The sequence below is a fragment of the Pseudomonas sp. FG1 genome, from assembly GCF_034313875.1.
Classification (GTDB): domain Bacteria; phylum Pseudomonadota; class Gammaproteobacteria; order Pseudomonadales; family Pseudomonadaceae; genus Aquipseudomonas; species Aquipseudomonas veronii.
In genome coordinates, this window is sequence record NZ_JAVIWP010000001.1 from 3,879,466 (window position 1) to 3,935,861 (window position 56,396).

The following is a 56,396-nucleotide window of genomic DNA, read 5'->3' on the forward strand; positions in this document are numbered from 1 at the left end:
ATGAGTACCATGAGGTCGTAGTTAAAAGCTATACTTTGCCTGATAGCGAAATCAGGACGGCTTATTGGGTGGATAATACAATAACTATTACTACCAAGGCTGACGGTGCTATATGTTCGCTGGGTTGCAATAAGAACTACAAGGGTACGTACCGGAAAACATTCAGGACTGGCATGTTTTTTTATGAAATAGCTGAGCTATCAAAAAGACAACGCATTTTCAATGGCTCCCTCATCCTAGAGGACGACTTCGGTATTTCATACGTAATACCTTCACCTTTCGATGAAATTGCCGACAGTATTCAAGATATCCCCGCAAATCTAAAATTAGATGAAATCTATATTTCTGATTTTTCCTCATGGGTAAAATAGTGTGTACGATCGGCCAGGTAAATTATTGACTTCTAGGAGGCGGTTTACGACGCCGGATCCGATTGGCTTGGCGGGGGGGCTAAATCTATACCAATTCGCGCCTAACCCGATTGAATGGGTAGACCCTCTCGGGTTAACTTGCATTAAAGCCCTTAATGGAGGGAAAAACATTTCTAAAAAGTGGGCGAGCAAGCTTTTCGGCAAAACGCCTCAGCAAGTTGAAATGTCGTTATTGAAAAAAGGCTATACCAAAAGCATCACAAATTTTAACACCAACAAGACTCAGCAGACGCAGTTTACTAGGATCACAAAATCCGGAAACAAAGATGTCCCGGACTACCATCCGGGTATTGTAAGGTGTACCGAAATGGGGAAGTCCAAGGACGCGTAGCCCCAACAGATTTTGTAAAATACGAAAAAATTGTCGATAGCCCAGTTTTTTTAGGCAGGGCATTAGTGAACGCTCCGAAATAGAGGTGGTTATGAATTTGACTAACGCAATAGTACCAAAAGTTTCGAACGGTGGAATAACCATTGGAGAAAGCATTGCACAAGTACAAGCACGTCTGTCAGATAAGTACAAAACCCATAACAGCCCCAATTCGTTCACCATCGACAACGGGTTTGTTGCTGCGTATCAGGTGTATGATTTTTAGACTCAATATCCATCAGTACACACCTAATCCATTCATGTGGATTGACCCCTGGGGTCTTGAAACCTGCTATCAGAAGAGAACGAAAAGTGAAATCAAGAAGATGCGTGCCAACCTTGGAAAAAAGGCGGAGCTAAGGAAAAGTATCTGAAGAAAGTGGCAAAAGATCCAAAATTGCTTAAAAAACATGGCCGGGCAGGGGTAGATAGAATGACAAAAGGCCAAGTCCCTGATGGCTTTGACGTGCATCATAAAAATCCGAATTGATATTACTGCCAACTCGATATCGCCCAAGCCAATCTACTACTGACAGGCAGAGCAACCCACCATGACCTATCGACTCAACGAACTGCAATTCACGCTGCCCACTGATGATGTCCAAGACTCATCCATCAACATTCTGAAATTCGCCGACCTGAGCACTTCATTGATCATCACCCGTGCCGTGCTCGCTGATGGAGAAACCCTGCGCAGTAACTTTACAGAGCAACTGAAAAAGCTTGAGCAGCAGGTTCAGGAACTACGCTACCAACCACTGCAAAATGTTCGCGTCGGTGCCAGGCAAGATGTTGACGCCCTCGAGGTCCACAACCAGTTCAGCAGAGGTGGCGAACGCATTTATCAGTATCAGTTAGGGCTGATCGTACCTGGCACTCGCCAACTGCTTGCCCTGAGTTACATCAAGGCCCAGCCCATGGGCGATCTCGAAAACGCGCAGTGGACGGGCCTGAAAAACACACTGGTGCTTAACTAACAACCTACAAGCCGTTCTTCCATGTCGACGCACATTTGGCGGCGCGCCTGGGCATCAACTTCGACGGCGCGTCATCAGCGATTTCGAATGCGGCCGCGTCTGCCTATGCACACGCAGCCCGCGCTGATGGCAGACTCAGATCACATAAAACCCATGTGTCCCATCCCGAGCCAATTGCTCCACCAGCCCAAACTCCCAATCCAGATAGGCCTGCATGGCTTCCTTGGGATTGTCGGTGCCTTCATACGGCCGGCGGTAGCGGTCGATGCGCGGCGAGGCCAGGCGGGTTTCACCTGCTTCCAGCGGCAGTTGGGCGGCGATCCAGCCGGCGGTGCCGTCTTGCAGCAGAAACACGTGTTTGCCGGTGAGGGCTTCGACTTCGGCCACGGCCAGGCGTGCCAGTTGGCTGCTGCCGCAGGTCAGGACGTAGCGCTCGGCGTTCGGCACCTTGGCCAGGGCTTGCGGCAGTTGCGCGCGCAGGGCCCACCAGGCGCCGGGGATGTGGCGCTTGACGTAGTTGGCGCTGGCGGTGAAGTCCAGCACCACGGTGTCGCCATGGGCCTGCCACTCGGCCAGGGTTTGCGGGCTGATCAGTTCGGCCTGGGGCGCGGCGGGCACCGGGGCGATCCAGGCGCCGGTTTCACTGAAGTGTGCCGGTTGCAGGTCATCCAGCACATGCACTTCCCAGCCCAGTTGGGCCAGCCAGGACGCAGACATATTCGCCCGCACACCGTCGTCATCGGCCAGCACCAATCGCGCACCGCGCACGCTGGCGACATGGTCGGTTTCCTGGACCAGTTGGCCGCCCGGGGTGGAACGGGCGCCGGGCAGGTGGCCGGTGTTGAATTCTTCCGGGGTGCGTACATCGAACAGGTAGGTGGTGCGCGTCGTGTCCTGTTGCCAGCGTTGCAGGTCGGCCAGGCTTGCGCGGCCGACGCGGGCGCGGTCGGCCACTCGGCGTGCATCCTGGGCGGCGAGTTGGCGGTGGGCTTCGTCGGTCGGCGCAAAGCGGCGCGACTGGCCGTGGGCGAGTGTCTGCCCGGCCAGGGTCCAGCCGATGGTGCCATTGCGCAGGGCCGACACGGGGTTGGCCACGCCGGCATTGATCAGCGACTGGGTGCCGATAATGCTGCGGGTGCGCCCGGCGCAGTTGACGATGATGCGGGTGGCCGGGTCCGGCGCCAGCTGACGGGCGCGCAACACCAGCTCGGCGCCGGGCACGCTGATGCCGGTGGGGATGCTCATGGTCTGGTATTCGTCGAAGCGGCGGGCGTCGAGCACCACCACATCGGCCTGGCTGTCGAGCAGGGCCTGCACCTCTTCGGCGGCCAGGGACGGCGTGTGGCGCTCACTCTCCACCAGCTCGCCGAAGGCCTTGCTCGGCACGTTGACGTCGATAAACAACTCGCCACCGGCGTTGCGCCAACCGTCCAGGCCGCCGTCCAACAGGCTGACCGCGGTGTAGCCCAGCGCAACCAGGCGCTCGGCGGCGCGGCTGGCAAGCCCCTCACCGTTGTCGTAGACCGTCACCTGGGTATCGCGCCGCGGGATGCGCGAGTACACCTCCAGTTCCAGCTTGGACAGCGGGATGTTCGCGGCGAACAGCGGGTGGGATTGGGCAAACGGCGCTTCTTCGCGCACGTCCACCAGGGCGACTTCTTCGCGGTCCAACAGGGCCTGGCGAATCTGGGCAAAGCTGCGGTGCGATACGGTGCTCATAGGGCAGGGCTCTTTTCTTTGGACAAGTCCCAGATGTTCGGGAGAAAGGCGTTGGAATAACCGGAGATAAACAGCTTCTCGCTGCCGTCAGGCTGGTACACCGCGCGGCGCACGGCACCGATATTGGCGCCGTACACATGAATGCTGATCGACACCTGATCGGGGTGAGCATTGCTGACCTGATGGATATCGCCGACCTTGGGCGACACGGCCTCGACCTGGCCCGGCACCAGTTGGATCGGCTGGCCCGCGGCGACCAGGCGCCCGTCGGTGGCGCGCGCGAAGCCTTGGGAGAATTCCGAACCGCGCAGCATGCCGATCAGGCCCCAGACCCGATGGTCATGAATCGGCGTGCTTTGCCCCGGCCCCCATACGAAACTGACGATGCTGAAGCGCTGGCGCGAATCGGCATGCAGCAAAAATTGCTGGTAGCGCTCGGGGTCGCGTTGGGCGTATTCGTCGGGGAGCCAGTCGTCATGGCTGACCAGTTGCGCGAGCAGCTTGCCGCCACGGTGCAACAGGTCGCCTTCGCGTGGATTAGCGTCGATCAATTCCGCCAGGGCGCCTATGAAGGCCCTGAGTCTTTCGGGGTGCTTGGCCTGGGTCATGACACTTCCATCGGCTACTGTTGATCGGTTTATCTAAGCATAATGTTTGTAGTTAATATGCTATTTTTTAATGATTAGCTTATAGCTGAAGGTGATTTAGAACCGCTCTGCATCGTGTTAGACGTTATCGAACACAGCCCGGGCTATCCAGAAAACGTGCCTGCAACTATGCTTCGCACACATCTTAATGACTGTTTTCTATGTGCGGCCCAAATGAAAATTGACGATATCGATGCTTTTGTCGAAGTGATTCGGTGCCAGTCCATCAGCCATGCCGCCGAGTCTTTGCAGCTGACCCAGCCGGCCATCACCCGCCGTGTGCAGAACTTCGAGCAGGCGTTGGGCGTGGAGCTGTTCGACCGCAACACCAAGCCCCTCAAGCCTACGCTGATCGGCACGCGCGTCTATGAGCAGTGCCGGCTGATCCTGCGTGAGATGGATGCCCTGCGCGAACTGGTGGCCACCGATGCGCCGCCCACCGGGCTGTTGCGCCTCGGTGTGCCGCAAACCATCGGCGACGTGGTGCTGCTCGATGCGCTCAAGCACCTGCGCACCGAATACCCTGACCTGCGCGCCCAGGTCGCCACCGGCTGGGGCAGCCAATTGGTCGGCAAGATCGAACGCGGCGAGCTGGATGCGGCGGCGGCGTTGTTCCCGGCCGGCAAGATTTTCCCGGACAACGTGGTGGGGGAATCCATCGGCAAGATGGAGTTGGTGGTGGTCTGCGCCAAGGCACAGTTGCCGAAGAAACCGTGCAAGCTGGCCGATGTGTACCAGAACGGCTGGATCCTCAACCCGGACGGCTGCGGCTTCCGTGCCGGCTTGCAACGCACCTTGTCCGATCAGGGCCTGGCGTTGCGGGTGAACCTGGAAACCTTCGGCACCGAGCTGCAACTGGGCCTGGTGGCGGACGGCCTGGGCCTGGGCCTGGTGCCGCGCCCGTTGCTGGAGCGTAGCGCCCACCGTGAGCAACTGGCAGTGATGCCGCTCAAGGACTTCAAGCCGGTGATGAACCTGTGGCTGATCTACCCGCACTTCCTCGGTAACCTGCAAGGGCCGGTGGATGCGTTCGGCAAGTGGGTGGCGGACGCCTTGCACAAGATCCGCAACGCCGCTTGACTCCTGTGGGCGTGTAGGGGCGCGGGCGGCAAGGGCTTTAACCTGACCGTAGATAACGTTGTGTTTTCCCTGGGCCTGAGGTCTGATGGGCGCGGAAAATTGCTGGGTCAGGTGGGTCACTCATGCGCGAAGAACTCGCACACTATGGCGGTATTACCGTCATGATTCCGGCCGCGCTGGTCATCGCTGTGTGGCTGCGCTATTCGTCGCCGCGGGCGCTCAAGGGATGGCTCATCACCGTCGCTTGCACTTATTCAATCGTGGCGTTCAGCAAGTTGCTGTTCAAGGGCTGGGGCGTTTCGTTTCAACACCTTGATATTGCCGTGCTCAGTGGCCACGCCATGAACACATGCCTGGTGGTCACCGTGGCAATGAGTTTGGTGGCGCGCCAGTTCAACCCGGCCTTGCGCTGGCCCGCGGCGCTCGCCGGATTGATCGCCACCGGTTGGTTCAGTGCTTATTGTGTCGCGCCGTACATCCACCCTCTGAACGAGGCGCTGGCGGGCGGATTATTGGGCGCGGTGGCCGCGCTGACGTTCTTGTGGCGAATAGATGTCGCGCAGGTCAATGTGTCGCCATCGCTGATCGGCGCTGGGGCAGTGGTCGTGTTATTGAGTGCGCTGGTGCCCAAGTACAACGCCGAGAACCTGCTTAACCATGTCGCCGTCAGCGTCTCCGGGGCGTCACGCGCCCATCAGGAGCCCGCGTGGCGCGTCGGCTCCGGGCCGATCAAGGCGCAATGAGTGGAGGCGTGTCTTGAACGGGCATACCGGTTGATGGGCGTCCCTCGGTGTTGAAGATGTTCGCCAGTAGCTCGTCGGTCTTGGTTTGCATGAAATGGCGGTCGCCACGGCTCTCTACGCACAGGCAGACGGACAGGGCATTACTGACTTGCAACTTGAAGCGCCAGTCGGCGAAGACCATGGACAGCCCGGAACCGGATTCGTCGAAGTCTAAAGAGTTGCTGGCATATAACATGTGCATTCGCTCAACCACCGTTGTCGAGTTGTCGACATTGACATGAATGTTTCCCGAAGACGGGAACAGGCCAATACGCTCTACCAGTAACTTTGAACTTTTCATGGCCGTGCCTCGTTGCTGTACTCGGTGGGCACTTTATTATGAAGAGGCGCAAAAGTAAGGGAATGTTATTTTTAGTCGGTCAATAGGCAATTATGTTATTTATTGTCCGGCTGAAGAGATGGTCGAAACTTATTGCCTGTGAACATAATTGCCTGGCTTGTTTCAGGGTGCTATTGGCTGGCGTTGATGTTATTTATTCTTTGCTTTGGCTCATGAGTACTTTGCGGCGCGTGGGAGATGGCGGTGTTTAATAAGATTTTGATTGTGTGTGTCGGCAATATTTGTCGCAGCCCCATGGCGGAAAATCTACTGCGTGCCGCACTTGCTTCCAGCGATATACAGGTGAGTTCGGCGGGGTTGGCGGCGCTGCATCGACACCCGCTGGAAGCCACGGCTTCGCGGGTACTGGAAGAACACGGGCATGCTTTTCAGCCCCACCAGGCACGGCAATTGACGAGCGGGGCGGTGAGTGAAGCGGACCTGATTCTTGTGATGGAACAGTGGCAGATCGAGGAGGTGCTCAAACTCGCGCCGGTGGCTCGGGGCAAAGTATTCCTGCTGGGCAAGTGGCAGTGCAATAGAGAAATCAAAGACCCTTACCGCCAAGGCAAACCGGCATTTCTACAAGCGTATGGCTTGATTGAAGAAGCGACGGATGCGTGGGCGCAGTTGTTGGCGGGTTGAGGTTGTTTGAATGTTATTTAAGGTCGGACATGATCGCTTGAACCCTCTACTGGAATATTGGGAAAGTGACTCGTGAGTTGAGCGTCAAGTGTTGAGAAGATTGTGTTGTCAGGCTCTAGTGAGCGTTTGTGTGTCGAGTATAGCCGTTGTACGTGCATGGAGCCGGGCGTCTTGCACCCTGTGCCATTCCTAGATTATCTGTAAGAAAAAGAACTGACTTATGCAATCAGCAACTGCGGTAACTTCACACCATTCGGATGACACTGATTTAGACTTTATGGCGCTGGTGGGTACTCTACTGGATCATAAATGGCTGATCGGTGGAATCAGTATTGCCTTTATGGCCCTTGGCGCGGCCTATTCGGTATTGACGCCGCCGATCTATCAAGCGACCGCGTTAGTTCAGGTCGAACCGAAGAAGGGCGACATGCTGGGCTTCTCGGATGTCGGCAGCCTGCTCGGTAAAGAATCGCCGACGGTGACCGAAATCGAACTCATCCGCTCGCGGATCACCATCGGGACCGCCGTCGATAACCTGAACCTGGACCTTGACGTCAAACCCAAGCGTTTCCCATTGCTGGGGGGCTTTGTTGCCCGTCGTTTCAAACCCACCGAACAGGAGGCAGTGGCTGCACCGTGGTTGGGGTTGAGCAGCTTTGCCTGGGGTGGTGAGGAACTGAAGTTTTCCGAGCTGCGCCTTCCCGCCAAACTGCTGGGCCAGGAGCTGACGTTGACCGCCGGCAATGGCGGCAGCTTCACGCTGTCGGACCAGGACGAGGCTGTTTTGCTTGAGGGCCAAGTGGGGCGCGCCTACGACAGCAATGGCATCAAGCTGCGTGTCGAACAGCTTCGGGCCAACCCCGGCACCACTTTCAGCGTGGTCCGTTCACCGCGCCTGAGCACCATTTTGCGCTATCAGAAATTGCTGGATGTGGCTGAACGCGGCAAGGAATCGGGGATTATCGGGCTGGCCCTGGAAAGCCCGCGACCTGCCGACGCGATTCAAGTGCTCAATGAGGTCGCACGCATCTATGTGCGGCAAAACATTGACCGCACCTCGGCAGAAGCCGCGCAAAGCCTGGCGTTTCTCAAGGGCCAGTTGCCGCAGGTGCGCAAGGATGTCGAGCAGGCGGAAGCGGCGTTGAATCAATTTCAGATCCGCAACAAGACCATCGATATCAGTCTGGAAGCGAAAGCCATCCTGGATCAGATCGTCGCGTTGGATGCCAGCATCTCCGAACTCAAGATGCAGCAGGCGGAAATAGAGCGCAAGTTCACCCCTCAGCATCCCGTGTACCGGGCGTTACTGACTCAATTGGCAGAGCTGACCGAGCGCCAGAATGAGTTGGCCAAGAAGGTCGAGAGCCTGCCCACCACCCAGCAGGAGCTGCTGAGCCTGACCCGCGATTTGAAGGTCAGCACCGAGATCTACACGCTGCTGCTGAACAAGTATCAAGAGTTGGACGTGATGCGCGCCGGCACCGTGGGCAATGTGCGGCTCATCGATACCGCCGATGTTGATTTGCGAAGCCCGGTCAGGCCGCAGAAAGCGCTGATCATCGTGATTGCCACACTGCTCGGTGCCTTTATCGCGATCGCATTGGTGATGTTCCGCAAAGCGCTCAACCGCGGTGTTACCAACCCGAATGACCTGGAAAAGCTCGGCTTGCCGGTCTATGCCGCGATCCCGTTCAGCACGATACAAAAAGAGCTGGATCAAAAAACCTTTCGTAAAGACCAGGTCGGTGGCGCACGACTGTTGGCCATGACTCACCCCTCGGACCCAGCGATCGAAGGCTTGCGCAGCCTGCGTACCAGCTTGCATTTCGCCATGCTGGAAGCCGCTAACAATCGCCTGATGATCTCCGGGCCGAGCCCGCAGGTCGGCAAGACATTTGTTTCGGCGAACCTGGCGGCGGTGGTTGCCCATTCAGGGCAGCGGGTGTTGTTGGTCGACGTGGACATGCGCAAAGGCTATTTGCACAAGGTCTTCGGCGTATCGGTTGAAAACGGCTTGTCTGACGTGTTGGCCAAAAACTGCGAACTCACCGCAGCCATCCACCACACGGCCGTGGACAACCTCGACTTCCTCGGGCGAGGGCAAGTGCCGCCGAACCCCTCTGAACTATTGATGCACGCCAATTTCAGCGCGTTCCTCGAACAGGTCAGCGCGCTGTATGACCTGGTGATTCTGGATACCCCGCCGTTTCTCGCGGTGACGGACGCAACCATCGTGGGGCGTCAGTCGGGCACCAACCTGATCGTGGCTCGCTTCGAAGTGAACTCCGTGCGTGAAGTGGAGTTGACGATGCGTCGCTATCAGCAAAGTGGCATCGAGCTCAAAGGCGCGATTTTCAATGGCATCGAAAAACGCTCATCCGCCAAATACGGCTATGGCGCCTACAGCTATTACAACTACGACTACAAGTCAGACAGCGTTTGATCTTGCGCTACCGGCAATCGACGTCCAACGAGCAGCCTTTTTACCACTGGCCGCAGGTTCAAAGAGAAACGCTATGAAAGTTACAGTTTTTGGCATCGGTTATGTCGGCCTGGTCCAGGCCGCGGTACTTGCTGACGTCGGTCACGACGTGCTTTGCATCGACATCGACGTTTCGAAGGTCGAACGCCTCAATCAGGGGCATATTCCGATCTATGAACCTGGCCTGGAGGCCCTGGTCAGGGATAACCGTGCTGCTGGTCGCCTGAACTTCACCGCCGATGGCGTGGCCGCGGTCAAGCATGGCGAAGTGCAGTTTATCGCCGTGGGTACGCCTCCCGACGAAGACGGTTCCGCGGACCTCAAGTACGTGCTGGCGGTGGCTGAAACCATCGGTCTGCATATGGACGCGGCGCTGACGATCATCGACAAATCCACCGTCCCGGTGGGCACGGCCGATAAGGTCAGCGCGCGTATCGCGGCCATGCTGGCTCAGCGCGACCGCAGCGATTTGAGCTTCGAGGTGGTGTCCAACCCGGAGTTTCTCAAGGAAGGCTGTGCGGTTGCCGATTGCACACGGCCAGACCGCATTGTCATCGGCACGGCCAGTCCACAGGCCGAAGCGGTCATGCGCGAGCTGTATGCGCCGTTCAATCGCAATCACGACCGAATCATCGTGATGGATGTACGCAGCGCCGAGCTGACGAAGTACGCAGCCAACTGCCTGCTCGCCACCAAGATCAGTTTCATGAACGAGATGGCCAACCTGGCCGAGCGCTTAGGCGCCGATATCGAGATGGTTCGCCAGGGGATCGGCTCCGATCCGCGCATCGGCTATCAGTTTCTTTACGCGGGCGTCGGTTACGGCGGCTCGTGCTTCCCCAAAGATGTTCAGGCGTTGATCCAGACCGCCGACGGCATCGACTTCGATGCCACGCTGCTCAAGGCCGTGGAACGGCGTAATGCCGAACAGAAACAGACGCTGTTCAACAAGCTTTCCAGTCGCTTCAACGGCGAGCTGGCGGGTAAGACCTTTGCGCTCTGGGGGCTGAGTTTCAAACCCAACACCGATGACATGCGCGAAGCACCCAGCCGGGTGCTGATGGAGGCCTTGTGGCGCGCGGGCGCCAAGGTGCAGGCCTATGACCCGGAAGCCATGGAAGAAACCCAGCGCATTTATGGCGACCGCGACGACTTGCGCTTGTGCGGCACCCAGGAGGCAGCCCTCAAAGGTGCGGATGCATTGATGATCGTCACCGAGTGGCAGGCATTCAAGGCGCCGGATTTCAACGTGATCAAACGGCAACTCAAACAGCCGTTGATTTTTGACGGACGCAACCTGTTCGACCCCGGCAGCATGCTGAAGAAAGGCATTGAGTACATTTCCATTGGGCGACCTCTCAATACGGTATAGGTCCTCCCATGAGTGTGCTTAAAAGAGTCGTCAACGGCATTGGCGCCAACTCGTTTGGTCAGGTGGTCAATCTGCTGATCCAACTGGTGAGTGTCCCGGTCCTTATCGCCAGTTGGGGGTTTGGCGCCTACAGCGAATGGGTCGTGTTGTCCGCGATCCCCACCTACCTGGCGTTATCCGACCTGGGGGTAACCACCGCCGCCTCGAGCAAGGTGGTGATATGGCATGAGCGAGGCCGGTTGAAGGTTGCCAGTGCGGTCTACAGCACCAGCTTTGCGTTTTTACTGTTGGTGGGGGTTAGCGTGTTATTGCTGGCTGTTGGCTCTCTGGCGTTTTTCGACCTGTTCAGCCTGCTCAATCTCAAGTCCATCCGGAGCGGCGATGGGGTGTTGATCCTCTCGGCGTTGACTGGGTATTCGTTGCTGTGCCTGCTGACCAACATGGTTTCGATACGTTACCGCGCATCCAAGGCGCTGCCTTTGTCGTCCTTCATCATGAACGTGATCAGGATGCTGGAATGGTCGGCCGCCTTACTGTGCGCGTATCTCACCCATAGCCTGGTTGCCACCAGCCTGGCGCTGTTGATCGTCCGTTCGAGCGGAATTGTGGTCAAGAATCTGCTGGCCGACCGGCTGGGCATCAGCTTGCGCTTCGATCCTTCGGTGGTCGGGAAGCGGGCGTTCATCACCTTGATCAGACCCTCGCTGGCGTCTTTGGCCTTTCCGATCGGGCTGGCGCTGAATGTTCAAGGGCTGACGATTTTGTTGTCGATACTGCTGTCACCGGCCCATGCCGCGATATTCGGTCTTTACCGAACGATCTCAAGGGTGTTGGTGCAGTTTTCCACGGTGGTGAATCAGTCGATCTGGCCGGAAATCTCTTATGCATTCTCCGTCGGTGACAACCAGTTGGTCAGGAAAATGATTCGTTATGCGCTGAGGTTTTCACTGCCCATTGCCTGTGTGATGGGTGCGCTGATCGTGGTATTCGGCGGGTCGATATTCGATGTCTGGTCGGGCAGAAAGGCGGATTACTCGGCAACCGTCATGCTGGTACTGATTGTCGGCGCACTGACGCATGTGGCGTGGCAGGTGTACTGGGTGGCCATGATGGCAACCGCTTCCTACTCGGCGTTTGCAGTGGTGTTCATGTTGGTGTCGATGGTCAGTGTGCTCGCGGTTTTTTGCCTGGCTCAAGACTTCGGACTGCTGGGTGTCTGTTATGTGCTGGTGGCCACGGAAGGGGTGTTGTTCTGCTTTGCCAAACGCGGGTTTTATCGTCTTGAACAGAGGATGGCCCGTGTTAATTAATTACCTGTTCCAGCACCGGCTGAAGGTGAGCCCGTTCAATCTCGTCGGGTTGAAATACCTGGCCAAGCGCGCGCTGCTGCTCAGCCGATTGCTCCAGGCCAACCACCGCCAGTGCCGGCTGCGCCGACAGGGCGCGACCATCAGTGCGCTGGTGATGATCAACGATGCGGAGTTTGAAGGCGCCGTCGGCCGTTTCAGCATCGGCGCGGGCAGTTTTATCGGCAAGCGCACGTTTATCCAATTGCACGCCCCCGTGAAGGTTGGCGGGCATGTTGCGATCAATGACGGTGTGCGAATCCTGACGGGCACGCACGGCGTGGACGATCCCGCTTGGCGGTTGAAGGTCGCGCCGGTGGTGATTGGCGATTACGCGTGGATTGCCACGGGCGCGATCATCTTGCCGGGGGTGACCATCGGTGAAGGCGCCGTGGTCGGTGCGGGCAGTGTCGTTGCCCGCGATGTAGCGCCTTTCACGATCGTCGCGGGTAACCCGGCGGTCGCGATCAAACGTCGCGCCGAGTGCGCGTTCACCTACAGCCCGGTCAGGTCGAGTGCCGTGGTTGAAGCCTGGATGGGTAAATAAGATGATCCTGGTCGCTCATCCGGTGGGTAATCAAAACGTTCGCGCACTATTGGGTGCGTTGAATCAACGGCGCTTGCTGCATTCGTTCCATAGCTCGCTGGCGTTGCATAAAGACTCTTGGCTTTGCCGTCTTCCGGTCGTTGGCAAAGAGTGCCTGCGGCGCACGTTCGACATGGTCGACGGCGCGTTGCTGCACAGCTACCCGCGCTACGATGTGCCTCGCGTGCTCTGTGACAAGTTGAAGTGGTACAGCCTTACGCAGCGCAATATCGGGATGTTCTGCCCGGAAAATGTGTACGAACACATTGATCGGGCCAGCGCGCAGTTCTTGTACAACACCGCGCGCAAACCCAGCCAGGTGTACGGTTATGACGGCAAGTGCAAGGCCCTGTTCACCGCCGCCAAGGCGGTTGGCGGGATCACGCTCAATTATGAGGCGGCCTTCGGCTCCATTTCCTACGCGTGCGGGATGCTGGACCATGAGCGTGAAGCGAACCCCGCGTGGCGGGCGAGCATTCCCAACCTCAGCGAAACCACCATCCGCAAGCAGACCGCCGAACTGGCGTTGGCGGATCGGATCATCGTGGCCAGCACGTTTGCCAAACGCACCCTGGGTGAATCCGGCATCGCCCACCAAAAAGTTGCGGTGACGCCCTATGGCGCACCCGCACCGATGGTCCACAAAGAGGTGAATGTCCGGGCCGGGGGGCCGCTCAAAGTGATTTTTGTCGGTGCGCTGACCCAGCAGAAGGGCATCTCGTATTTTTTCGAGGCGCTGAAGATCGCCTCGGGCAGCGTTGCCCTGGATGTCACCGTCATCGGTGCCGACTATGCCAATGGGCGTAACCAGGCGCTCAATAGCGAGCTGAAGAAGTATCGCTGGCTCAGCTCGGCGCCCCACGATCAGGTCATCCGCCAATTGCTGGCGGCCGACGTGCTGGTCTTGCCTTCACTCGCCGAAGCGTTCGGCCTGGTGGTGGGCGAGGCACTGTCCACGGGGACGGCGGTCATCGTTTCGCAGAATTGTGGCGCGGCGGATTTGATCATCGACGGTTTCAACGGGTATGTGGTGCCGATCCGTTCCGCCGAGGCCATTGCTGCCCGTCTGGTCGAGCTGGCCGATGACAGTGAAAAACTCAGTGCGCTGAAGCACAACGCGGTGTTCTCGGCAGGTAGGACGACCTGGGACACCTACGCCAAGGAGGTGCTGGATGCAATCCTTGGCCAACCCTGAGCTGTCCAGCCTGAAGGAGCGTTACAGAAAGCGCGTGGTCAGTGCGTTTGTCCTGATCTATCTGTTCATTTTGTTTGAAGGGGTTTTGCGCAAGTGGCTGCTGCCGGGCCTGAGCTCGGCCATCTATTTCATCAAGGATCCGATCGTTCTCTATATCTATTGGTACGCGTTCAGGTTTGGCTTTTTTTCCAAGAACCTGCTGTCGGCGTACTTCGTCATGTTGTTGGTGGTGTTCTTTGTTCTGGTCTCCGCATTTTTGTTGAGCAGCCCTGAAGGGCTGGTCATCTACGGCTATGGCGTCAGGAACTACTTGCTGTATTTCCCCCTGATATTCGTTGCCGGAAAAACCCTGCAGTTGGCCGATGTCTACCGTTTTGCCCGGATCACGCTGTTTGCGGCGATTCCCATCAGCGTGCTGGTGGTCATGCAGTATTCGTCCGGGCCGCAAGCCTTCGTCAATAAAGGCATTGGGGACGATGACTTCATTTTCATGATCGCTGACGGGGTTGTCCGGCCGTATGGGACGTTCACGTTCACCGCCGGGCACGTTGTTTACGTGTCTGCCTGCTTTGCTTTCCTGGTGGCGGCGATTTTCGACCGGGCCTTGTTCCGCGCAGTGTTCGCCGGGCGATACCTGTTGTTCCCGGTGTCGGCCATCTCGGTGGCGGTGATGTGTTTCTTGACCGGGTCGCGGGCCATCTATGCGTATGCCGCCATCGTGCTGTTGGCGGCCTTGATGGTCGCCTTGATCAAGAAATCGCAAAGAAACCTGTTGTCGCTGTTTTTCCTGGTGGCGGCACTGTTTGTCAGCCTGCTGATTTTCATGTCGTCCGACAGTTACCAGATTCTCGTCGAACGCAACCGGAGTGCCGTCGCCAGTGAAGGTTCGCCGGTGACCCGGGCGTTCTCCAGTCTGTATGCGTTCACTCGCGTGATCGACGATGCACCGCTCTGGGGGCACGGCATCGGCTCGGGTACGAATGCCGCCTCGGCGATATTGCGCGCGGGGCGCGAGCAAGGCGCGGGGTTTTTGCTGGCCGAAGATGAATGGTCGCGGATCATCCTGGAACTGGGCCTTCCCATCGGGGCGCTCTTTATCCTGTTCAGGATCTTCTTGCTGATCTGGTTACTGCTCAAAGCCTATAAAGCGCTGATCAGGCAGGGCACCGGCGTTCCATTGCTGCTGTGCGGTTTCCTGGCGCCGATTTTATTCAATGGGGTCATGACCATGCAGGGCACGTTCCTGGCCTTTGGCGTGTTCTACGCCTGCCTGATTCTTGCCGCTTGCAAGAAGACTTGAATCAATTCAACGGATGAGCGGACAGCACTTGAAGTTATTAAGAATCATCTCTTCGGTTAAACCGGAAAAGGGCGGCCCCATCAACGCTGCCCGCGAAATCGACAAGATTCTCCAGCAGAACGGGCATCTCGTGGATGTCTTGACGCTGGATGCGGACTTCGCCGTCGACTACCCAGGAACCGTTCACTTCATGGGGCCGAGCCTGTTTGGGTATGGCGTAAACGCCAGGATCCGCCAATGGCTGGAACAACACGCCAGTGACTACGATTTTTTTATCGTCAACGGTTTGTGGCAGTACCACGGGTTTATTGCGCGCCAGGTCCTGCACAAGTTGGGGCGGCCTTACATCGTTTATACCCATGGCATGCTCGACCCCTGGTTCAAGCACGCATATCCGCTCAAGCATTTGAAGAAATGGCTGTACTGGCCATGGGGTGAATACCGCGTATTGAGGGATGCCCAGCGCGTGGTGTTTACCAGTGAAGAAGAGAAAATCCGTGCGCGCGAGTCATTTTGGCTGTACCGCGCCAAAGAGACGGTCACCGCCTATGGCACCGCCAGCCCGCCGGCGGGCGGTGCAGCGCTGGCGCAGCGCTTTGTTGATGAGCATCCGGTGTTGAAGGGCAAACGGGTGCTGTTGTTCCTGAGCCGCATCCACGAAAAAAAGGGCTGCGACCACCTGCTGCAAGCCTTTGCCCAAGTGGCTGGCGAAGACGAACGCTTGCACCTGGTCATGGCCGGGCCCGATCAAGGCGGCTGGGTGCAGGCGCTGCAGGCGCAGGCCGTGGAACTGGGGATCGCCGACCGCGTGACGTGGCCGGGCATGTTGCAGGGCGCCGCGAAATGGGGCGCCTTTTACGCCGCGGAGGTGTTTTGCCTGCCGTCCCATCAGGAGAATTTCGGCGTGGTCGTGGCGGAGGCGCTGGCCTGCGGCAAACCGGTGCTGATCAGCAACAAGGTCAACATCTGGCGCGAAATCGAAGCCGACGCGGTTGGCTTTGTGAGCGACGACACGGTGCTGGGCGCCGTGCATAACCTGCGCCGTTGGTTGCGGCTCGACCCGCAGCAGTATGCGGACATGTCCGGGCGCGCCCGCCGCTGTTTTACCGAGCGCTTTCATATCCAACGCGGCGCGCAGCGTTTGCTGGAGATCGTGCGGGAGTGCCTTGCATGATTCTCCAAGGCAATGATCCGTATCGCGCCGCTTCATTTTCATTGTCCCATCGGTTGCGGCGGCAGCTGTGGAACACGGTCTATGTGCTGCTATTCCGTACCAGCCCGCGTCCCTTTCATGGGTGGAGGGCGTTTCTGTTGAGGCTGTTCGGCGCGCGCCTGGGCAAGGGTGTGCATGTTTATCCGCGGGCCAAAGTGTGGGCGCCGTGGAATCTCGAGCTGGGTGACCATGTCGGTATTGCCGATGACACCAATATTTACAACATGGCGCTGATTTCTATCGGGCGTTACAGCGTGATTTCCCAGGGCGCGCATTTGTGCGGCGGGTCGCATGACTACAACAGTCGCAACTTTCAACTCTACGCCAAACCGATCGTGCTCGGAGAGCACGTATGGGTGTGTGCCGATGCCTTTATCACGCTGGGCGTGTGTATTGCCGATGGCGTCGTAGTGGGCGCCCGCGCGCTCGTCATCAAAAACATCGCGCAAGCGTGGACCGTGCATGCCGGGCATCCGACCCGGCTTATCGGCCAGCGTACCCAGCATCTGCAAGAGCCTGCACCACGACAAGGGAGTCAAGCCTGATGACCGCACCGCATAACCTGCCTCACCTGCACGGTGGCTGACATGAAACGCGAAACCGTCAGTGTGATCATCCTCACCTACAACGAAAGCCTGCATATCGCCCGCGCGATCGAGTCGGTGCGCGCCTTCAGCGACGAAGTGCTGGTGGTCGACTCGTTCTCCAGCGACGACACCTGCGAGATCGCCCGGCGCCACGGCGCCCTGGTGGTGCAGCACGCGTTCGTCAACCAGGCCAAGCAGTTCCAGTGGGCGCTGGATAATTTGCCGATCACCGGTAACTGGACGATGCGCCTGGATGCCGATGAAATCATTGAGGCCGACCTGGCGGCGCAGATCAACACGCGGCTGCCGACGCTGGACCAGGGCATCACCGGCATCAACTTCAAGCGCAAGCATATTTTCATGGGCCGCTGGGTGCGCCATGGCGGCCGTTACCCGTTGAAGATGCTGCGGCTGTGGCGCACGGGGCAGGGGCGCATCGAAGATCGCTGGATGGACGAGCACATCTCGGTGGCCGAGGGTCGCACCATCACCCTGGAGGGCGGGTTTGCCGATCACAACCTGCACGACTTGACGTTCTTCACCCACAAGCACAACCAGTACGCGACCCGTGAAGCGATTGAGATCATCAACTCACGCCTGGGGTTGTTTGCGGTGCGCCATGAATTGAATGAGGGCCACAGTTCGTTCCAGGCCAAGCTCAAGCGCCTGGTTAAAAACCGGGTGTATAACCGCGTGCCGTTTACCTTGAGTTCGACGGCGTACTTCCTCTGGCGCTACATCGTTCAACTGGGTTTTCTCGATGGCCGCAGCGGCCTGGTTTATCACTTGCTGCAAGGTTACTGGTACCGCTTTCTGGTGGGCGCCAAGGTGCTTGAACTGGAAACCGCGATCGCTCACTTAGACGATAAGGACTCAATCGTCCGCGAACTTTCAAAGTTGACCGGACATAACTTGACGCTGCCCATACCGAAATAACTGACCGTTTTTAACAAACACCCAAGTTCGGGTGTCGGCCTTCGCTCGCCTATTATTTGGGAGATAGACATGAAAAAAGTCGCGCTTATTACCGGGATTACCGGGCAGGATGGTTCTTACCTGGCGGAACTGTTGCTGGAAAAAGGCTACGTCGTGCATGGTTTGAAACGCCGCTCTTCGTCGTTCAATACCCAGCGCATCGATCACATTTACCAAGACCCCCAAGCCCTGCATAAAAACCTGATCCTGCACTATGGCGACCTGGCGGACTCGTCCAACCTGACGCGCATCATCCAGCAGATCCAGCCGGACGAGATCTATAACCTCGGCGCCCAATCCCACGTGGCCGTCAGCTTCGATTCGCCGGAATACACCGCCGACGTAGACGCCCTCGGCACCTTGCGCATCCTCGAGGCCATCCGTCTGCTCGGCCTGGAAAAGAAGACCCGCTTCTACCAGGCCTCCACGTCTGAGTTGTACGGGCTGGTGCAGGAAACCCCGCAAAAGGAAACCACGCCGTTCTATCCGCGCTCGCCCTATGCCGTGGCCAAGCTGTATGCCTACTGGATCACCGTGAATTTCCGCGAAGCCTACGGGCTGTATGCCTGCAACGGCATCCTGTTCAACCACGAGTCGCCCCGTCGTGGCGAAACCTTCGTCACCCGCAAGATCACCCGCGCCTTGACCAACATCGCCCTGGGCCTGGAGCAATGCCTGTACATGGGCAATATGGACGCCTTGCGCGACTGGGGCCATGCCAAGGACTACGTTCGCATGCAGTGGATGATGCTGCAGCAGGACAGCCCCGAAGACTTCGTGATCGCCACCGGGGTGCAGTATTCGGTGCGCGATTTCATTCGCTGGTCGGCGGCGGAACTGGGGCTGCGCTTGCGCTTTGTCGGCGAGGGCGTGGAGGAAGTCGGGGTGGTCGAGCACATCGACGGCGACCTGGCGCCCGGCATGCTGGTGGGTGACGTGATTGTGCGGGTGGACCCGCGCTACTTCCGCCCGGCGGAAGTCGAGACGCTGCTGGGCGACCCGTCCAAGGCCAAGCAGAAACTGGGCTGGGTGCCGGAAATCAGCGCCCAGCAGATGTGTGCGGAGATGGTCCGCGAAGACCTGCAAATCGCGCGGCGCCATGCGTTGCTGCGCCTGCACGGCCACGATGCGCCGATTGCCGTGGAGAACTGAGCATGGCACGTGATCTGAACGCACGGATCTTTGTCGCCGGCCATCGCGGTATGGTCGGTTCGGCCATCGTGCGCCGCCTCTGGGCCTTGGGTTATACCCAGATCCTCACCGCCGGCCGCGATCGACTGGACCTGTTGGACCCCGCGGCCGTGCACGCGTATTTCGCCGAACAACGGGTCGACCAGGTGTACCTGGCGGCCGCCAAGGTCGGTGGGATTCACGCCAACGCCACGTACCCCGCCGATTTCATCTACCAGAACCTGATGATCCAGGCCAATGTGATCCACGCCGCCCACACTCATGGGGTGTTCAAGTTGTTGTTCCTCGGATCGTCGTGCATCTACCCGGTGCTCGCCGCCCAGCCGATGACCGAGCAAGCGCTGCTTGCCGGCTCGCTGGAACCGACCAACGAACCCTACGCCGTGGCCAAGATCGCCGGCATCAAGTTGTGCGAAAGCTACAACCGCCAGCACGGGCGCGATTACCGCAGTGTGATGCCGACCAACCTGTACGGCCCGGGCGACAACTACCACCCGCACAACAGCCATGTGATCGCCGGCTTGCTGCGCCGTTTCCACGAGGCGGTACAGCGCGGTGACGAAGAAGTGCTGATCTGGGGCAGCGGCGCGCCACGGCGCGAGTTCCTGCATGTGGATGACATGGCGGCCGCCAGCGTGCATGTGATGGAACTCAGCCAGGAGGGCTATGGCGAACACACCGAGCCCATGCGTTCCCACGTCAACGTCGGCACTGGTGTGGATTGCACCATCCGCGAACTGGCCGAGGCGCTGGCCCGGGTCACGGGCTTCAAGGGCCGTTTGCGGTTCGATACCAGCAAACCCGACGGTGCGCCGCGCAAGTTGCTCGATGTCAGCCGTATCAACGCCCTCGGCTGGGAAGCCTACGTGCCGTTGGAGGAGGGGCTGCGCGATGCCTACAACGCGTATCTCGCGGCCCTCGAACAGCCTCGGGGCCATTAATGAAGATCCTTTTGTATGGCATCAACTACAGCCCCGAGCTGACCGGCATCGGCAAGTACAGCGGTGAACAGGCGCGCTGGCTCGCCAGCAAGGGCCACGCGGTGCGGGTAGTCACGGCGCCGCCGTATTACCCGCAATGGCAGGTCGGCGAGGGCTACTCGGCGTGGCGTTTTCGCACCGAACAGGTCGACGGCGTAACGGTGGTGCGCTGCCCGTTGTACGTGCCGCGCAAGCCCACGGCGCTGAAGCGCTTGCTGCACCTGATCAGCTTTTCCGCCAGCTCGTGCCTGGCGGTATTGGCGCAACTGCGCTGGAAGCCGGACCTAGTCATCTTGGTGGTGCCGACCTTGTTCTGCGCGCCCCAGGCCTTGTTGTTGGCCAGGCTGTGTGGCGCCAAGTCCGTGCTGCATATCCAGGATTATGAAGTCGATGCGATGTTCGGCCTGGGCCTGGGCGGTAGCCCGTTACTGCGGCGACTCGCGTGGGGCGTGGAGCGCGGCTTGCTGCGGCGCTTTGACCGGGTCTCGACGATATCCAGCGGCATGCTGGAGAAGGCGGCCGGCAAAGGCGTCGAGGCGCAGCGCCTGCTGTTCTTTCCCAACTGGTCGGAGACCGAGCGTTTCCTCGATGTACCGCGCAACAGCGGGCTGCTGGAACGGCTCGGCGTGCCGGCGGGAAAGCGGGTGCTGTTGTACTCGGGCAACATCGGTGAGAAGCAGGGGCTCGAACTGATCCTCGATGCCGCCCAGGCTCACGTCCATCGCCCGGAGCTGGTGTTTCTGATCGTCGGCCAGGGCGCCGGCCAGGCCCGCCTGCTGCAGCGCGCGCACAGCGAGGGCCTGCACAACGTGGTCTTCGCCCCGTTGCAGGCGTATGAAGACTTGCCTGCGCTGCTGGCCTCGGCGGACGTCCACCTGGTGATCCAGAAACGCGGCGCGGCGGACTCGGTATTGCCCTCCAAGTTGACCAACATTCTGGCCGTCGGCGGCAATGCAATCATCACCGCTGACCCCGACACCACCCTTGGCCGGCTGTGCGACGAGCATCCGGGCATTGCCGTGCGGGTCGAACCCGAATCGGTCAGCGCCCTGAATGCAGGGATCGAGCGGGTGCTGGCATTGCCTGTGCGCAACGTGGTGGCGTTGAACTACGCCGCGGATTTTCTTGATAAAGAGCGTGTCCTCCAACGCTTTATGGCACAGGTCTGACGCTTATGTGGCTTGATTTACCGACCTTCAATACGGTCGTGATGTCGACGCCGTTGGTGGCCATCGACTTGATCGTGAGGAAACCCAACGGCGATACGTTGCTGGGCTTGCGGATCAACCGGCCGGCCTATGGCTTCTGGTTCGTCCCCGGCGGGCGCATCCAGAAAAACGAAACCCTGGACGACGCCTTCCGCCGCCTGACCCACGAAGAACTCGGCCACACCTTCGAACGCGCCGATGCGCAGTTGCTGGGCGTGTTCGAGCACTTCTACGACGACAGCGTCTTCGCCAACGCCGGGAACGGCCCGGACACCCACTACGTGGTGCTGGGTTATTGCCTGACCCTTGCCGAGAATCAGGTCCTGGAACCGCCCACCGAGCAGCATCGGCATTACCGCTGGTGGCCGCTGGATGAGCTGCGCTACAGCCCACGTGTACACGAGAACACCCGTGCCTATTTCTGACCCTCTATCGAAGGACGCGTTCATGTTATTACCGGTGATCTTGGCGGGCGGTTCGGGTTCGCGCCTGTGGCCGCTCTCGCGGCAACTGAACCCCAAACAGTTCTTGCGCCTGACCCATAAAAGCCTGTCGATGTTGCAGCAGACCATCGGCCGTCTGGAGGGCGCGGATGTCGCCTTGCCGCAAGTGATCTGCAATGAGCAGCACCGTTTTCTGGTGGCCGAACAATTGCGTCAATTGGGCATGGAGCAGGCGAGTATCCTGCTCGAACCCATGGGGCGCAATACCGCGCCAGCGATTGCGCTGGCGGCCTGCAAGGCGCTCGACGAGTCCCGCGACCCGATTTTGCTGGTGCTGGCGGCGGATCATCTGATTGAAGATGTTCCCGCGTTTCATGCCAGCCTCGCGGTGGCGCTGCCGCTGGCCGAGGCCGGCAAGCTGGTGACGTTCGGCATCACGCCGACCAGCGCGCACACCGGGTACGGCTATATCGAGCAGGGCGAGGCGGTGGGCGAGGGCGGGTATGCGGTGAAGCGTTTCGTCGAGAAGCCGGATGCCGCCACCGCTGCCGACTACGTGGCGCGGGGCGATCATTACTGGAACAGCGGCATGTTCATGTTCCGTGCCAGCCGTTACCTGGACGCCTTGGCACGCTTGCAGCCGGCGATTCTCACGGCCTGCCGCGCGGCGTTGGCCGCGGGTAGCCAGGATCAGTTGTTCACCCGGGTCGATGAGGCGCTATTCGCCGCCTGCCCGGACGACTCCATCGACTATGCGGTGATGGAAAAAACCAGCGACGCAATCATGGTGCCGTTGCAGGCCGGTTGGAGTGATATCGGTTCCTGGTCGGCGTTATGGGAAGCCAGCGAGAAAACCGACGGCGGCAACGTGCTGCAGGGCGATGTGCTGCAACTGGATACCCGCGATACCTACGTGAACGCCGACAGCCGCCTGGTCGCCACGGTGGGCGTGCAGGACCTGATCATCGTCGAAACCAAGGACGCGGTGTTGGTGGCGCACAAGGACCAGGTGCAGCAGGTCAAGGACATTGTCGACCAACTCAAGCGCGACGGGCGTCATGAGCACCTCAACCATCGTGAGGTCTACCGGCCCTGGGGCATGTATGACGCCATCGACAGCGGCCACCGCTACCAGGTCAAACGCATCACCGTGAAGCCCGGCGCCAAGCTGTCGGTGCAGATGCATCATCACCGTGCGGAGCACTGGATCGTGGTCAGCGGTACGGCCAAGGTCACCAATGGCGAACAGACGTACCTGGTCTCGGAAAATCAATCGACCTACATCCCGATTGGCCAGGTGCATGCCTTGGAGAACCCTGGCGTGATTGCGTTGGAATTGATCGAAGTGCAGTCGGGTTCTTATCTGGGCGAGGACGATATTGTGCGTTTCGAAGACAAGTACGGCCGGGCCTGAGGTTTTCCGACAATTAATAACATTTGCTCCGATGTTAAACCGCCAACCTTGTTAGTTTCGCGGCCTCAACGTGTTGATACACGGGGGCTGGCTTCGAGAAATGTTATTTTCGAACGAATACGTTCAACTTTCCGGGTAATGTCCGGGCTGGTGCGTTGTTTACTTGAGTGGCACTATCAAGGTGTATTTCAGCGGCACCCGCTCGTTTGCTAAATGCTCACTATCGATAAGGAGTCTGATATGAGAAAACAACTGGCTATTATTGTGCTCAGTCTCTTGAGTACTTCTGCCATGGCTGCCGAGTTGCCGCTTGGCCTGAGTACCGCGGTGGTCGGCTCTGTGACGGTGGGGGAAACCCTGCTGGTCGGCGCGGCCCTGGTCGCGGGCGTCGCCGCCGCGTCCAGCAGCGGTGGCAGCGCCAATGGAGGCACCACCACAGGCACCACTGGCACCACGGGTACCACCGGTACCGGCAACTAACAGAACGCCTTCCGCTTTATAAGACTGCTTGGAAACCCCTCCCAAGTAGTCTTTTTTTCTTGTCGTTTATCGCGAGTGTCTTAGCACTATGATGCGTATTTTTTCTGTGGCGGTCGTGGCCTCCGCATTGTTACAAGGCTGCATGTTTGCGCCCGGTCAATATATGGACACCGAGGCAATGACCAAGGAGGGCGGTGCTGAAAGCAGTCGCGTGGAGTTGATCCCGATTACTCCAAAGTTGCTGGCCATGGACGCGGCGACTCAAGTCTCTTATGCGCTTCCCAAAGAACTGCTCGATTATAAACCCGGGCCCTATTTGATCGGCCCAAATGATGCGTTGTACATCACGGTCTGGGACCATCCGGAATTGACTGCGCCTTCCGGTCCGCAGCAGCAAATCGATGCCAACGGGCGCCTGGTCAACCCCGACGGCAACCTGTTCTACCCCTACGTGGGCGAAGTGGTTGCCAAGGGCCGCACCCTCGCGGCGCTGCGCAGTGAAATCACCGATAAGCTCCGTCAGTACATCGACAGCCCCCAGGTGGATATCAGTGTGCTGCGTTTTGCCAGCCAGCGAGTGGTGATCACCGGGGCAGTGCTCAAGGCTGGGCCTGTACCGATCACCACCACCCCGATGAGTGTCATGGAGGCCATCGGTGCTTCCGGTGTCGATCCGATCAATGCCGACCTCTCGAACCTCACGCTGACCCGCGGCGGCAAGCGCTACACACTCGACCTGGACACGTTCAATCTCAACCCGTCGCGCTTGAACGATATCTACCTCAAGGACGGTGACCAGTTGTACCTGCCCTACAACGACCGCAAGCGCATCTATGTGATGGGCGAGGTCATGCAGCCCCGCGCGTTGAGTTTCAAGACACGCAGCATGAATCTCACGGATGTGTTGGGCTCGGTGGGCGGCATCAACCAGAACACCTCGAACGCCGATGCGATCTACGTGATCCGCGGCGCACAGAACCTGGACACGCAACCGGCCAAGGTCTTCCATCTGCAAGCCGGCTCCCCGGCAGCCATGGCCCTGGCCACGCGCTTCAATGTGCAGCCCCAGGACGTGGTGTTCGTCGGCCCCGCCAATATCACCCGCTGGAACCGGGTCATCAGTCAGTTGATACCTTCCGCCTCGATCATCGGTACCGGTGCTTCCACCCAAAACAACCTGAGCGAAGCCAACAGCCGATAAGGGTGGAACCTGCGTGAACAGTGTGAAAACCGGTATTTACGTGTGCCTTGCGTGGCTGTTGTGCGGCTGCAATCCACTGATGCAGGCCTCGCTCGATACCTTCAAGGCGGCCGTCGTCGGGCCTGCGCCATTGGCGCTGAGCCAGGCCCAGGTGGACGCCGTGCCGTTTCCCCAGATCAAAGTGACCACGGTGTCCAGCGAAGGCGTGATGGCGTTGATTCGCCAGCGCGACGACCTGCAGTTCTGGGTCGCCTCCGGCAAACAGGTGCTATTGATGCGCGATGGCCTGGTGGTGCGTACCGTTGGCCTCGGCACTGATCTGGATGGCACGCGCTGGCAAGGGCAGTCGCCGTTCCAGCAGGGGCTGCACCGCGTGCCGGACGGCTACCGCAGCAGCCGGCAGATCGACCTGGTGGATGGCTATCGCGTCGGCATCACCGTCACCAGCCGCCTGACCCGCGAGGGCATGGAGACGCTCGAGATCCTCGACAAGCCTTACACCTTGTTGCGCGTCGATGAGGACATCGAAGCCCAGGCCCTGGGGTTTCGTGCGCGCAACCGTTATTGGGTCGACCCCACTGACGGCTTCATTGTGCAAAGCGAACAGCACCTCAGCCCGCGCCTCACGTTGAAAATCACCCAACTGCAACCCGCCCGCAAGGAGGCCCGATGACCGCCCGCAAACGATGGGCGCTGGCGCTGTTGTGGAGTTGTGCCAGTGCATGCCACGCCGCCCTGACGGTGAGCGGCCAAGTCCTGCACCCCGGGCCGATCGCCCTGCCGCCCGAGGCGCGCTTGCTCGACGCGATCATCGCGTCACAACCGGATGCCCAGGGCTATTGGCTGGCGGCGGCCTGGCTGCACCAGCCATTGATCGAGCCCCAGGCCCGGCTCAAAGCCGGTGTGCTGTTTGACCTGGATACGTTGCGCCAGGCTGCCTTGGCCGCCGGGTACGACAGCCGGGCCGACTTGGCGGCGCGCGTTTATCGACAGGTGCAGGCCTTGCCGGTGACCGGCCGGCAACGCGCGATGCTGGACCCGGTGGCGGTGGAGGTCGGCTTTGCGCCCAACCTGCGGGTCAGCGACGGCGATCGACTGATCTACCCGCCCAGGCCGGCAGGTGTGCGCGTCCTGGGCGCGGTCGCGCAGCCTTGCACCCTGGCGTTCCAGCCGATGCGGGCGGCACGCGATTACCTCGACGAATGCCCGGCGGTGGCGGGGGCCGACGTCGACTACCTGTGGCTGATCCAGCCCGACGGCCTGGTCACGCGCCTGGGCATTGCCCCCTGGAACCGCGAGACGGCGGCCGCGCCTGCACCGGGCAGCACGCTGCTGGTGCCGCTGCGCAGCGATGACCTGGAACCGCCCACCCCTGAGCTGAACCAACAACTGGCCGAGTTTCTTGCCACCCAACCCCTGGCTGAGGTCACGCCTTGAAATTATGTATTGCAGCCGTGCTGCTGGTGCCCTGTGGCGTCGCGCACGGCGATCCGCGTTACACCCAGAGTGATTTTGGCGGGGTCGGGCTGTTGCAAACCCCGACCGCACGCATGGCCCCGGCCGGCGAACTCAGCGTCAATGCCAACCGCACTGAACCTTACAGTCGCTACAGTTTTTCCGCGCAACCGCTGGACTGGCTCGAAGGCACCTTTCGCTACACCGCCATCACCAACCGCCCCTATGGCCCCGAATCGTTCAGTGGCAGCCAGAGCTACAAGGACAAGGCCGTCGACGCCAAAGTGCGTCTCTACGAGGAAAGCCACTGGTTGCCCCAGGTCGCGCTGGGGATGCTCGACCTGGGCGGCACCGGGCTGTTTTCCAGCGAGTACCTGGTGGCCAACAAGCGTTATGGCGAATTCGATTTCAGTGCGGGCATCGCCTGGGGTTACCTGGGCAGCCGGGGCGATTTCGGCAACCCGCTGGGCGCGCTGAGTGATCGCTTCAACGAGCGGCCCACCGCCGAAGGTTCCGGCAATTTCTCCAACGGTTACTTCCGCGGCCGGCCCGCGCTGTTTGGCGGCGTCGCCTACCAGACACCCTGGGCGCCGTTGAGCCTCAAGCTGGAATACGAGGGCAACGACTACCAAAACGAGCCTCGAAACAACCATCTGCGCCAGGACTCGCCGGTCAACCTCGGGCTGGTCTACAAGGTGGCCGACTCCGTCGACCTGAGTGCCGCCTGGGAGCGCGGCAACACGGCGATGTTCGGTATCACCCTGCACACCAATTTCGTCAGCCGCAAGGCGCCGGTCAAAACCTACGACCCGCCAGCCCCCAAGCTGCCCGCCCAGGCGCCGAGCGTCGCGATGGATCAGGTGGATTGGGCCGCGGTGTCCAAGCGTTTGCAGGACAATGCCGGCTATAACGTGCAGCGTATTGCCCAGCGCGGCCCTGAGTTATTGGTGTATGGCGAGCAGCAGCGCTATTTCTACAGCGCCAAGGCCGTGGGGCGCGCCAGCCGTATCCTGGACGACAGCGTCAATGACCAGATCAGCTGGTTCACCCTGGTGAGCGAGCGGTACGCCATGCCGATCGAAGAAACCAGCGTGCCCCGCGAGACGTTCCGCGAGGTGGTCAACCAACGCGAGCCCCTGCAGACCCTGCATCGCCAGACCGAAGTCAACCCGCCCAGCGCCCAGGCGCAAACGCTGCTTTACACCCAAGCGCCCAAGCCCCTGAGCTACGGCGTCGGGCTGGGTTACAAGCAGAACGTCGGCGGGCCGGATGGCCTGCTGTATCAGATTTCCGCCGACCTCGACGCCGAATACCGCTTCACCCGCAACACCTGGTGGAGCGGCCTGCTCAGCGTCAACCTGCTGAACAACTACGATGGCTTCACCTACGACGCGCCCAGCGGCTTGCCGCGCGTGCGTACCGATCTGCGCAAGTACATGACCAGCTCTGACGTGACCGTGCCGACGTTCCAGCTCAACCACGCGGTGCGACTGGATCAGGACCTGTATGGCATGGTCTACGGCGGGTTGCTGGAATCGATGTACGCCGGTGTCGGCAGTGAGGTGCTGTACCGGCCGATGGGCCAGCGCTGGGCCTTGGGCGCCGACCTGAACTACGTGCGCCAGCGCGGGTTCGAACAGGACTTCAGCCTGCGCGACTACCGCACGGTCACGGGGCATATCACCGGCTACACCGACTTGCCGTTCAACACACAGGGTGCGCTGAGTGTCGGTCGCTACCTGGCCCGGGACTGGGGCGCCACCCTGGACTTGTCGCGCGAGTTCAACAATGGCGTGCGGATTGGCGCCTGGGTCACCCGCACCACCGCGTCAAAAGAAGCCTTTGGCGAAGGCAGCTTCGACAAAGGCCTTTACCTGTCAATTCCCTTTGATGAGCTGATGAGCCTGTCGACGATGCGCCGCGCCAATCTGGTGTGGGCGCCGCTGACCCGCGATGGCGGCGCGCGCCTCAATCGCGCGTATTCGCTGCATACGATGACTGATGGCCGCGACAGTGACCTGTTCTATCGGAACTTCGAGAAGATCACTGAATAGACAAGGAAAGGGGGACCTGAAGTCCCCCTTTGTTTGCCTCAGTAAATGTCTTTGGACAGCAGTGTGAACGGCGTTTTCAGCAGGATCTTGATGTCCAGCCACAGTGACCAGGTGTTGATGTAGCGCAGGTCGATGTCGACGCGCTTTTGCATCTTCTCCAGGGTCTCGGTCTCGCCCCGGCACCCATTGATCTGTGCCAGCCCCGTGATACCGGGCTTGATACGGTGGCGCGCCATGTACGCGTGAATCTTCCCCGAGTAGTAGTCGTTGTGCGCAACCGCATGGGGCCTTGGACCGACCAGGGCCATGTGCCCTTGCAGCACGTTGAACAACTGCGGCAGTTCATCGATGGACGTGCGGCGCATGAAACGCCCCACGGGGGTGATGCGTGAATCGTGGCGGCTGGCCTGGCGTACTTCGTGGTCGTCATGCACGCGCATCGAGCGGAACTTCCAGACCTTGATCACCTGACCGTTCCAGCCGTGACGGTCCTGCTTGAAGATCACCGGACCGGGGGAGGTCAGTTTGATCAGCACGGCGAACAGCAACAGCAGCGGGCTCAGCAGGATGAGCGCGAGCAAGGCCACGCTTTTGTCCAGCAGCGACTTGCTCAGTGCGGCGGTCGGACGGCTGGTCAGCGGGCTTTCATTGAGGAAAATCGCCGGCAGGCCATCGACCTCGGCCACGCAGTGATTGAGCAGCAGCATGTTGTTGAGGTCGGGGACCCAGATGACATCGACGCTGATCTCCAGCAGGTTGATGTACAGCGCCTCGATATGGGTGGCTTCCTGCAGCGAATGGGTGATGTACAGCCTGCGGATACCGTGCTGCCGGATCAACTGCGGGAGGTCCGGCAGCTCGCCGAGTATCTGTGATTGCACGCCCGGGGCTGCGGTCGCCGTGGCGCCGACGAGGCCGACCAGCGGTGAGCGTTTTTGCCGGGAAAGTGTTTTCGCCAGGTCGGCGGCAAGTTTACCGGTACCCACGATCAGCGATTTATGTCGCTCGTGAAGTTGCCCGTGGTAATAGCGGGAAAGACTGTGGATCGGGATGTAACAGAGCGCCAGCACGGCATAACTAATCGCCGCCCACAGCAGCAGGATTTCGATGGGGAACAACGCGTTAGCATTGCAGGCAATACCCACCGCAACCAGTATCAGCAGGGTAAGTAACCAACCCATGAAGAGTCGGCCCAGTCCCACCGCGTAATCATCTTTCTTGCTGTAGACGTCACATAACATATAGGCCGGGATCGAGGCCAATATGCTAAAGGCAGCCAATACCCGGTAGGGATATTCCAGCTGGCCAGTCTTTAAAATAACCAATGCAAATAACAGTGTGACGACCAAACTTGACGCCAGCGTCCACTGTCCCCAAAAGGTCAGACCTTTGGGTGTTAGGTTACGATGCATTCTCCGGTTATTCAGCATACTACTGCTCCCAGTGGTGACCACTCATGGTGGCAGGCTTAAGCGAGGCGTGGCATTGAAACAGCCAAATAGACAGGCACGCGTAGGCGCGCACAGATTGATATTAATCAACGGCAGGGGGCAGTAGCTGACGAGTTATAACAGGCACATAGCGATAGTTAAGTGGCTGCTGGGTGAGACGGATTGTTATAAAAAGGCAGATAGTGGAGCGTGACCAACGCCAAGATTAACGACTCTGGAGTTATTATATTTTTTCAGCGAAACTGCTGGGCGAGTTCCAGGGGGTTTTTTATCCTCTGGGTCAAGCAATAGCCCCGATTTCTCACCGAACGGAACAAACGCTCGCCATCGTTGACGCGCTTGAATTTTTCCTGAAGTCGGCTGAGGCACATTTCCAGGCCGCGATACAACTCGGGTTCGCGACCAATATTGCGAATAAGTTCTTCTTTACTCACCACACGTTCTTCATGGTGTAACATTTTTTTGATAAGTGCTGACTCGATCGTGGTCAAGGAAATGCGTAGGCCACCCTTGACCAGCATTCGATCATGTTGTGTAAAGGTCCAGTAGTCGGGGGCCTGTAGCGGAGGTTTTTCGGTGTGGGTCGCCAGTGCTTTTTGAGGCCTGTCGGTGCTGTGGAGTTGAACATTTAGTTCCAGTTTATTATAGGGCTGTAATGTTTTGTAAATGACCGGCGTTGATGCGTTATTGGCGCTGTCGGGTTTTTCGATAGTTGAATTGTTGGTGTAGTGCGAATTGAAATACTGGTTGCCAAACAAAGGCGTGCTGGTTGCCTGGGTTTCTGCTGTCTTGGTTCGCGGCGGGCAAGCGATATCGCCATAGAGTAACTCCACATTCGACGCAAAGTCGGGCAGCGGAATAAAGATGGGCGTAGCGGTGGACAGATGTTTTTTGAGTGAGCTCATAGTGGTTACCATGGTCCTGTGGGTTGAGTGTTATACATTTTCGGCCGGCGAGTAGTAACCGCCCTGAAAGTAATTGAAAGGCAAGCGTTTGGCGAGTGTTGCACTGTCAGAGAATTCAACTTTGTCTGCAATGAATGAGACTCGGCTGGCGCTTATCAGCTCTAACATGCGGTCGTAGAGCCGGTCGAAAAAATCCGAGCGTATATTCAGACTCAGTCTCAGGGGCGCATCCGGAAATGGCATTTTTATATAGTCATAGAGTTTCAGTTCGATCAACAGGTCGGCCTGCTTTGTATCCAGTGTGTAGTTATTGTAGGCAAGCTTGATACTGCTGCGGTCTTTGAGGTTATACAGTTGGCGCACCATCGCGCGGCGCTCCGTGGGGCCGGGAAGTGCATCCAAGGGGTTTTCTATAGTGATAACGAGTTGCTGCTTATAGCTTTCCAATACATGCGCGACCTGGATAAGTTCCTTGAGCGTGTCGTCGGACATAAGCGCTGATTGCTCGATGCGCAGAAATTTATGAGTCGCCGGCTGTGCAGAAGCAAGTGGTAAGTGACTGAAATCAGCAGTCATGCGTGGGTCGATGCGCGACAGGGCGTCACGGTAGGCGCATTTAAGTTGAGCGCTATACAAAGGCTGCGAATGCTCTGGGAGATTGAGCAGATTATGTGCGCTGGTTACGCGAATCTCATTGCCCCAAAGTGCGCAGCTGCGTTCAACTATCGCTTGCCTGAAGAGCTTGGGTTGGGCTATTGCGACAGGCGATATTTTCTCGTTATTCACGATGCTGTCTCTCTTGGGCTGGGTGCAAATACTGGGCGGAAATAATCCCACGGCTCAACTTGTAACCGTAGCCACGGATGTTCTGAATGATATTTTCGCCATAGCGCGCCTTGATTTTGCTGCGCAGGCGGCTAATGGATTTCTCCAGGGCTCGAGAGTCGTAGAATTTGGTGTTGAGCCCCATAACATTGGCGATTTCATCGTGACTGAGCAGTCGGTTATAGATCAGCGCCTCGAGAACTTTCATTTCGATGAAGGAAATTTCAAGTTTCTGGTCGTTGCCGTAAATGCACATCCGGTCTTGATCGAGAATAAGTTTGCAGCAGTCCAAGCGATACGTTTCATTGAGAAACGCCTCGACTAAACTCAACTTTTCTTCAGGGGAAGTTTCGGTGGCTTTTAGGCAGTAGTCCGCGCCGGCCAAATAATATTTGGTTTTACTTTGAGTAGAGGCAAACGTGATGAAGACAACTATCAGGCAGGTCGGGTTTTTGTGCCTGGTTTTTTTTATGATGTCCAGGGTTTGATTGCTGGCAGAAGGTGTGTCGATTTCTATGACGATGGCGCGATAGTCGACGTGATCTTCATGATGACCGACTAGTTGACCGTAGCTGCGTGTATCGACTTTTAAATCATTCGGTACAGTACGAACTATAAGTGCTCTGAAATCCTCAGTTTTAGACGCAGTCCGTGCAATAGCGAGGACGTTGGAAAAATGCATCACCTACTCCCTTTTCTGGCATGCAAGGCCGACAGTTCAATCGCTGCTAGCGTTAGATACTAATCGAATTGATTCCGCCAAAACGTGACAAATTTTAACATTCGTAGCTTTATTCTAAAGGCGGCGGCGGGGTGAGAGGGAGGTGTTGCGGGTGCGGCGTTTGCATGGGTGTACACATATGCTAGTGCAGATTGTTAGTGTGCAATAAGTATCTTAGGTCAATTGGTTTTTAGGCCTGTGGCGATTTAATTTTTTCTATACATGAGGCCAGGTGACGGGGCGACTAATTGCCTTAAACCGCGAGGAATTTGCCATCGACGCCAGCCCGGTGCTGTCGATTCTGCGCTTTACTTGCGCGGTCCTCCCGGATCCGACGACGGCTTAAGCTAATTCTAAAAAGGTATTTATTGCCGATTTTTAAGATCGTTTAGCTTGATCGCTCCCCCAAGACGTTCATGGAGTGAGCCGCCGATGCTGCAATCAATCACCGCCTTGCCGCTGCTGGACCTGTCGTTGCTCGATGGCAGCCCGGCGCAGCGCAGCGCGTTTCTCGATGAGCTGCGTTTTGCCGCGCGGCATGTCGGCTTCTTCTACCTCACCGGTCACGGTATCGCCCCGGCGTTGCTGGCCGAGGTGCAGCAGCAGGCGCGGGCTTTTTTCGCCTTGCCCGAGGCAGACAAGCTGGCCGTCGGGATGATCAACTCTCCGCACTTTCGCGGCTATAACCGCGTGGCCTCGGAAATCACCCGGGGCCAGCCGGACCTGCGTGAGCAGTTCGACGTCGGTGCCGAGCGCGAACCCTTGGCCGTCGCGCAACACCCCGCGGCCTGGGCGCGCCTGCAAGGCCCCAATCAATGGCCGGCGGCGCTGCCCGAGCTCAAACCTCGGGTGTTGGCCTGGCAGCACGCAATGACCCGGATGTCGTTGCGCCTGCTGCGCGCGTTCGCCCAGGCCTTGTCCCTGCCCGAAAATGCGTTCGACGCGCTGTACGGCGACAAGCCCAACGAACATATCAAGCTGATCCGCTACCCGGGTCGCCACGCCGGGCAGAGTCGCCAGGGCGTTGGCGCGCACAAGGACTCCGGCTTCCTGAGTTTCCTGCTGCAAGACCAGCAGGCCGGTTTGCAGGTGGAAGTGGAGGAGGGGCGCTGGATCGACGCCGCGCCGCGGCCCGACACGCTGGTGGTGAATATCGGCGAATTGCTCGAGCTGGCCAGTAACGGCTATCTGCGCGCCACGGTCCACCGCGTGGTGTCGCCGCCGGTGGGCAGCGAGCGCGTGTCCCTGGCGTTTTTCCTCGGCGCGCAGCTGGATGCGGTGGTGCCGGTGTACCCGCTGGCGCCCGAACTGCTGCGCGATGCCCACGGCCCCACCAGCGACCCGCGCAACCCGTTGCTGCGCGACGTCGGCTGGAACTATCTCAAGGGCCGCCTGCGTTCCCACCCGGATGTGGCCCAGCGTTTCTACGCCGACGCCACACTGCCCCATGCACTGTCCGCCTGATCAGGAGATCACTCTGTTGAAGACATTCACACTTACCCTGGCGGCCTTGCTGAGCGCTTTCAATGTGGCGGCCGCCGATGCCTTGCGCGTCGCCGCCGACCCGATTCCTCATGCGCAAATCCTCGAATACGTGCAGAAGCTCGACCCGGACCTGAAGCTGAACATCATCGAGATCCCCAGCGGCGTGAACTCCAATGAGTTGCTGGCCCATGGCGATGTCGACGCCAATTACTTCCAGCACCTGCCGTATCTCAAGGCCCAGGAACAGGCGCTCGGCCAGACGTTCGCGGTGGCGGCCGCCGTGCATATCGAACCGTTGGGGATCTATTCGCACCGCCACACCCGCTTCGACCAGGTGCCGGACAACGGCACCGTCGCCGTGCCGAATAACGTCACCAACCTCAGCCGCGCCCTGTACCTGTTGCAAGCCAATGGCCTGATCACCCTCAAGCCGGGCTTCAACGATGCGTCCAAGGACCAGGCCACGCCCAGGGACATTGCCGAGAACCCCAAGCACCTGAAGATCCTGGAAATCGAATCGCCGCAGATCCCCCGGGCGCTGGAGGATGTCGACCTGGCCGTGATCAATGGCAACTTCGCCCTGGAAGCCGGGCTGCAACCGGCCAAGGATGCGCTGGGGCTGGAGAAGGCTCAGGGCAACCCTTACGCAAATATCCTGGTGACCACGCCCAAACTGGCGCAGGACCCGCGCATCCAGCAACTGGCCAAAGACCTGCGCTCGCCGGCGGTGGCCAAGTTCATCAGCGAGAAATATGCCGGTTCGGTGATCCCGGTGGCGCTCGAATGATCGTCGTCGAGGGGGTCAGCAAAACCTACGCCGACGGCCAGCCGGCGGCGCTGGACAACGTGTCGTTGCAGATCGCCGATGGTTCGATCTTCGGCATCGTCGGCCGCAGCGGCGCCGGTAAAAGCACGTTGCTGCGCTGCCTTAATCTGTTGGAGCGGCCGACGTCCGGGCGCATCCTCATGGATGGCCAGGACCTGACCCGGTTAACCGGCAAGGCGCTGCGCCAGCAACGCCAGCGCATCGGCATGATCTTCCAGGGGTTCAACCTGCTGCATTCACGCAACGTGGCGGATAACGTCGCGGTGCCGTTGGAGATTGCCGGGGTGCCCAAGGCCGAGCGCGTCGCGCGGGTGGCGCAGTTGCTGGCGTTGGTTGGCTTGAGCGACAAGGCGGCGGCGTTTCCTTCGCAACTCTCCGGTGGGCAGAAGCAGCGTGTCGGCATCGCTCGCGCACTGGCCGCGCGCCCGGCGTATTTATTGTCGGATGAAGCCACCAGCGCCCTGGACCCGGAAACCACCGCTTCGATCCTGGCGCTGTTGCGCGATATCAACCGGCAACTGGGGGTGACCATCGTGTTGATCACCCATGAGCTGGACGTGGTCAAGGCGATCTGCGACAGCGCGGTTTCCCTGGCGGCGGGGCGCGTGGTGGAAAGCGGCACGCTGCTGCAACTGCAGGCCGACCCGTCCTCGCGCCTGGGCCGTGCGCTGGCGCCCAACCTGCAGGTGGTGAGGGCGGGATGAAAACCGACTGGAATGAAGTTCTCCAACTGCTGCTCAACGCCACCGGCGAAACCCTGTACATGGTGCTGCTGGCGGGGCTGTTCACCTTGTTGATCGGCCTGCCATTGGGCGTGCTGCTGTTTATCAGCCGCGCGGGTGGGCAGTTCCCGCTGCCAAGGCTCAACCGTGCGTTGGGTGCGGTGATCAATCTGGGGCGTTCGCTGCCGTTTGTGGTGATGCTGATCGCGCTGATTCCGCTGACCCGCCTGATCGTCGGCACCACCCTGGGCAGCACGGCGGCGGTGGTGCCGATCACCATCGGTGCTTTTCCGTTTTTCGCACGCATCGTCGAGACCGCCCTGGATGACGTGGACAAGGGGCGCATCGAGGCAATCGTGGCCATGGGCGGCGATATCCGCCATGTGATTTTCAAGGTGCTGCTGCCCGAAGCCTTGCCGGCGCTGGTGGCCGGGGTCACGTTGACCCTGGTGATGCTGATCGGGTTTTCTTCCATGGCCGGGGTGATCGGCGGCGGTGGGTTGGGCGACTTGGCGATTCGCTACGGCTACCAGCGTTTCAACAACCAGATCATGGTGGTGACGGTGGTGGTGTTGGTGGTGCTCGTGCAGGGCGTGCAAAGCCTGGGCGATCGCTGCGTCAGGTCGTTGGCGCATCGCCGATGAGCCTTCATGTCGATAGTGATCGCGGCTCGCGCACAGCCTTGAGCAACAGCGTTTCGAAGGCTTGTTGCACCCCGGGCCCGTCACTGTGGGCCACATTGAAGCGCATCGAATCAGGCCGCGCCGGGTCGTAACCGAACAATGCCCCCGGTGCCAGCACCATGTTCTGCTTCAACGCCTCCTGGGCCAACTGTTCGCCGTTCACCCCCGGCGGCAGGCGGGCCCAGATGAACATGCCGCCGTCATACGCCATCGGCAATTGACAGCCGCAGCGCTTGAGCCATTGTTCGACACGCGCACCGGCTTCCAGCAAGCGCTGCACCATGCGCTTGCGGTGCCGGGCGTAACTGCCTTCGCTGAGCATGCGGTAGACGATCTGCTCGAACAGCTCCGAGGTCACGCCGCCGCTCATCAACTTCATATGGGTCAGGTTGGCCGCCAGTTGCGGTGCGGCCACCACGTAGCTGACGCGGGTGTTGGCGCTGAGGATTTTCGAGAAGCCCGACAGGTAGGTGACCTGGTCCAGGCCGGCGATGGTGGCCAGGCGCGGCGGCGGGTTGGGATGCAGGTCGCCGTAGAGGTCATCCTCGACGATATGGCAGTGGTACTGGCGGGTCAGTTGCAGCAGACGAAACGCCTGGCTGGGGCTGAAAGAGTGCCCGGTGGGGTTATGCAACACACTGGTGGTGAGGTACAGGCTGGGGCGATGTTCGGCCAGCAACTGTTCGAGGGCGTCGAAATCGAAGCCATCGGGGCGCCGCTCGATCGTCACCACCTTGACCCCGTGCAGGGCCAGGTTGGCGTGGAAGTTGAAGTAGCAGGGCGCGTCGAGCAGCACCGTGTCGCCGGGGCGGGCGAGCAGGCGCATGAGCATGTCCAGGCCTTGCAGGGTGTTGGGCGTGGTGATGATTTGCTCCACCGGCACCGACAACCCTTCGGCATGCAGTTTGTGTTGCAGTGCCTGGCGCAACGGCAGGAACCCGGCCGGCGTGCCCATCCCGGCAAGGCGCAGCGACGGCGCGCGCACCACGCTACGCATGGCTTGGCGAAGCGCCTCGCTGTTCAGCCACTCCTCCGGCAAATGCCCGCCACCGGGGCGCAGATCTCCATTGACGGTGACCAGCGGCCGGCGTAACACGCTGAGCAAGTCCTGGGGCAACAGGTCGACCCAGCTCGTCGAGGCGGCGCGGATGATGTCTGTTGTCACAAAGTGGCCAAGGCCCTGGCTCGAGGTCAACAGGTTGCGCCCGCGCAGGCGGTCCAGCGCTTCGTTGAGGGTGAACTTGCTCACGCCCAGGGTCTGGGTCAGCTCACGCACCGACGGCAACTTGCTGCCGGGCGCCCATTCGCCGTTCTCGATGGCCTGGCTGAACGCCTCGACGATCTGTTGCACCTTGGGTGCGCCAGCCCGAAAGGCGATGGCGGATACAAACATGCGGCTTCCTTGTCTTTGCTGGTGATTTTACCGGTGAAGTAGGGCCGGATTAGGCCTTACTTTACCTGCCCTGCGCAATGCCGCGGCCCTAGACTGCCGGCTATCCGGCCACTTTCCGGCTGTCTTCCCAAGGTCCAAGGCTATGACAAGCGCGTTGACGCTCTCTTCGTTTCTCTACTTTCTGCTGTTTTGCGCCACCGTGACGTTCAGCCCCGGCCCCATGACCTTGTTGCTGCTGAGCCTGGGCTTGAAGGACGGCCTGCGCGGCTCGATCCCGGCGCAGCTCGGCGCCAGTGTGTCGTACCTGGTCTCTATCCTGATCTTTGCCGTGGGTTTCTCGGAATTGATCAAAGGCAACCTCGCCATCACCCAGGGTATCCAGATGGTCGGCGTCGCCTACATTCTCTACCTGGCCTACAAACAGTGGACCGGCAGCGGCGTGTCCATCGACGGGGTCGTTGCCGTGGAAGGCGCACGCAGTCTGTTCGGCAAGGGCTTGCTGACCGGGTTTTCCAACCCCAAGGCGATCATTATGTTCAGCGCCGTGTTCCCACAATTCGCCGGGACCGGGGAGCACAACTCGATGTCGGACATCGCTATCCTCGGGCTGACCTTTCTATTGCTGCAGTTCGCCAGTGGCTGCCTGTATGGCTATTTCGGCCAGCGCATCAAGCCGGTGCTGGAAAACCCCCGGCGGCGGGTCTGGTTGCAACGGATCACGGCATTGTTGTTGCTGGGCGTCGCCGGGATGCTGGCGCGGGGCTTTTCCCACTGACGGCGCTGAGCTTACAAGGGGTAGTGGCGATATGCTGTTGCCCTGATAGACTCCAGGCACCTACCCAGGATCGCACCTCACCATGCCAGCCGCCGGAGGAAATGGAGTTCCGCTCGCTACCCGCTTGTACAAAACCCGCACGTTGGGGCTGACACTTGGCTTTGCCTGCGTGGCCTTCGGCATGTCTGCGTTGAACCCACCGCTTTGGGTGTGGGCGTTGATGCTGATCAACGGCTTTGTCTGGCCGCACCTGGCTTATCAATGGGCACGCCGCACCGCCAACACATTGCGTTGCGAGCGCCACAACCTGCTGTTCGATTCGTTTTGCGGTGGCTTCTGGGTCGGTGCCATGCACTTCAACCCACTGCCCAGCGTCACCACCTTGTCGATGATGACCATGAACAATGTGGCCATCGGTGGTCCCCGTTTCATGCTGGCGGGCTGGGTGGCGCAGGCGTTGGGCGTCGGCGTGTCGCTGCTGATCTTCACCCCGGCGTTCATCGGCATAACCAGCCAGGCGCAGTTGTATGCCTGTTTACCGATCCTGGTGCTGTATCCGCTGGCCCTGGGCTGGATTTGCTATCGCCAGGCCGTGTCCCTGGCCGGGCACAAGCGTGAGCTGCTGGCCCTGAGTCGTACCGACAGCTTGTCCGGCCTGCTCAACCATGGCGCGTGGAAGGACCATCTGGACATCGAGTTCCAGCGCTGCCACGGCGGGCAGCAGGGCGCGGTGATTGCCCTGATCGACATCGATCATTTCAAAGTGATCAACGACACCTACGGCCATGTCACCGGCGATCTCGTCCTGCGCCAGCTCAGTAAAGTGCTGCGTCAGAACCTGCGCGCCACCGACCTGGCCGGACGCTACGGCGGTGACGAGTTCTGCGTGATCCTGCCGGACGTGCCGCTCAATCGCGCCACGCAAGTGATGGATACCCTGCGCGATCGCTTCAATGCGCTGGCCTATACCCAGGACCCGACCCTGCGTGTCAGCTTGAGCATCGGCCTGGCGCCTTATCGGGTCGGGCATAGCGATTCGACCAGTTGGCTCAACGATGCCGACCAGGCGTTATATGACGCCAAGAGCAGCGGGCGCAATCGGGTCAGCGCGGTGCAGGGGCCTTGGTTGAGGTCGGTCTAGCGGGACGGCGTCCCCAGCCAGCAAAAACAAACTGAGGACGTGTTGATTGTCCTATGCATAGAACGAACAACGCCGCGTTTGCCGGCTAGTCCCCAAGGCCCGTGGGACTTATGGTGTAGGCACTTTGGAGGTACACCATGAAAAAACTCATCGGCATCTACACCAGCCCCCGCGCCCACTGGGTCGGCGACGGTTTTCCGGTACGCACGCTGTTTTCCTACGACACCCTTGGCAAGCACATCAGCCCCTTCCTGTTGTTGGACCACGCGGGCCCGGCCGATTTCACCCCGACCACACAGCGTCGCGGTGTCGGCCAGCACCCGCATCGCGGCTTTGAAACCGTGACCATCGTCTACGACGGCGAAGTCGAGCACCGCGACTCCACCGGGGCTGGCGGCACGATCGGCCCCGGCGACGTGCAATGGATGACCGCCGCCAAGGGCATCCTCCACGAAGAGTTCCACTCCGAAGCCTTCGCCCGTAGCGGCGGGGTGCTGGAGATGGTGCAACTGTGGGTCAACCTGCCGGCCAAGGACAAAATGGCCGACGCCGGTTACCAGACGATTGTCGACGGCGATATTCCGCTGCTGCCGCTGGCCAATGAGGCTGGCCAACTGCGCCTGATTGCCGGTGAGTTCGCAGGCACCAAAGGCCCGGCGCGCACCTTCACGCCGATCGACGTGTGGGACCTGCGCCTCAACGCCGGCAAGGCGCTGACCCTGAACCTGCACGCCGGACGCAACACCGCGCTGGTGATCTTGCGCGGCACGGTGCTGGTCAATGGCGAAGAAATCGCGCGCCAGGGGCAATTGGCACTGTTTGAGCGCGACGGCACGCAACTGTCGCTGGAATCCAGCGACGACGCGAGGGTGCTGCTGCTCAGCGGCGAGCCGATCGACGAGCCTATCGTCGGCCATGGTCCGTTCGTGATGAATACTGAGCAGGAGATCCATCAGGCGTTTGCTGATTTCCACTCTGGTCATTTCGGGCAGATGCAGCACTGAAAGGCTGACGCCAAGCCTAATGTGGGAGCGGGCAAGCCCCCACATGCGTAATTGCATGGACTTGATCAGTGAGGCCGAGAGTGGTCGTTATGCTGTAAACGTTCGGCGGCGATCACAAGTTCGAACCGGCAGGCTCTTCTTTGCGGACATGATCCGTATGCTTCCTTGGAATATGCTTACAAGCCTGCCGACGCAACTTTCTATTTTCCGGCTTCTTGGTCAGCTTCGAGAATCAAGCTCGGGGATGGGCCGCGAGCCTTTGCGAACCACCACAGGGCAAATGTCCCAAGAATAGTCGTTAACACGGCCAAAATCAGGATTACGGTCTGGGTGCCCAAGGGCGCAGCTAACAAAGCCACCAGTAAACCTGCCAGAGGCTGGGACATGTTGTTCAGCAGCGTGATCACACCTACTGTCTTACCGAAGTCCTGAGGCGGTATCACCCGCTGCCGGATAGTGCGTATGTAGACGTTGAACATTTTGTCGAAGCCTGCGATCAACAGGAAACCCAGCACATAGCCGAGCAGACTCGGACTCAGGGCGCTGATGAATGCCCCCGTTGCGATCATCGAATATCCGACACCCCCGAGGACCCGCAGAGGCAACACCACCCGAGCGAGAAGAAACAGGATCACGATTGTTGTCACCGCACCCGCCGCCTGAAGCCCTGCATAGCTATCCTTGCCGGCGCTGTACTGGCCGATCACCATGGCCGCCGAAGTTGCCAAGGTGCCACCAACGATCAGGTTGACGCCTACCGCCAGAATGATGATTTTTTTCAATTCTGCGAAGCTACGGATATGCCCAAAAGCGATCCTCAAGGGCTGCAGCCAGATGTCTTGATGCTGCTCGAACACCTCTAGCGTCATACGGCCAAGACGTTGCCACGCCAGCATGCTCAGGTCTGCCAGCAGGAACAATCCGGCGATCCAAAGCACCACCCAGTGCCAAGCCCAAACCTCAAGCATCAGTGCCGCCACCAGAGGCCCGAGGACCAGTCCCGCCTGGTCGGCGATCTGGGAGTAGGACAACGTCTTGGTGTAGCTGTAGTGCTGGAAGATATGCGGCATCAGCACTTCGCGAGCCATGATGCCTTGCGTGGTCAGCACTCCGCACAGTGCCGACAGCACCACTATCCAACCGATGCCACCAAAGATTCCGTAGAGCACCACCCCCAGCACACAGAGCCATGCCCGGTAGACCTGACTGATATGCAGGATCTTAATAGGCGGGTACTTGTCGCACAGCGCGCCGCACAGCGGGAACGCGAGAAATCGCGGCAGCGATTCGACGAAAAACGCTAGCCCTGCCCATGAAGCGCTGTTGGTGGTCTGGAACACCACCAGCGGCACAATAAACAACAGGATCTGATCCGCCAGCCTCGATAGAAAGAGCGCGATAAAAAAGGCGAGGTAATCCTTACGCATAGGGAACTCCTTTGTGTAAGCGACGTGGCATAGCGGTCTGAAGAAACATCAGTATGAGTTTACAAGGTGTCTAGATAATCCGGCGCGATGCAAACGCCTGGTCAGTGCTGATGCAATCAGGTGGTCAGATACGGTGCAATTTCCCACCCGCATTTCGCTCCGCGCTATACCCCCACATCCCCATTTCATGCGATCTTCTCGGCATTCACCCTGGAGTCGCCTGGATGCCCTCATTTATCGCTGATCACCCCATGTTGTGCGCCCTGGCGCTGATCTTTATCGACATCGGTGTGTGGCGCTTGATTTCCGCTGAGCTGGCCAATTGGAAGCTGGCGGCGCGGTTGGTGATTTTTGCGGTGTTCAGCGCCGTGTTGTTCAACGACGGCATGAACCCGATGCTCGTCGCGCCGTATGCCGACAACACCGCGCTGCACCTGGCCGCCACTGCGTTGCAGATCGGTTGGTGGCTGTTCGCGGCGCGGACCCTGACGGTGTTGCTCGGCGCGGTGATGATGCAGCGCGTGGGCCACACCGGTCGGCTGTTGCAGGACCTGCTGGGCGCGGTGATTTTCCTGATTGCGATCATCGCCGCCATGGCCTACGTGCTTGACCTGCCGGTCAAGGGCGTGCTCGCCACCTCCGGTGCGGTGGCGATCATCGTCGGCCTGGCGCTGCAAAGCACCCTCAGCGATGTGTTTTCCGGGATCGTGCTCAACACCACCAAGCCGTACCAGCTCGATGACTGGATTTCCATCGACGGCACCGAGGGGCGCGTCACCGATATCGATTGGCGCGCTACGCGGTTGCAGACCTCCCAGGGCAGCATGGCGGTGATCCCCAATTCGTTGGCGGCCAAGGCCAAGATCGTCAACTTTTCGCGCCCGGCGGATATGTTCGGCCTGTCGGTCAGCCTGCAAGTCAGCCCCCACGCCCGCCCGCAGTGCCGGCTGCTGCTGGCCAAACCGGCGCCGAGCGTGGCGTTCAAAACCTCGGCCAGCGACGGCGTGGAGTATGAAATCAGCGGCTTTGTGCCGTCGATGCCGCTCAAGCGCGAAGTGCGCAACCAGCTGTACGACCTGGCTTTCCGGCACTTGCAGGCGGCGGGCGTCGGTTTGCTGTCTGCCACCGAAAGCAGCGCGCCGCCGGCGCTGTCGGGGGCGCGGGCGTTGCTGGAGCGCTCGTCGATTTTCTCCACCCTGCGCCAGGAAGAGAAAGACACCTTCAGCCAGAACATGACCCTGCACAGCTACCGTGCCGGCGCGGTGATCCTGCCGGCGGGGGAGGTCAGCGATCATTTGTTTATCGTCGAATCCGGCGTGGTCTCGGTGATGCTGGACAAGGCTGGGCACGTGTTCGAAGCCGGGCGCATGGGGCCGGGGGAGGTGATCGGCGAGGCTGGGATCTTGTCCGACGAGGCCACGCTGGCGGACTTTCGCGCCAAGACCTTCTGCACCCTCTATCGCATCGAGAAGGAATACCTCAAGCCGTGCCTGGATGCGCGGCATGACATCGGCGAAGCGATGAAAGCGCTGCTGGATTTCCGCATACATGCGGCGCAGACCCTGACCCAGGAAGCACCGGTGGTGCCGGTGAAGAAGGGGTTCCTGCAGTGGTTGCGCAAGCGCCGGCTGTAGTGCGATCAGGGCGCCGGGGCGAGGCGGCAACGCTCGTCGAAATCTTCGGCCAACTGCGCCAGCGTCACATCCCCCAGCCGCGCCAGTAACAGTGCCTGGGCCTGGTCGAACGCGTCGCTCAGTGCCGCGTTCACTGCCTGTTCCACCAGGCATTGCGGGTGGTCGGTGGACAAGCCGATGGCGAATATCGACGGCGTGCCCAAGGCATTGTGGATATCCAGCAAGGTGATTTCACTCAGGGGTTTGCCCAGGGTCCAGCCGCCCTGATGACCTTTTTCCGAGCGGACATAGCCTTTTTCCTTGAGCAGCCCCAGTGTGCGCCGCACCACCACCGGGTTGGTGCCGAGCATCTGCGCGATGGTCTCCGAGGTGGCGCGCGCTTCATGGCGGTCCATATGGATCAGCACGTGCAGCATGCGCGAGAGGCGGGTGTCGTTTCTCATCAAAAAACCTCAAGTCGATTCGGTCGAAAGTATCCTTCGTAACCCAAAAAGTTGCGAGACACTTGACGTGCTATTTTTACGTAACTTATGGTGTGTCGTGAAAGCGCGCGGATAACCGCGCGCACCTGACAAGGGGCACTTTCATGATGCATGACGTCATTATCGTGGGCGGCAGCTATGCCGGCTTGTCCGCCGGCCTGCAACTGGCGCGGGCGCGACGCAAGGTTCTGGTGATCGACGCGGGGCAGCGGCGCAATCGGTTTGCCGCCACCGCCCATGGCTTTCTCGGCCAGGACGGCCAGGCGCCGGACGTCATTGCCGCCGAAGGTCGCAGCCAACTGATGGAGTATCCGAGCGTCACCTGGGTGCAGGACAGCGTATTACAGGCGGCTACGGCGCCGGGCGGTTTCAGGCTGCACACGCAATACAACGGCGGATTCGAGGGGCGACGCCTGATCCTCGCCACCGGGGTGGTGGACGAATTGCCCGCCCTCGAAGGCTTGGCGGAACGCTGGGGCAAGCACGTGTTTCATTGCCCTTACTGCCACGGCTATGAGCTCGATCAAGGCCGCATCGGTGTGTTGGCCACCTCGCCGCTGGCGATGCACCATGCGCTGATGTTGCCGGACTGGGGCAGCACCACCTTGTTCACCAATGGCGTGTTCACCCCGGATGCCGAGCAACAGGCGCAGTTGGATCGGCGCGGGGTCCGCGTGGAGCGCACGGCGGTGACACGGATCAGCGGTGAGCGCGTGGCTCTGGAACTGGCTGATGGCCGCGTGATTCAGCTGGACGGCGTATTCACGATGTCCCGCACTCGCCTCAGCCCCTTGGCCGAGCAGTTGGGCTGTGTGCTGGCTGACGGCCCCACCGGCCCGTACCTGCACACCAACGAAACCCGCCAGACCTCCGTGGCCGGCGTGTTTGCCTGTGGCGATGCGTCCCTTGCCGCCGGTTCCGTGGCGCTGGCGGTGGCCGAGGGCGTGCGCGCCGGGGTGGGCGCGCACGTTTCGTTGATTCACGGTTGAGGCTGGCCGGGATCGGCGCTCAGCGCACCAGGCACGGGCGCTTGTTATCGAAACGCCAACCGGGGATCAGGAACTGCATGGCCACGCTGTCATTGCGCGCACCCAGGCCCATGTCTTTGTAGCGTTCGTGGGCCTGGGCCACCGCGTCCATGTCGATCTCGACGCCCAGCCCCGGCTTGGTCGGCACCTGGATGTGACCGTCGACAATCTGCAATGGCGCCTTGGTCAGGCGCTGGCCGTCCTGCCAGATCCAGTGGGTGTCGATCGCAGTGATGTCGCCCGGTGCGGCGGCGGCCACCTGGGTGAACATCGCCAGGGAAATATCGAAGTGATTGTTGGAATGCGAGCCCCAGGTCAGGCCCCATTCATGGCACATCTGCGCCACGCGCACCGAGCCTTGCATCGTCCAGAAGTGCGGGTCGGCGAGGGGAATGTCCACCGATTGCAGCTGGATCGCGTGGCCCATTTCGCGCCAGTCGGTGGCGATCATGTTGGTGGCGGTGGGCAGGCCGGTGGCGCGGCGGAATTCAGCCATGACTTCGCGGCCCGAATAGCCGTTTTCCGCGCCGCACGGGTCTTCGGCGTAGGCCAATACGTGATGCTGGTCGCGGCACAGGGCGATGGCTTCCTTGAGTGACCAGGCGCCGTTCGGGTCCAGGGTGATGCGTGCGTCGGGGAAGCGCTCGGCCAGGGCCGTGACCGCTTCGATTTCTTCGGCGCCGCGCAACACGCCGCCCTTGAGCTTGAAGTCGTTGAAGCCGTACTTGGCCTGGGCGGCTTCGGCCAGGCGCACGATGGCGTCCGGGGTCAGGGCCGGTTCATGGCGCAGGCGGCACCAATCGTCACCATCGGCTTCGCTGCGGTAGGCCAGGTCGGTCTGCTGGCGGTCGCCGATGTAGAACAGGTAGCCGAGCATCTTCACCGCGTCGCGCTGCTGGCCTTCGCCGAGCAGGGCGGCCACCGGCACCTCAAGGAACTGGCCGAGCAGATCGAGCAGCGCCGCTTCCATCGCGGTGACGGCGTGGATGGTGATGCGCAGGTCGAACGTCTGCAGGCCGCGGCCACCGCTGTCGCGGGCGGCAAAGGTGCGGCGCATGGCATTGAGAATGCTCTGGTACGCGCCGATCGGCTTGCCGATCACCAGGCTGCGCGCGTCTTCCAGGGTTTCGCGGATGCGTTCGCCGCCCGGTACTTCGCCCACGCCGATGTGACCGGCGCTGTCCTTGAGAATCACGATATTGCGCGTGAAAAACGGCCCGTGGGCGCCGCTGAGGTTGAGCAGCATGCTGTCGTGGCCGGCCACCGGGATCACTTGCAGGTGGGTGACGATGGGGGCATGGCTGGCGTGGTGCTGGTGTTCTGTATTCATCAAAACGCTTCCTTATTTGCTCAAGACGGGGGCGGGGTGCAGCACGCTCGGGCTCTGGGCGCCGGGCCGGGTCTTGGCGAAGAACACCAGGATGGCCGCGAGGATCGAGGTGCCGGCCAGCCCATACAAACCACCCTGGATCGACCCGGTGGTCTGCTCCAGAAAGCCGAAGGTGGTGGGCGCGACAAACCCGCCGAGGTTGCCGATGGAGTTGATCAGCGCGATCACCGCCGCGGCGATGCGCGCATCCAGGTAGCCCTGGGGGATCGGCCAGAACAGCGACGATGCCGACTTGAACCCGATCGCCGCAAAACAGATGGCGACAAAGGCAAAGATCGGCCCGCCGGTGGTGGAGAAAAACATTCCCGCCGCAGCAATCAACAGCGCCGTGGCCACCCACGCCTGTTGATGCTTGTACTTGCCGGCCAGGGCCGCGAACGAATACATGGCGATGATCGAAATCAGCCAGGGAATGGAATTGTAGAAGCCCACCTGGATGTCACTCAGGTCGCCCATCTTCTTGATGATGCTCGGCAGCCAGAATGTGGCGGCGTAGATGGTCAGCTGGATGCAGAAATACAGGGCGCAGAACAGCATGATCTGGCGGTCCTTGAGCAGCGTGCCCAGGCTCGGCTTGACCGTCGTGGCGGCGTCACGCTCGCGTTGTTCGCGCTCGATCTCGCCCACCAGCGCGTCCTGTTCGGCGCGGCTGAGCCACCTGGCGTCATGGGGGTTGGAGTCGAGCCAGAACCACACGAAAAAGCACAACAGCACCGAGGCCATGCCTTCGATGATGTACATCCATTGCCAGCCGTGCAGGCCCAGCCCGCTGATTTGCAGCAGCACGCCGGACAGCGGGCCGGAGATCAGCGAGGCCAGGGCCGAGCCGCTGAGGAAGATCGCAATCGCCTTGCCGCGCTCCACCCCGGGCAGCCAGCGGGTGAAGTAGTAGATCACCCCCGGAAAGAACCCGGCCTCGGCCACGCCCAGCAGAAAACGCAGGATATAGAAGTGGGTTTCGTTCTGGATAAAGGCCATCAGCGTCGCGGTGATGCCCCAGGTGAACATGATGCGGGTCAGCCAGATACGCGCGCCGACTTTTTGCAGCAGCAGGTTGGAGGGCACTTCGAACAACGCATAGCCGATGAAGAACAAGCCGGCGCCGAAACCGTAAGCGGCCGCGCCGATGCCCAGGTCGTGTTCCATGTGGGTGCGGACAAAGCCGATGTTGACGCGGTCGATGTAGTTGACGATGAACATGATCACGAACAGTGGCAGCACATGCTGCTTCACTTTCTTGATCGCGCGGGCCAGGACGGGGTCGAGGGCAGGCGCAGCTGTCGCAGGGTTGGAAGGGGTCACGGGGTAGAACTCCCACGGATTATTGTTGTGCGGGGATGGGTTCAGGGCTGCCGGGGGTGCCTGGCAACTTGATAGACATCATACAACTGCTTTTTTCCGCGTCGCAACGTAAATTTTGGCTGTACGAGCATGCGACAGGGCTGGCGTACCTGTTTACAGGCGCCATAGCGCATAAAATCAATCGCGCCGATACAATCGCAGGCAAATCGGCTCCCGTGAAAACGCGGCGCAGTTGTGGCGGAATTTGTTTGTTGTCATACAAGTTGGTGGCGGAGGGGGATGTTAGTATTGACCGGGTCCAACCGATGGAATGACCGATGCACAACGACACCCCCCGCAAGCGCTCCCAGGGCCTGGCCCATGACATCGTGACCACGCTGACCCAGCGCATTCTCCTCGGCCAACTGGCGCCGGGCGAGAAGCTGCCCTCCGAGTCGGCCATCGTCGGCGAGTACGGTGTCAGTCGCACGGTGGTGCGTGAGGCGCTGTCGAAGTTGCAGGCGGCAGGGCTGGTGGAAACCCGGCACGGGGTGGGCACCTTTGTGCTGGCGCGGGACCAGCGCCAGGGCCTGCACCTGAACCATGACACCGCCGTCAGCGTGCGCGGCATCCTCGAGTTGCGCCTGGGCCTGGAAACCCAGGCCGCCGCCCTGGCCGCGCTGCGCCGCAGCGAGGTGCAGTTGCAGCACATGCGCGAGGCCCTCGACGACTACCAAGCCTCGCTGGCCAACAACGACAGCAGCGTCGAACCCGACGTGCGCTTCCATCAGTTGATTGCCCAGGCCACCGGCAACACCTACTTCACCGATGTGATCCAGCACCTGGGCAACTCGGTGATCCCGCGCACGCGCATCAACGCCGAAGAGCGCGGCGATACCGACCTGATGAAGCTGGGCCAGTTGGCCAACCTGGAACACGAGGCGATCCTCAACGCCATCCGCCGCCAGGACCCCGACGCCGCCCGCGCCGCCATGTTGTTGCACCTGAGCAACAGCCTGGAACGCATGACCGGCGAGTAGCAGGGGCATTTTCTTCAATACCCGGCTCGCCGGGGTGTTTACCGTGGCCCCTGTTCATCACCACAACAGGGAACCGCAATGAGCTTGATCCTTTCCATGGCCGCCTTCGCGTTGGCCACCTCCATCACACCGGGCCCGGTGAATGTGGTCGCCCTCAGTTCGGGCGCGCGCTTCGGTTTTGTCGCCAGCCAGAAACACGTGTTCGGTGCCGCCACCGGCTTCACGCTATTGCTGGTGTTGATCGGCCTGGGGCTGCATGAAGTGCTGCTGCGCTGGCCCATTCTGACCCAGTTGATCCAGTGGGGCGGGGTCGCCTTCCTGCTGTACATGGCCTGGAAACTTGCGGTGGACGATGGCCGGCTGGACGCCGAAGGCACCGCAACGGCGCCGTCGATGCTCTACGGCGCGATCATGCAATGGCTGAACCCCAAAGCCTGGCTGGCCTGCGTGGCGGGCATGGGGTTGTTTGTCGCGGATGGCGACGCCCGGCAGGTGTGGCTGTTTGCGGCGCTTTACCTGGTGATCTGCTACCTGTCGGTAGCCTGCTGGGCCTACGCCGGCACGTTTTTGCGCCGTTACCTCGGCAACGCGCAGGGCGTGCGGGTGTTCAACCGTTCGATGGCCGCGTTGCTGGTGGCCAGTGTGGGTTATTTGCTGATGGCTTGAGCAAGTCGCGGTACTGCCCCGGCGTGGCGGCGAAGTGCAGCTTGAAGGTGCGCTGGAAGTGCGCCTGGTCGGCAAAGCCGGCGGCCAGGGCGACGTCGGCGATCAGTTCGCCGTTGCGCAATTGGGTGCGGGCGAACTGAATGCGCCGGTTCACCAGAAACGCATGGGGCGTCAAGCCGTAATACTGCTTGAAGGCGCGGATCAGATAAGACGGCGACAGCTCGGCCGCCAGGCAGATGTCTTCGAGTTTCAAGGCCTGGGTGCAGTGTTCGCGGATGTATTCGGCGGCGCGTTCCAGCTTGTGATTGACCTCCCGCACCGGCGTGTTCGAAGGGTTCAGGCGCTGCTGCACCTCACTGAAATAACTCACCAGCATGCTCTGTTTTTGCAGGAGTTCGGCGTGCTCATCCAACAGCGTCCGGTACAGCTCGATCAGGCCGTTGTACAGCACCGGGTCGCGGGTATAGGGCGTATTGAACGGTCGATAACCCTGGTCGGTGCTGAAGCCCAACTGGTATTGCAGGTCCGTCAGCCAGGGCGTGTCGAGGTAGAGCATGTGATACGACCAGGGTTGGTTGTGGATCGGGTTGCACGCATGCACATCGCCGGGGTTCATCAGCACCACCGTGCCGGCGCTGATCTGGAAGGTGTCCGCGCCGTAGTGGTAATAGCTGCGCCCGGTGGTGATCGCGCCGATGGAGAAATGCTCGTGGGCGTGGCGGGTGTAGGTGACCTTGCGCCCATCGGCGATGGTCCGCGCTTCGATGAACGGCAAGCGCTCGTCGCGCCAGAAGCGCGGCGCTTGCGCGGGGTGAGTGGCGGTGTTCAGCGACATGGCGGCGGCTCCATCCCTCGGGAGATCGAGGGAGGATCATTGCACAGACTGCCGGGGCCGTCAGCCTAGAAGTCCCATTTAGTCGCCAGTTGCAGGCTGCGCGGTTCGCCGTAGAACCCGGTGCCGAAGTTGCCCAGGCCCGTGTAGTACTTTTTATCGAACAGGTTCTTCACGTTAAGCGTGGTGCTCAGGTGCTCGTTGAAGCGGTAGCGGGCCATCAGGTCGACCAGGTAGTAACTGTCCTGGGTGATGCGTGCGTTCTGGCCGAAGTTGACCGTGTCGTTCGGGTCGGGTTGGAACACGTTGCCGAAGAACTCGCTCTGCCAATTCACGCCACCGCCCACGGTGACATGCTCCAGCGCGCCGGGCAGGCGATAGCTACTGAACAGGCGCACCACCTGCTGCGGCGTGGTGGTTTGCAGCACCGAGCTGTACACATAACCGTTGTTGGCATCGCGGGTGTGCTGGTAGGTGTAGCCGGCCGAGATGTTCCAGCCGTCCAGCACTTCACCCGACAGTTGCGCCTCGAAGCCCTTGGTGGTGGCGCCGGCAATCGGGCGGTACACCGAATCGGTCTCGAAGCCCGACACGTACTCGGCGACATTGTCCTGCTCGATGCGGAACGCGGCAAAACTGGCATTCAGGCGGCCGTCGTAGAACGCTGCCTTGAGCCCGGCTTCATAGGTGGCGCCCTCGATCGGGTCGAGCAGTTTGCGGTCGGCGTCCTTGCTGCTTTGCGGGCGGTAGATCTGGGTGTAGCTGGTGTACACCGACCAGGTGTCGTTGAGGTCGTAGACGATCCCGGCATATGGCGTGACCACGCCGCTCTGGCGGTAGGTGGTGCGGTTGTCGGCCTTGGTCGGGTCATAGAAATCGGTGGTGTCGGTGCCGCTGAACGTGCTGACGCGCGTGCCGAGGATCACTGACAAATCGTCCGTGGGTTTCAAGCGCGTGGCCAGGTAGGCGCCGGTCTGGCGTTGCACGATATCGTTCTGGCCGCTGCGCGGGATATCCGGTTTGGCGTACTCGCCGTGCCAGTCGAAAATGCTGCCGCCCACGGCGGGGTAAATCGAACCGTAGACCGGCACGTCCTGCTTCGAGCGGGTGGCCATAAAGCCCATGATCAGCTCGTGCTCGCGGCCAAACAGGTTGAACGGCCCGCTGAGATTGACGTCCAGGGTGTTCTGTAACTGGTCGCCCTTGTACTTGCCCATGAACATGTACATGCCGTCGCCGCTGACCGGGTCCGGGTTGCCGCCGCTGGCGGAGGCGAGCAGGGTGTCGTGCTGACTGCGCTTGCGGTCGAGGCTGACCTTGAGCGACCAGTCGTTCGCCAACTGCTGTTGCACCGAGGCGAACAGCGTCTGGTTCTGGAAGTCGCGGCGGCTCCAGTCGGCCGCCGGGTTGAACGAGCGCGAGAAGTGCGTGCGCGAGCCGTCGCTGAAGAACATCGGGAAACCGGTCCAGCTGGCGCCACGGGAGCGGGTGTCTTGCTGGTCGATACCGAAGGTCAGCAGGGTGTCGGGCGTAAGGTCCGCTTCAAGGATGCCGTAGCCGATGTCCTTGGTGTGCTGGTAGTGATCGAGATACGACTGGCGGTCCTGATACACGCCGACAAAGCGTCCGCGCAGATTGTCCGACTCGGTCAAGGGGCCGGAAATATCGCCTTCGGTGCGGTAGTTGTCCCAGGAGCCGAAGGTCTGGGTGACCGAGGCCTTGAATTCCCGCGTGGGCTTTTTGCGGATCAGGTTGACCGTGGCCGACGGATCGCCGGAACCGCTCAGCAGGCCGGCCGAGCCCTTGATGATTTCCAGGTGGTCGTACACTGCCATGTCGGTGCTGGTGGTGCCGTAGTCGTACACGCCGTCATAGGTGGCGTTGACGCCGTCGTACTGGAAATTGGTGATCGGCAGGCCACGGCTGGAGAACTCCCAGCGTTCGCTGTCGTAGTTCTGCACGCTCACGCCGGGGGCGCGGCGCAGGGTGTCGGCGATGCTGTTGGAGCCCTGGTCGTCCATCTGCTGGCGGGTGATCACCGTGACCGACTGCGGGGTGTCGCGCATCGACAGCGGCAAGCCGGTGGCCGAGGCCATGACACCGGTAGTGTAGGCATGGGTGTCTTCGGTGATAGCGCCCAGGCCCTGGCCGGAAATCGTCGTGGCGCCCAGCTCCAGCGCGCCGCTGTGGGCGGGGATCAGCTCCAGCACGTAACCGTTGTTGCCTTGGGGCAGCGCCTGCAAACCGCTGCCCTGCAACAGGCGCTGCAAACCGCTGGTCGGGGTATAGCTGCCGTTCAGGCCGGGGCTGGTTTTACCAGCGGCGAGGCTGTTATGGCCGGCGATGAACATTCCGGACTGTTCGGCGAAGCTGTTCAGCACGGCGACCAGGGCGCCGCCCGCGATGCGATAACTGCGCGCGGCTTCCTGGGTCGAGGTCGGCTCGGCGGCGTACAGCGTCGGCGCGCCGAGGCAAAGCAGGGAGGTGGCCAGCGCCAGTGGGCGCAGCGCGAAGCGAGCAGGTTGCGGCATGGAGGTGTCCCTTTGGATCAAGTCGATCGGCGAGTTGAAAGCGTCTGCAGGGTTAACCGAACGAGTGTCGAAAAAGGGAACTGGCGGGTGAAGTTTTTTACTGCGGCCCGACGCTGACCCACCACGGCATCGGCCGCTCGACCCGAATCGGCAGCGCGGCTTGCAGCAGGTGCAGGGCCTGGTCGCTGTCCTTGAGCGGGAACGAACCCATCACCGGCAACTGCGCCACGGCCGGGTCGCAGCCCAGGTGGCCGGGGCTATAGCGGTTGAGTTCGGCGATCAACTCGCCGAGCGGCAGGTTGTCCGCCAGCAGCACGCCACGGCTCCAGGCTTCACGGGCCGGGGAGGCGACGCTGGCGGTGTTGAAGTGGTTGCGGGTAAACGTCAGCTGTTGGCCGGTGTCGACAATCCGTGGGTGCGGGTTGAGCGTACTCACCCGCACCCGGCCCTCGAACACCGTGAGCTGGGTATGTTCATCGCCTTGCACCACGCTGAAGCGCGTGCCCAGCGCCTGCAGCCGGCCTTGTTCGGTGTCCACCAGGAACGGACGGCTGGGGTCCTTGGCGGTGTCGATCAACACTTCGCCAAAGCGCAGGCGCAGCAAGCGTTGCGCGGCATCGAAGCGCACATCCAGCGCGCTCAGTGCGTTCAACCACACATGGCTGCCATCGGTCAGCAGCGCGTCGCGGGTCTCGCCGTTGGCGGTTGCATAGTCGGCACTCCAGCCGCTTGCCAGGCGGGGCAGGGGGCTGTGGCGCCAAGTGCCCCAGGCCAGTGTCGAGCCGACACCCAGCACCAGCAGGGTCTTGAGCGTCTGGCGCCGCGAGCTGCGCAAGGCCCGGCTGGCGCCATGGGGTTGCTCCAGCAACGGCGCAAAACGCTGGCTGACGCGCTGCACGTACTGCCAGGCCGCCAGGTGCTCGGGGCTTTGCGCGACCCAGGTTTGCCAGCGCAACTGTTCGAGCGCACCGCCTGGGTCCTGCAGGCGCACGTACCAGTGCGCAGCCTGCTCCAGGCTGGCGTGGCTGAGCTGGCCGGGGCGGCTCATTGCACCAGCATCCCGTCGAGTTCGGCTTCCAGAATCGCGCAGTGCAGCAGGGCCTGGGCCATGTACTTCTTGACCATGCGCTCGCACACGCCAAGCTGTACGGCGATCTGCTTGTAGGGCAGGCCGTGCAAGTGCGCGAGTAAAAAGGCCTCGCTGACCTTCTTCGGCAGGCGCGCGAGCATCGTGTCCACTTCGTAGAGGGTTTCGACGATGATCGCCCGCTGCTCCGGCGACGGCTGCCGCGCTTCCGGGCGCTCGGCCAGGGTTTGCAGCCAGGCGCGTTCCAGTTGGCGGCGGCGCCAGTGGTCGATGCACAGGCCACGGGCGATGGTGGCCAGGTAGGAGCGTTGGCCGACGTGATCGGTTTCGGCCAACGGGCGGCCGAGGATGCGGATAAACGTGTCGTGGGCCAGGTCGGCGGCATCCCAGCGGTCGTTCAGGCGCCGCCGCAGCAGGCCGAGCAGCCAGCTGTGGTGGGTGCCGTAGAGGTGGGTGAAGGAGGTCGACACACTGTCCATCCAGCGCAAAGGCTTTGGCGTAAATAAGAATTGCTCGCGATTAAACCAAAGCGTCGGGTTGTGCGCAAATGATATTGGTTTGCTTTTGGGAGGCTGTATCGATGGATTGAAGAAATCAGCTCGGGCATCAAGAACCTGGATACCCAGGCCATCATCTATTCACCCGTCGGTACCGGCATGTTGATCTCCAACGAGTGAACGCCTGAATCTCACAGCTGTTTCGACAGAAACACCCGGCTGTTGCCCTCGGGTTCACAGGCGATTTCGCCAAACCGCACCCAGCCGTTTTTCTCATAGAACCCCGGTGCCTGGAAGCTGATGGTGTAGAGCACGGCATTGCGACAGCCGCGGCGTCGGGCTTCGTCTTCGAAGGCGCGCAGCAATCGGCTGCCGATGCCGGAACCGCGCAGGGTCTCGGGCAAGTGGAAGAGGTCGAGGAAGGCCATGCCGAATGCGCTCCGGCCGGTGATGCCGCCGAGCACCTGCTGGGTGTGCGGGTCTTTGACCAGCACGCTCAGCGGGCGCCGGTCATGGTAGCCGGTGGCTTGTTCGTTGAACGCCGCCAGGCCGTTGCCGAGGATGCGTTCGGCGTCGGGGTTGGGCTGGTCGCTGATTTCAATGAGAGGAGGCTGCATCGCGCTGGATTCCTTGTGGCCCGTTGTCCGACAAGCGTCTAGACAGTTCTTTATACGATTGAGTGTGGGCGTGATCAGGGTTTTTCGAGCAATAAAGCGCGTACCTCCTCTTCCTGCAACTGCTTTTCCCTGGCTTCCTGGCGCGCCTGCTCCTCGGCGCGTTACTTGGCCTCCCGGCGGAACTGGTCGACGGATAAGTTTCGGAGGTGCTCGATGTCCTGCGCAGTGGCACCGAATGCAACCGGCACCATGGCCATCAACGGGGCTGCGATCAAAGAGGAGGTCAACAAGCGGCTGATACGTGCCCTGGACATCAAAGCACTCCGAGTCAATTCGTGGTGCCTTGTTGGGCGCTGCAACAAGGATAAGTTCCCAGGGTGGCTATTAAAAAGCCATCACCATCTCATGCCACGCCATCCCGCCATGATCCGACGTCGACGGCTGCACGTAGCGGTAGCCCAGGCGGGTGTACAGCGCCACATGGCGGTCCTTGCACATCAAGTGAATCGTCTGCTTGCCCAACGCGCGCATGCGCTGCACAAACTCGCGCATCAACGCGGTGGAATAGCCCTTGCCTTGGTGCGCCGGGGCGACCACCACCGACATGATCACCACATTCGGCGCCTCGGCCGCATGGCCGACCAACTCCTTGAACGCTTCATCCGACATCACCACCTTGTGGGCGCAGCCGCTGTTGATGAAGCCCACCACCTCGCCATCTGCCTCCAGGATCAAAAAGCCTTGCGGGTATTGCGCAATGCGCGTGGCGATCTTTTCCAGGGTCGCGGCTTCGTCGCCTTCGTAGGCAGTGGTTTCGATGTCGAAGCAATGGGCGGCGTCGCTGGGGAGGGCGTTGCGAAAGGAGAGGGCGGGCATGCGGTTTCCTCGGGGGGTAAGCGAAAGGCCACATGATAGCCGGGTGTCTATAGCGCCGCCATTGTGGCCTCTGGGTCGACCAGGATGTTCGGCCAGCGTGGTTTAACGGGGCCAAGTGACGGGGCTTGGTGATCGACCCACTGCTGGAGGCCGGACTCGGTCAACGGTGGGAGCTGTCGAGCCCCAGCGAGGCTGCGATGGCGGCGGCACAAACGCCATCAAATCCACTTCGTCCGCCAACTTCCAGTTCACCAGAAAACCCGCCAAAGCGGGTTTCCTCAGCACTTACATCACATCAACTCACCGCAGGCGAATCAAACCCACGCCGCTCCATCACCGTAAACACATCCGCCACATCCTGGACCATGATCCGGGCGGTGTTGGCGACGGTATTGATGTCGTGCTCGGCATAGTCGGACACTTTGGAACAGGCCATCAGGTGCAGGTAGGCGAGCGCGGCATTGAGGCGCTCGCTGGCGCAGGCGTGCAACTCGCTGAGCGGGGCGTCGCTGTCGATCAGCAGGACCGGGTAGTCGGTTGCGGTTTGGGACATGGGGGTGAAGCGGCGGGGCGGATTTTGATTGGTCATGAGGTTCGATTCTAT

The 56,396-nt window shown here is 60.5% G+C and carries 55 protein-coding genes and 1 pseudogene (1 of these 56 running past the window's edge); 36 read left to right on the forward strand and 20 right to left on the reverse strand.

From position 1 onward, the window contains the following. The 3 genes and pseudogenes from RGV59_RS18000 to RGV59_RS18010 all read left to right on the forward strand — a co-directional run. Positions 1-371, forward strand: partial view of a hypothetical protein gene (locus tag RGV59_RS18000; protein WP_126585991.1) — the 3' portion only. Its footprint begins 91 nt before the window's first position; the window shows 371 of its 462 coding nt (coding positions 92-462); its start codon lies off the left edge, out of view; it ends in the stop codon at positions 369-371. Positions 372-411: 40 nt separating this feature from the next. Further along, a pseudogene (locus RGV59_RS31785) lies at positions 412-511 on the forward strand (RHS repeat-associated core domain-containing protein); the annotation flags it as partial. An 841-nt stretch (positions 512-1,352) separates the two neighbouring features. After that, the gene (locus RGV59_RS18010; protein ID WP_046488501.1) at positions 1,353-1,778 is read left to right on the forward strand and encodes a DcrB-related protein; all 426 of its coding nucleotides are present in this window, start codon (positions 1,353-1,355) and stop codon (positions 1,776-1,778) included. A 135-nt stretch (positions 1,779-1,913) separates the two neighbouring features. Here the strand turns inward: RGV59_RS18010 and RGV59_RS18015 are convergent, their stop codons facing one another. Next, positions 1,914-3,497, reverse strand: coding sequence for a rhodanese-related sulfurtransferase (locus tag RGV59_RS18015; protein ID WP_126585993.1), 1,584 nt, complete (start codon positions 3,495-3,497; stop codon positions 1,914-1,916). Beyond that, positions 3,494-4,105: a cysteine dioxygenase gene (locus tag RGV59_RS18020; protein WP_126585995.1), complete on the reverse strand. Its 612-nt coding sequence runs from the start codon at positions 4,103-4,105 to the stop codon at positions 3,494-3,496. The genes RGV59_RS18015 and RGV59_RS18020 overlap by 4 nt, the downstream gene beginning before the upstream one ends. Before the next feature lie 213 nt (positions 4,106-4,318). Here RGV59_RS18020 and RGV59_RS18025 point away from each other — a divergent pair, with 213 nt between their 5' ends. Both RGV59_RS18025 and RGV59_RS18030 read left to right on the forward strand, forming a co-directional pair. Next, positions 4,319-5,224 carry a LysR family transcriptional regulator gene (locus tag RGV59_RS18025; protein WP_046383844.1) on the forward strand — a complete coding sequence of 302 codons (906 nt, stop codon included), beginning with the start codon at positions 4,319-4,321 and terminating at the stop codon, positions 5,222-5,224. A 122-nt stretch (positions 5,225-5,346) separates the two neighbouring features. Further along, positions 5,347-5,967, forward strand: a complete 621-nt coding sequence (locus tag RGV59_RS18030) for a hypothetical protein (RefSeq protein ID WP_046383843.1) — start codon at positions 5,347-5,349, stop codon at positions 5,965-5,967. On the opposite strand, the gene RGV59_RS18035 is transcribed toward RGV59_RS18030, so the two are convergent. Then, positions 5,954-6,307 carry a phosphomannomutase gene (locus tag RGV59_RS18035; RefSeq protein ID WP_226926240.1) on the reverse strand — a complete coding sequence of 118 codons (354 nt, stop codon included), beginning with the start codon at positions 6,305-6,307 and terminating at the stop codon, positions 5,954-5,956. The genes RGV59_RS18030 and RGV59_RS18035 overlap by 14 nt on opposite strands. A gap of 243 nt (positions 6,308-6,550) precedes the next feature. Between RGV59_RS18035 and RGV59_RS18040 the strand changes: the two genes are divergently transcribed. The 20 genes from RGV59_RS18040 to RGV59_RS18135 all read left to right on the forward strand — a co-directional run bounded on the left by RGV59_RS18040 (position 6,551) and on the right by RGV59_RS18135 (position 28,473). Further along, the gene (locus RGV59_RS18040) at positions 6,551-6,991 is read left to right on the forward strand and encodes a low molecular weight protein-tyrosine-phosphatase (protein WP_185833593.1); all 441 of its coding nucleotides are present in this window, start codon (positions 6,551-6,553) and stop codon (positions 6,989-6,991) included. 220 nt (positions 6,992-7,211) lie between these two features. Further along, complete coding sequence (locus tag RGV59_RS18045) at positions 7,212-9,434, forward strand: polysaccharide biosynthesis tyrosine autokinase (RefSeq protein ID WP_126585999.1); 2,223 nt, start codon at positions 7,212-7,214, stop codon at positions 9,432-9,434. Positions 9,435-9,507: 73 nt separating this feature from the next. After that, complete coding sequence (locus RGV59_RS18050) at positions 9,508-10,845, forward strand: UDP-glucose dehydrogenase family protein (RefSeq protein WP_126586001.1); 1,338 nt, start codon at positions 9,508-9,510, stop codon at positions 10,843-10,845. 8 nt (positions 10,846-10,853) lie between these two features. Next, positions 10,854-12,155: a lipopolysaccharide biosynthesis protein gene (locus RGV59_RS18055; RefSeq protein WP_057004824.1), complete on the forward strand. Its 1,302-nt coding sequence runs from the start codon at positions 10,854-10,856 to the stop codon at positions 12,153-12,155. Beyond that, on the forward strand, positions 12,145-12,738 hold the full coding sequence (locus RGV59_RS18060; protein WP_312023628.1) for an acyltransferase: 594 nt from the start codon (positions 12,145-12,147) through the stop codon (positions 12,736-12,738). The genes RGV59_RS18055 and RGV59_RS18060 overlap by 11 nt, the downstream gene beginning before the upstream one ends. Before the next feature lies 1 nt (position 12,739). Next, positions 12,740-13,972 carry a glycosyltransferase family 4 protein gene (locus RGV59_RS18065; RefSeq protein WP_057004823.1) on the forward strand — a complete coding sequence of 411 codons (1,233 nt, stop codon included), beginning with the start codon at positions 12,740-12,742 and terminating at the stop codon, positions 13,970-13,972. Then, positions 13,950-15,272 (forward strand): O-antigen ligase family protein, encoded by a 1,323-nt coding sequence (locus tag RGV59_RS18070; protein ID WP_046383837.1) that lies wholly within the window; start codon positions 13,950-13,952, stop codon positions 15,270-15,272. Before RGV59_RS18065 ends, RGV59_RS18070 begins: the two co-directional genes overlap by 23 nt. A 28-nt stretch (positions 15,273-15,300) precedes the next feature. Then, a complete protein-coding gene (locus RGV59_RS18075; protein WP_102617947.1) occupies positions 15,301-16,446 on the forward strand; it encodes a glycosyltransferase in 1,146 nt (381 codons plus the stop codon). Then, entirely contained in the window at positions 16,443-17,030 is a 588-nt protein-coding gene (locus tag RGV59_RS18080) for an acetyltransferase (protein ID WP_046383836.1), read from the forward strand. The genes RGV59_RS18075 and RGV59_RS18080 overlap by 4 nt, the downstream gene beginning before the upstream one ends. Before the next feature lie 42 nt (positions 17,031-17,072). Further along, entirely contained in the window at positions 17,073-18,008 is a 936-nt protein-coding gene (locus RGV59_RS18085; protein WP_046488486.1) for a glycosyltransferase family 2 protein, read from the forward strand. Between the two features lie 69 nt (positions 18,009-18,077). Further along, positions 18,078-19,199, forward strand: coding sequence for a GDP-mannose 4,6-dehydratase (gene gmd, locus RGV59_RS18090; RefSeq protein ID WP_046383834.1), 1,122 nt, complete (start codon positions 18,078-18,080; stop codon positions 19,197-19,199). A gap of 2 nt (positions 19,200-19,201) precedes the next feature. Next, on the forward strand, positions 19,202-20,179 hold the full coding sequence (gene fcl / locus RGV59_RS18095) for a GDP-L-fucose synthase (protein ID WP_104903418.1): 978 nt from the start codon (positions 19,202-19,204) through the stop codon (positions 20,177-20,179). Continuing rightward, positions 20,179-21,387, forward strand: a complete 1,209-nt coding sequence (locus RGV59_RS18100) for a glycosyltransferase WbuB (protein WP_102617937.1) — start codon at positions 20,179-20,181, stop codon at positions 21,385-21,387. Before fcl ends, RGV59_RS18100 begins: the two co-directional genes overlap by 1 nt. Positions 21,388-21,392: 5 nt before the next feature. Next, positions 21,393-21,851: a GDP-mannose mannosyl hydrolase gene (locus RGV59_RS18105; protein WP_046488483.1), complete on the forward strand. Its 459-nt coding sequence runs from the start codon at positions 21,393-21,395 to the stop codon at positions 21,849-21,851. A gap of 22 nt (positions 21,852-21,873) precedes the next feature. After that, the gene (locus tag RGV59_RS18110; RefSeq protein WP_126586005.1) at positions 21,874-23,283 is read left to right on the forward strand and encodes a mannose-1-phosphate guanylyltransferase/mannose-6-phosphate isomerase; all 1,410 of its coding nucleotides are present in this window, start codon (positions 21,874-21,876) and stop codon (positions 23,281-23,283) included. 240 nt (positions 23,284-23,523) lie between these two features. Further along, the gene (locus tag RGV59_RS18115) at positions 23,524-23,763 is read left to right on the forward strand and encodes a hypothetical protein (protein WP_046383829.1); all 240 of its coding nucleotides are present in this window, start codon (positions 23,524-23,526) and stop codon (positions 23,761-23,763) included. 88 nt (positions 23,764-23,851) lie between these two features. Next, entirely contained in the window at positions 23,852-24,964 is a 1,113-nt protein-coding gene (locus RGV59_RS18120) for a polysaccharide biosynthesis/export family protein (RefSeq protein WP_126586007.1), read from the forward strand. Positions 24,965-24,977: 13 nt separating this feature from the next. After that, positions 24,978-25,637 (forward strand): YjbF family lipoprotein, encoded by a 660-nt coding sequence (locus tag RGV59_RS18125; RefSeq protein ID WP_104903416.1) that lies wholly within the window; start codon positions 24,978-24,980, stop codon positions 25,635-25,637. After that, on the forward strand, positions 25,634-26,401 hold the full coding sequence (locus RGV59_RS18130; protein ID WP_046488473.1) for a capsule biosynthesis GfcC family protein: 768 nt from the start codon (positions 25,634-25,636) through the stop codon (positions 26,399-26,401). Before RGV59_RS18125 ends, RGV59_RS18130 begins: the two co-directional genes overlap by 4 nt. Next, positions 26,398-28,473 carry a YjbH domain-containing protein gene (locus tag RGV59_RS18135; protein WP_126586009.1) on the forward strand — a complete coding sequence of 692 codons (2,076 nt, stop codon included), beginning with the start codon at positions 26,398-26,400 and terminating at the stop codon, positions 28,471-28,473. The genes RGV59_RS18130 and RGV59_RS18135 overlap by 4 nt, the downstream gene beginning before the upstream one ends. Before the next feature lie 38 nt (positions 28,474-28,511). Here RGV59_RS18135 and RGV59_RS18140 read toward each other — a convergent pair whose 3' ends face one another. The 4 genes from RGV59_RS18140 to RGV59_RS18155 all read right to left on the reverse strand — a co-directional run bounded on the left by RGV59_RS18140 (position 28,512) and on the right by RGV59_RS18155 (position 32,336). Beyond that, on the reverse strand, positions 28,512-29,903 hold the full coding sequence (locus RGV59_RS18140) for an undecaprenyl-phosphate glucose phosphotransferase (RefSeq protein WP_046383824.1): 1,392 nt from the start codon (positions 29,901-29,903) through the stop codon (positions 28,512-28,514). A gap of 254 nt (positions 29,904-30,157) precedes the next feature. Further along, positions 30,158-30,829 (reverse strand): winged helix-turn-helix domain-containing protein, encoded by a 672-nt coding sequence (locus tag RGV59_RS18145; RefSeq protein ID WP_046488464.1) that lies wholly within the window; start codon positions 30,827-30,829, stop codon positions 30,158-30,160. A gap of 30 nt (positions 30,830-30,859) precedes the next feature. Continuing rightward, complete coding sequence (locus RGV59_RS18150) at positions 30,860-31,615, reverse strand: hypothetical protein (protein WP_126586011.1); 756 nt, start codon at positions 31,613-31,615, stop codon at positions 30,860-30,862. Next, a complete protein-coding gene (locus tag RGV59_RS18155; RefSeq protein WP_046488460.1) occupies positions 31,608-32,336 on the reverse strand; it encodes a winged helix-turn-helix domain-containing protein in 729 nt (242 codons plus the stop codon). The genes RGV59_RS18150 and RGV59_RS18155 overlap by 8 nt, the downstream gene beginning before the upstream one ends. 471 nt (positions 32,337-32,807) lie before the next feature. On the opposite strand from RGV59_RS18155, the gene RGV59_RS18160 reads away from it, so the two are divergent. From RGV59_RS18160 to RGV59_RS18175, 4 genes are read left to right on the forward strand one after another with little or no spacing between them, the layout of a single operon-like run. After that, entirely contained in the window at positions 32,808-33,839 is a 1,032-nt protein-coding gene (locus tag RGV59_RS18160) for an isopenicillin N synthase family dioxygenase (protein ID WP_126586013.1), read from the forward strand. Between the two features lie 13 nt (positions 33,840-33,852). Then, positions 33,853-34,647 carry a MetQ/NlpA family ABC transporter substrate-binding protein gene (locus RGV59_RS18165; protein WP_221768646.1) on the forward strand — a complete coding sequence of 265 codons (795 nt, stop codon included), beginning with the start codon at positions 33,853-33,855 and terminating at the stop codon, positions 34,645-34,647. Continuing rightward, the gene (locus RGV59_RS18170) at positions 34,644-35,390 is read left to right on the forward strand and encodes a methionine ABC transporter ATP-binding protein (protein WP_079443584.1); all 747 of its coding nucleotides are present in this window, start codon (positions 34,644-34,646) and stop codon (positions 35,388-35,390) included. Before RGV59_RS18165 ends, RGV59_RS18170 begins: the two co-directional genes overlap by 4 nt. Next, the gene (locus RGV59_RS18175; RefSeq protein WP_126586018.1) at positions 35,387-36,052 is read left to right on the forward strand and encodes a methionine ABC transporter permease; all 666 of its coding nucleotides are present in this window, start codon (positions 35,387-35,389) and stop codon (positions 36,050-36,052) included. Before RGV59_RS18170 ends, RGV59_RS18175 begins: the two co-directional genes overlap by 4 nt. A 4-nt stretch (positions 36,053-36,056) precedes the next feature. Here RGV59_RS18175 and RGV59_RS18180 read toward each other — a convergent pair whose 3' ends face one another. Continuing rightward, positions 36,057-37,484, reverse strand: a complete 1,428-nt coding sequence (locus RGV59_RS18180) for a PLP-dependent aminotransferase family protein (RefSeq protein ID WP_126586020.1) — start codon at positions 37,482-37,484, stop codon at positions 36,057-36,059. A gap of 142 nt (positions 37,485-37,626) precedes the next feature. Here RGV59_RS18180 and RGV59_RS18185 point away from each other — a divergent pair, with 142 nt between their 5' ends. From RGV59_RS18185 to RGV59_RS18195, 3 genes are all read left to right on the forward strand, one after another. Beyond that, entirely contained in the window at positions 37,627-38,259 is a 633-nt protein-coding gene (locus RGV59_RS18185; protein WP_126586022.1) for a LysE family translocator, read from the forward strand. Positions 38,260-38,341: 82 nt separating this feature from the next. Further along, complete coding sequence (locus RGV59_RS18190) at positions 38,342-39,400, forward strand: diguanylate cyclase (RefSeq protein ID WP_104903406.1); 1,059 nt, start codon at positions 38,342-38,344, stop codon at positions 39,398-39,400. Between the two features lie 137 nt (positions 39,401-39,537). Then, positions 39,538-40,404 (forward strand): pirin family protein, encoded by an 867-nt coding sequence (locus RGV59_RS18195; protein WP_126586024.1) that lies wholly within the window; start codon positions 39,538-39,540, stop codon positions 40,402-40,404. Between the two features lie 200 nt (positions 40,405-40,604). Here RGV59_RS18195 and RGV59_RS18200 read toward each other — a convergent pair whose 3' ends face one another. After that, the gene (locus tag RGV59_RS18200) at positions 40,605-41,831 is read right to left on the reverse strand and encodes an MFS transporter (RefSeq protein ID WP_126586026.1); all 1,227 of its coding nucleotides are present in this window, start codon (positions 41,829-41,831) and stop codon (positions 40,605-40,607) included. A 224-nt stretch (positions 41,832-42,055) separates the two neighbouring features. Between RGV59_RS18200 and RGV59_RS18205 the strand changes: the two genes are divergently transcribed. Beyond that, positions 42,056-43,465: a mechanosensitive ion channel family protein gene (locus RGV59_RS18205; RefSeq protein ID WP_126586028.1), complete on the forward strand. Its 1,410-nt coding sequence runs from the start codon at positions 42,056-42,058 to the stop codon at positions 43,463-43,465. Between the two features lie 5 nt (positions 43,466-43,470). Here RGV59_RS18205 and RGV59_RS18210 read toward each other — a convergent pair whose 3' ends face one another. Further along, a complete protein-coding gene (locus RGV59_RS18210; protein ID WP_046383812.1) occupies positions 43,471-43,908 on the reverse strand; it encodes an Rrf2 family transcriptional regulator in 438 nt (145 codons plus the stop codon). A gap of 143 nt (positions 43,909-44,051) precedes the next feature. On the opposite strand from RGV59_RS18210, the gene RGV59_RS18215 reads away from it, so the two are divergent. Then, positions 44,052-44,936 (forward strand): NAD(P)/FAD-dependent oxidoreductase, encoded by an 885-nt coding sequence (locus tag RGV59_RS18215; RefSeq protein ID WP_046488443.1) that lies wholly within the window; start codon positions 44,052-44,054, stop codon positions 44,934-44,936. 19 nt (positions 44,937-44,955) lie between these two features. Here RGV59_RS18215 and gudD read toward each other — a convergent pair whose 3' ends face one another. Further along, positions 44,956-46,305: a glucarate dehydratase gene (gudD, locus tag RGV59_RS18220; protein WP_126586030.1), complete on the reverse strand. Its 1,350-nt coding sequence runs from the start codon at positions 46,303-46,305 to the stop codon at positions 44,956-44,958. A 12-nt stretch (positions 46,306-46,317) separates the two neighbouring features. After that, a complete protein-coding gene (locus RGV59_RS18225; protein ID WP_322247020.1) occupies positions 46,318-47,667 on the reverse strand; it encodes an MFS transporter in 1,350 nt (449 codons plus the stop codon). A 317-nt stretch (positions 47,668-47,984) separates the two neighbouring features. Between RGV59_RS18225 and RGV59_RS18230 the strand changes: the two genes are divergently transcribed. Beyond that, a complete protein-coding gene (locus tag RGV59_RS18230; RefSeq protein WP_046488438.1) occupies positions 47,985-48,686 on the forward strand; it encodes a FadR/GntR family transcriptional regulator in 702 nt (233 codons plus the stop codon). A gap of 78 nt (positions 48,687-48,764) precedes the next feature. Further along, positions 48,765-49,352: a LysE family translocator gene (locus RGV59_RS18235; RefSeq protein ID WP_046383807.1), complete on the forward strand. Its 588-nt coding sequence runs from the start codon at positions 48,765-48,767 to the stop codon at positions 49,350-49,352. Here RGV59_RS18235 and RGV59_RS18240 read toward each other — a convergent pair. From RGV59_RS18240 to RGV59_RS18275, 8 genes are all read right to left on the reverse strand, one after another. Continuing rightward, positions 49,294-50,187, reverse strand: coding sequence for an AraC family transcriptional regulator (locus tag RGV59_RS18240; RefSeq protein ID WP_126586032.1), 894 nt, complete (start codon positions 50,185-50,187; stop codon positions 49,294-49,296). The genes RGV59_RS18235 and RGV59_RS18240 overlap by 59 nt on opposite strands. A 65-nt stretch (positions 50,188-50,252) precedes the next feature. Continuing rightward, entirely contained in the window at positions 50,253-52,715 is a 2,463-nt protein-coding gene (locus RGV59_RS18245) for a TonB-dependent siderophore receptor (RefSeq protein WP_126586034.1), read from the reverse strand. A 97-nt stretch (positions 52,716-52,812) separates the two neighbouring features. Further along, entirely contained in the window at positions 52,813-53,763 is a 951-nt protein-coding gene (locus RGV59_RS18250; protein ID WP_126586036.1) for a FecR domain-containing protein, read from the reverse strand. Beyond that, complete coding sequence (locus RGV59_RS18255) at positions 53,760-54,281, reverse strand: sigma-70 family RNA polymerase sigma factor (RefSeq protein WP_046488431.1); 522 nt, start codon at positions 54,279-54,281, stop codon at positions 53,760-53,762. The genes RGV59_RS18250 and RGV59_RS18255 overlap by 4 nt, the downstream gene beginning before the upstream one ends. A gap of 209 nt (positions 54,282-54,490) precedes the next feature. Beyond that, the gene (locus RGV59_RS18260) at positions 54,491-54,916 is read right to left on the reverse strand and encodes a GNAT family N-acetyltransferase (RefSeq protein ID WP_046383802.1); all 426 of its coding nucleotides are present in this window, start codon (positions 54,914-54,916) and stop codon (positions 54,491-54,493) included. Positions 54,917-55,077: 161 nt separating this feature from the next. Then, complete coding sequence (locus RGV59_RS18265; RefSeq protein WP_169885801.1) at positions 55,078-55,230, reverse strand: hypothetical protein; 153 nt, start codon at positions 55,228-55,230, stop codon at positions 55,078-55,080. Between the two features lie 70 nt (positions 55,231-55,300). Beyond that, on the reverse strand, positions 55,301-55,792 hold the full coding sequence (locus RGV59_RS18270; RefSeq protein ID WP_126586038.1) for a GNAT family N-acetyltransferase: 492 nt from the start codon (positions 55,790-55,792) through the stop codon (positions 55,301-55,303). 295 nt (positions 55,793-56,087) lie between these two features. Further along, positions 56,088-56,381, reverse strand: a complete 294-nt coding sequence (locus RGV59_RS18275; protein ID WP_046383799.1) for a hypothetical protein — start codon at positions 56,379-56,381, stop codon at positions 56,088-56,090. Positions 56,382-56,396: the final 15 nt, after the last annotated feature.

Excerpts from the sequence above, each read along its gene's own strand:
- RGV59_RS18010 (WP_046488501.1), top strand. The coding sequence starts at position 1,353 with ATGACCTATCGACTCAACGAACTGCAATTCACGCTGCCCACTGATGAT.
- RGV59_RS18015 (WP_126585993.1), bottom strand. The coding sequence starts at position 3,497 with ATGAGCACCGTATCGCACCGCAGCTTTGCCCAGATTCGCCAGGCCCTG.
- RGV59_RS18020 (WP_126585995.1), bottom strand. The coding sequence starts at position 4,105 with ATGACCCAGGCCAAGCACCCCGAAAGACTCAGGGCCTTCATAGGCGCC.
- RGV59_RS18025 (WP_046383844.1), top strand. The coding sequence starts at position 4,319 with ATGAAAATTGACGATATCGATGCTTTTGTCGAAGTGATTCGGTGCCAG.
- RGV59_RS18030 (WP_046383843.1), top strand. The coding sequence starts at position 5,347 with ATGCGCGAAGAACTCGCACACTATGGCGGTATTACCGTCATGATTCCG.
- RGV59_RS18035 (WP_226926240.1), bottom strand. The coding sequence starts at position 6,307 with ATGAAAAGTTCAAAGTTACTGGTAGAGCGTATTGGCCTGTTCCCGTCT.
- RGV59_RS18045 (WP_126585999.1), top strand. The coding sequence starts at position 7,212 with ATGCAATCAGCAACTGCGGTAACTTCACACCATTCGGATGACACTGAT.
- RGV59_RS18050 (WP_126586001.1), top strand. The coding sequence starts at position 9,508 with ATGAAAGTTACAGTTTTTGGCATCGGTTATGTCGGCCTGGTCCAGGCC.
- RGV59_RS18055 (WP_057004824.1), top strand. The coding sequence starts at position 10,854 with ATGAGTGTGCTTAAAAGAGTCGTCAACGGCATTGGCGCCAACTCGTTT.
- RGV59_RS18065 (WP_057004823.1), top strand. The coding sequence starts at position 12,740 with ATGATCCTGGTCGCTCATCCGGTGGGTAATCAAAACGTTCGCGCACTA.
- RGV59_RS18070 (WP_046383837.1), top strand. The coding sequence starts at position 13,950 with ATGCAATCCTTGGCCAACCCTGAGCTGTCCAGCCTGAAGGAGCGTTAC.
- RGV59_RS18080 (WP_046383836.1), top strand. The coding sequence starts at position 16,443 with ATGATTCTCCAAGGCAATGATCCGTATCGCGCCGCTTCATTTTCATTG.
- RGV59_RS18085 (WP_046488486.1), top strand. The coding sequence starts at position 17,073 with ATGAAACGCGAAACCGTCAGTGTGATCATCCTCACCTACAACGAAAGC.
- gmd (WP_046383834.1), top strand. The coding sequence starts at position 18,078 with ATGAAAAAAGTCGCGCTTATTACCGGGATTACCGGGCAGGATGGTTCT.
- fcl (WP_104903418.1), top strand. The coding sequence starts at position 19,202 with ATGGCACGTGATCTGAACGCACGGATCTTTGTCGCCGGCCATCGCGGT.
- RGV59_RS18100 (WP_102617937.1), top strand. The coding sequence starts at position 20,179 with ATGAAGATCCTTTTGTATGGCATCAACTACAGCCCCGAGCTGACCGGC.
- RGV59_RS18105 (WP_046488483.1), top strand. The coding sequence starts at position 21,393 with ATGTGGCTTGATTTACCGACCTTCAATACGGTCGTGATGTCGACGCCG.
- RGV59_RS18110 (WP_126586005.1), top strand. The coding sequence starts at position 21,874 with ATGTTATTACCGGTGATCTTGGCGGGCGGTTCGGGTTCGCGCCTGTGG.
- RGV59_RS18115 (WP_046383829.1), top strand. The coding sequence starts at position 23,524 with ATGAGAAAACAACTGGCTATTATTGTGCTCAGTCTCTTGAGTACTTCT.
- RGV59_RS18120 (WP_126586007.1), top strand. The coding sequence starts at position 23,852 with ATGATGCGTATTTTTTCTGTGGCGGTCGTGGCCTCCGCATTGTTACAA.
- RGV59_RS18130 (WP_046488473.1), top strand. The coding sequence starts at position 25,634 with ATGACCGCCCGCAAACGATGGGCGCTGGCGCTGTTGTGGAGTTGTGCC.
- RGV59_RS18140 (WP_046383824.1), bottom strand. The coding sequence starts at position 29,903 with ATGCTGAATAACCGGAGAATGCATCGTAACCTAACACCCAAAGGTCTG.
- RGV59_RS18145 (WP_046488464.1), bottom strand. The coding sequence starts at position 30,829 with ATGAGCTCACTCAAAAAACATCTGTCCACCGCTACGCCCATCTTTATT.
- RGV59_RS18155 (WP_046488460.1), bottom strand. The coding sequence starts at position 32,336 with ATGCATTTTTCCAACGTCCTCGCTATTGCACGGACTGCGTCTAAAACT.
- RGV59_RS18160 (WP_126586013.1), top strand. The coding sequence starts at position 32,808 with ATGCTGCAATCAATCACCGCCTTGCCGCTGCTGGACCTGTCGTTGCTC.
- RGV59_RS18170 (WP_079443584.1), top strand. The coding sequence starts at position 34,644 with ATGATCGTCGTCGAGGGGGTCAGCAAAACCTACGCCGACGGCCAGCCG.
- RGV59_RS18175 (WP_126586018.1), top strand. The coding sequence starts at position 35,387 with ATGAAAACCGACTGGAATGAAGTTCTCCAACTGCTGCTCAACGCCACC.
- RGV59_RS18180 (WP_126586020.1), bottom strand. The coding sequence starts at position 37,484 with ATGTTTGTATCCGCCATCGCCTTTCGGGCTGGCGCACCCAAGGTGCAA.
- RGV59_RS18185 (WP_126586022.1), top strand. The coding sequence starts at position 37,627 with ATGACAAGCGCGTTGACGCTCTCTTCGTTTCTCTACTTTCTGCTGTTT.
- RGV59_RS18190 (WP_104903406.1), top strand. The coding sequence starts at position 38,342 with ATGCCAGCCGCCGGAGGAAATGGAGTTCCGCTCGCTACCCGCTTGTAC.
- RGV59_RS18195 (WP_126586024.1), top strand. The coding sequence starts at position 39,538 with ATGAAAAAACTCATCGGCATCTACACCAGCCCCCGCGCCCACTGGGTC.
- RGV59_RS18200 (WP_126586026.1), bottom strand. The coding sequence starts at position 41,831 with ATGCGTAAGGATTACCTCGCCTTTTTTATCGCGCTCTTTCTATCGAGG.
- RGV59_RS18205 (WP_126586028.1), top strand. The coding sequence starts at position 42,056 with ATGCCCTCATTTATCGCTGATCACCCCATGTTGTGCGCCCTGGCGCTG.
- RGV59_RS18210 (WP_046383812.1), bottom strand. The coding sequence starts at position 43,908 with ATGAGAAACGACACCCGCCTCTCGCGCATGCTGCACGTGCTGATCCAT.
- RGV59_RS18215 (WP_046488443.1), top strand. The coding sequence starts at position 44,052 with ATGATGCATGACGTCATTATCGTGGGCGGCAGCTATGCCGGCTTGTCC.
- gudD (WP_126586030.1), bottom strand. The coding sequence starts at position 46,305 with ATGAATACAGAACACCAGCACCACGCCAGCCATGCCCCCATCGTCACC.
- RGV59_RS18230 (WP_046488438.1), top strand. The coding sequence starts at position 47,985 with ATGCACAACGACACCCCCCGCAAGCGCTCCCAGGGCCTGGCCCATGAC.
- RGV59_RS18235 (WP_046383807.1), top strand. The coding sequence starts at position 48,765 with ATGAGCTTGATCCTTTCCATGGCCGCCTTCGCGTTGGCCACCTCCATC.
- RGV59_RS18240 (WP_126586032.1), bottom strand. The coding sequence starts at position 50,187 with ATGTCGCTGAACACCGCCACTCACCCCGCGCAAGCGCCGCGCTTCTGG.
- RGV59_RS18245 (WP_126586034.1), bottom strand. The coding sequence starts at position 52,715 with ATGCCGCAACCTGCTCGCTTCGCGCTGCGCCCACTGGCGCTGGCCACC.
- RGV59_RS18250 (WP_126586036.1), bottom strand. The coding sequence starts at position 53,763 with ATGAGCCGCCCCGGCCAGCTCAGCCACGCCAGCCTGGAGCAGGCTGCG.
- RGV59_RS18255 (WP_046488431.1), bottom strand. The coding sequence starts at position 54,281 with ATGGACAGTGTGTCGACCTCCTTCACCCACCTCTACGGCACCCACCAC.
- RGV59_RS18260 (WP_046383802.1), bottom strand. The coding sequence starts at position 54,916 with ATGCAGCCTCCTCTCATTGAAATCAGCGACCAGCCCAACCCCGACGCC.
- RGV59_RS18265 (WP_169885801.1), bottom strand. The coding sequence starts at position 55,230 with ATGTCCAGGGCACGTATCAGCCGCTTGTTGACCTCCTCTTTGATCGCA.
- RGV59_RS18270 (WP_126586038.1), bottom strand. The coding sequence starts at position 55,792 with ATGCCCGCCCTCTCCTTTCGCAACGCCCTCCCCAGCGACGCCGCCCAT.
- RGV59_RS18275 (WP_046383799.1), bottom strand. The coding sequence starts at position 56,381 with ATGACCAATCAAAATCCGCCCCGCCGCTTCACCCCCATGTCCCAAACC.